50 protein-coding genes are annotated in these 55,470 nt (G+C 71.5%); 25 read left to right on the top strand and 25 right to left on the bottom strand.

Annotated features, from left to right (window positions below):
• Positions 1-158: 158 nt before the first annotated feature.
• Together HNR00_RS12825 and bluB are read right to left on the bottom strand one after the other, a co-directional pair.
• A complete protein-coding gene (locus HNR00_RS12825) occupies positions 159-686 on the bottom strand; it encodes a L,D-transpeptidase (RefSeq protein ID WP_183569809.1) in 528 nt (175 codons plus the stop codon).
• A 178-nt stretch (positions 687-864) separates the two neighbouring features.
• Positions 865-1,530 (bottom strand): 5,6-dimethylbenzimidazole synthase, encoded by a 666-nt coding sequence (gene bluB, locus HNR00_RS12820; RefSeq protein ID WP_183569807.1) that lies wholly within the window; start codon positions 1,528-1,530, stop codon positions 865-867.
• 503 nt (positions 1,531-2,033) lie between these two features.
• Here bluB and HNR00_RS12815 point away from each other — a divergent pair.
• Complete coding sequence (locus tag HNR00_RS12815) at positions 2,034-2,393, top strand: DUF2794 domain-containing protein (protein WP_183569805.1); 360 nt, start codon at positions 2,034-2,036, stop codon at positions 2,391-2,393.
• A gap of 62 nt (positions 2,394-2,455) precedes the next feature.
• Here HNR00_RS12815 and eda read toward each other — a convergent pair whose 3' ends face one another.
• From eda to HNR00_RS12775, 8 genes are all read right to left on the bottom strand, one after another.
• Positions 2,456-3,073, bottom strand: a complete 618-nt coding sequence (eda, locus tag HNR00_RS12810; protein ID WP_183569804.1) for a bifunctional 4-hydroxy-2-oxoglutarate aldolase/2-dehydro-3-deoxy-phosphogluconate aldolase — start codon at positions 3,071-3,073, stop codon at positions 2,456-2,458.
• A gap of 169 nt (positions 3,074-3,242) precedes the next feature.
• On the bottom strand, positions 3,243-5,072 hold the full coding sequence (gene edd / locus HNR00_RS12805) for a phosphogluconate dehydratase (RefSeq protein WP_183569802.1): 1,830 nt from the start codon (positions 5,070-5,072) through the stop codon (positions 3,243-3,245).
• Between the two features lie 129 nt (positions 5,073-5,201).
• Positions 5,202-6,704 carry a PAS domain S-box protein gene (locus HNR00_RS12800; RefSeq protein ID WP_183569800.1) on the bottom strand — a complete coding sequence of 501 codons (1,503 nt, stop codon included), beginning with the start codon at positions 6,702-6,704 and terminating at the stop codon, positions 5,202-5,204.
• Positions 6,705-7,035: 331 nt separating this feature from the next.
• Positions 7,036-8,583: a malonate--CoA ligase gene (locus HNR00_RS12795; RefSeq protein WP_183569798.1), complete on the bottom strand. Its 1,548-nt coding sequence runs from the start codon at positions 8,581-8,583 to the stop codon at positions 7,036-7,038.
• 110 nt (positions 8,584-8,693) lie between these two features.
• Positions 8,694-8,954: a hypothetical protein gene (locus HNR00_RS12790; protein ID WP_183569796.1), complete on the bottom strand. Its 261-nt coding sequence runs from the start codon at positions 8,952-8,954 to the stop codon at positions 8,694-8,696.
• 163 nt (positions 8,955-9,117) lie between these two features.
• Positions 9,118-10,701, bottom strand: a complete 1,584-nt coding sequence (locus HNR00_RS12785) for an acyl--CoA ligase (RefSeq protein ID WP_183569794.1) — start codon at positions 10,699-10,701, stop codon at positions 9,118-9,120.
• 3 nt (positions 10,702-10,704) lie between these two features.
• Entirely contained in the window at positions 10,705-11,712 is a 1,008-nt protein-coding gene (locus tag HNR00_RS12780; RefSeq protein WP_183569792.1) for a 2-dehydropantoate 2-reductase, read from the bottom strand.
• A 138-nt stretch (positions 11,713-11,850) separates the two neighbouring features.
• A complete protein-coding gene (locus HNR00_RS12775) occupies positions 11,851-12,615 on the bottom strand; it encodes a fumarylacetoacetate hydrolase family protein (protein ID WP_183569846.1) in 765 nt (254 codons plus the stop codon).
• Between the two features lie 390 nt (positions 12,616-13,005).
• Between HNR00_RS12775 and HNR00_RS12770 the strand changes: the two genes are divergently transcribed.
• The 3 genes from HNR00_RS12770 to HNR00_RS12760 all read left to right on the top strand — a co-directional run bounded on the left by HNR00_RS12770 (position 13,006) and on the right by HNR00_RS12760 (position 14,672).
• Complete coding sequence (locus tag HNR00_RS12770) at positions 13,006-13,209, top strand: CsbD family protein (protein ID WP_183569791.1); 204 nt, start codon at positions 13,006-13,008, stop codon at positions 13,207-13,209.
• Between the two features lie 162 nt (positions 13,210-13,371).
• Positions 13,372-13,788, top strand: coding sequence for a CsbD family protein (locus HNR00_RS12765; RefSeq protein WP_183569789.1), 417 nt, complete (start codon positions 13,372-13,374; stop codon positions 13,786-13,788).
• A 107-nt stretch (positions 13,789-13,895) separates the two neighbouring features.
• The gene (locus tag HNR00_RS12760) at positions 13,896-14,672 is read left to right on the top strand and encodes a creatininase family protein (RefSeq protein ID WP_183569787.1); all 777 of its coding nucleotides are present in this window, start codon (positions 13,896-13,898) and stop codon (positions 14,670-14,672) included.
• A 269-nt stretch (positions 14,673-14,941) separates the two neighbouring features.
• Here the strand turns inward: HNR00_RS12760 and HNR00_RS12755 are convergent, their stop codons facing one another.
• Positions 14,942-16,384: an 8'-apo-carotenoid 13,14-cleaving dioxygenase gene (locus HNR00_RS12755; protein ID WP_183569785.1), complete on the bottom strand. Its 1,443-nt coding sequence runs from the start codon at positions 16,382-16,384 to the stop codon at positions 14,942-14,944.
• A gap of 301 nt (positions 16,385-16,685) precedes the next feature.
• On the bottom strand, positions 16,686-17,999 hold the full coding sequence (locus HNR00_RS12750; protein ID WP_183569783.1) for a lipopolysaccharide biosynthesis protein: 1,314 nt from the start codon (positions 17,997-17,999) through the stop codon (positions 16,686-16,688).
• Between the two features lie 359 nt (positions 18,000-18,358).
• Between HNR00_RS12750 and HNR00_RS12745 the strand changes: the two genes are divergently transcribed.
• The 7 genes from HNR00_RS12745 to HNR00_RS12715 all read left to right on the top strand — a co-directional run bounded on the left by HNR00_RS12745 (position 18,359) and on the right by HNR00_RS12715 (position 28,058).
• Positions 18,359-19,156, top strand: coding sequence for a polysaccharide deacetylase family protein (locus HNR00_RS12745; protein WP_183569781.1), 798 nt, complete (start codon positions 18,359-18,361; stop codon positions 19,154-19,156).
• A gap of 28 nt (positions 19,157-19,184) precedes the next feature.
• Positions 19,185-20,297 (top strand): glycosyltransferase family 4 protein, encoded by a 1,113-nt coding sequence (locus tag HNR00_RS12740; RefSeq protein ID WP_183569779.1) that lies wholly within the window; start codon positions 19,185-19,187, stop codon positions 20,295-20,297.
• Between the two features lie 7 nt (positions 20,298-20,304).
• Positions 20,305-22,305 carry a right-handed parallel beta-helix repeat-containing protein gene (locus tag HNR00_RS12735; protein WP_183569776.1) on the top strand — a complete coding sequence of 667 codons (2,001 nt, stop codon included), beginning with the start codon at positions 20,305-20,307 and terminating at the stop codon, positions 22,303-22,305.
• A gap of 394 nt (positions 22,306-22,699) precedes the next feature.
• Entirely contained in the window at positions 22,700-24,229 is a 1,530-nt protein-coding gene (locus HNR00_RS12730) for a GumC family protein (RefSeq protein WP_183569774.1), read from the top strand.
• A 150-nt stretch (positions 24,230-24,379) separates the two neighbouring features.
• Positions 24,380-25,720 (top strand): O-antigen ligase family protein, encoded by a 1,341-nt coding sequence (locus tag HNR00_RS12725; protein ID WP_183569773.1) that lies wholly within the window; start codon positions 24,380-24,382, stop codon positions 25,718-25,720.
• Positions 25,720-26,946, top strand: a complete 1,227-nt coding sequence (locus tag HNR00_RS12720) for an acyltransferase family protein (RefSeq protein WP_183569844.1) — start codon at positions 25,720-25,722, stop codon at positions 26,944-26,946. Before HNR00_RS12725 ends, HNR00_RS12720 begins: the two co-directional genes overlap by 1 nt.
• The gene (locus HNR00_RS12715; RefSeq protein WP_183569771.1) at positions 26,943-28,058 is read left to right on the top strand and encodes an acyltransferase family protein; all 1,116 of its coding nucleotides are present in this window, start codon (positions 26,943-26,945) and stop codon (positions 28,056-28,058) included. The genes HNR00_RS12720 and HNR00_RS12715 overlap by 4 nt, the downstream gene beginning before the upstream one ends.
• 7 nt (positions 28,059-28,065) lie before the next feature.
• Here HNR00_RS12715 and HNR00_RS12710 read toward each other — a convergent pair whose 3' ends face one another.
• From HNR00_RS12710 to HNR00_RS12665, 10 genes are all read right to left on the bottom strand, one after another.
• Positions 28,066-28,746 carry an SGNH/GDSL hydrolase family protein gene (locus HNR00_RS12710; RefSeq protein WP_183569769.1) on the bottom strand — a complete coding sequence of 227 codons (681 nt, stop codon included), beginning with the start codon at positions 28,744-28,746 and terminating at the stop codon, positions 28,066-28,068.
• A 113-nt stretch (positions 28,747-28,859) separates the two neighbouring features.
• A complete protein-coding gene (locus HNR00_RS12705) occupies positions 28,860-29,813 on the bottom strand; it encodes a GNAT family N-acetyltransferase (protein ID WP_183569767.1) in 954 nt (317 codons plus the stop codon).
• A gap of 268 nt (positions 29,814-30,081) precedes the next feature.
• Positions 30,082-30,825, bottom strand: coding sequence for an SDR family NAD(P)-dependent oxidoreductase (locus HNR00_RS12700; RefSeq protein WP_312886046.1), 744 nt, complete (start codon positions 30,823-30,825; stop codon positions 30,082-30,084).
• The gene (locus HNR00_RS12695; protein ID WP_183569765.1) at positions 30,822-32,186 is read right to left on the bottom strand and encodes a class I adenylate-forming enzyme family protein; all 1,365 of its coding nucleotides are present in this window, start codon (positions 32,184-32,186) and stop codon (positions 30,822-30,824) included. Before HNR00_RS12695 ends, HNR00_RS12700 begins: the two co-directional genes overlap by 4 nt.
• A gap of 5 nt (positions 32,187-32,191) precedes the next feature.
• A complete protein-coding gene (locus HNR00_RS12690; RefSeq protein ID WP_056247116.1) occupies positions 32,192-32,449 on the bottom strand; it encodes a hypothetical protein in 258 nt (85 codons plus the stop codon).
• Between the two features lie 28 nt (positions 32,450-32,477).
• Positions 32,478-33,428, bottom strand: coding sequence for an alpha/beta hydrolase (locus HNR00_RS12685; RefSeq protein ID WP_183569763.1), 951 nt, complete (start codon positions 33,426-33,428; stop codon positions 32,478-32,480).
• Positions 33,429-33,441: 13 nt separating this feature from the next.
• Positions 33,442-34,374 (bottom strand): amino acid--[acyl-carrier-protein] ligase, encoded by a 933-nt coding sequence (locus HNR00_RS12680; protein WP_183569761.1) that lies wholly within the window; start codon positions 34,372-34,374, stop codon positions 33,442-33,444.
• Positions 34,375-34,416: 42 nt separating this feature from the next.
• Positions 34,417-35,613 carry an acyl-CoA dehydrogenase family protein gene (locus tag HNR00_RS12675; protein ID WP_183569759.1) on the bottom strand — a complete coding sequence of 399 codons (1,197 nt, stop codon included), beginning with the start codon at positions 35,611-35,613 and terminating at the stop codon, positions 34,417-34,419.
• 59 nt (positions 35,614-35,672) lie between these two features.
• Positions 35,673-35,945 (bottom strand): phosphopantetheine-binding protein, encoded by a 273-nt coding sequence (locus HNR00_RS12670; RefSeq protein ID WP_183569757.1) that lies wholly within the window; start codon positions 35,943-35,945, stop codon positions 35,673-35,675.
• Positions 35,946-36,100: 155 nt separating this feature from the next.
• A complete protein-coding gene (locus HNR00_RS12665; RefSeq protein ID WP_183569840.1) occupies positions 36,101-36,625 on the bottom strand; it encodes a flavin reductase family protein in 525 nt (174 codons plus the stop codon).
• 325 nt (positions 36,626-36,950) lie between these two features.
• Between HNR00_RS12665 and HNR00_RS12660 the strand changes: the two genes are divergently transcribed.
• Positions 36,951-38,627, top strand: coding sequence for a thiamine pyrophosphate-binding protein (locus HNR00_RS12660; protein WP_183569755.1), 1,677 nt, complete (start codon positions 36,951-36,953; stop codon positions 38,625-38,627).
• A 170-nt stretch (positions 38,628-38,797) separates the two neighbouring features.
• Here HNR00_RS12660 and HNR00_RS12655 read toward each other — a convergent pair whose 3' ends face one another.
• Both HNR00_RS12655 and HNR00_RS12650 read right to left on the bottom strand, forming a co-directional pair.
• On the bottom strand, positions 38,798-39,664 hold the full coding sequence (locus HNR00_RS12655; protein WP_183569753.1) for a branched-chain amino acid aminotransferase: 867 nt from the start codon (positions 39,662-39,664) through the stop codon (positions 38,798-38,800).
• Between the two features lie 146 nt (positions 39,665-39,810).
• A complete protein-coding gene (locus HNR00_RS12650) occupies positions 39,811-40,254 on the bottom strand; it encodes a cupin domain-containing protein (protein ID WP_183569837.1) in 444 nt (147 codons plus the stop codon).
• Between the two features lie 443 nt (positions 40,255-40,697).
• On the opposite strand from HNR00_RS12650, the gene HNR00_RS12645 reads away from it, so the two are divergent.
• From HNR00_RS12645 to HNR00_RS12585, 13 genes are all read left to right on the top strand, one after another.
• Entirely contained in the window at positions 40,698-41,990 is a 1,293-nt protein-coding gene (locus HNR00_RS12645) for an O-acetylhomoserine aminocarboxypropyltransferase/cysteine synthase family protein (protein WP_183569751.1), read from the top strand.
• 49 nt (positions 41,991-42,039) lie between these two features.
• On the top strand, positions 42,040-43,038 hold the full coding sequence (gene metA / locus HNR00_RS12640) for a homoserine O-succinyltransferase MetA (RefSeq protein ID WP_183569749.1): 999 nt from the start codon (positions 42,040-42,042) through the stop codon (positions 43,036-43,038).
• A gap of 156 nt (positions 43,039-43,194) precedes the next feature.
• On the top strand, positions 43,195-44,991 hold the full coding sequence (locus HNR00_RS12635; protein ID WP_183569747.1) for a long-chain-acyl-CoA synthetase: 1,797 nt from the start codon (positions 43,195-43,197) through the stop codon (positions 44,989-44,991).
• Positions 44,992-45,314: 323 nt separating this feature from the next.
• On the top strand, positions 45,315-45,533 hold the full coding sequence (locus HNR00_RS12630) for a hypothetical protein (protein ID WP_183569745.1): 219 nt from the start codon (positions 45,315-45,317) through the stop codon (positions 45,531-45,533).
• Positions 45,534-45,682: 149 nt separating this feature from the next.
• Entirely contained in the window at positions 45,683-47,362 is a 1,680-nt protein-coding gene (locus HNR00_RS12625; RefSeq protein ID WP_312886045.1) for a GspE/PulE family protein, read from the top strand.
• Positions 47,363-47,372: 10 nt separating this feature from the next.
• On the top strand, positions 47,373-48,473 hold the full coding sequence (locus tag HNR00_RS12620) for a PilN domain-containing protein (protein ID WP_246390574.1): 1,101 nt from the start codon (positions 47,373-47,375) through the stop codon (positions 48,471-48,473).
• Positions 48,470-49,075, top strand: coding sequence for a type II secretion system protein GspM (gspM, locus tag HNR00_RS12615; protein WP_183569743.1), 606 nt, complete (start codon positions 48,470-48,472; stop codon positions 49,073-49,075). Before HNR00_RS12620 ends, gspM begins: the two co-directional genes overlap by 4 nt.
• On the top strand, positions 49,075-49,779 hold the full coding sequence (locus HNR00_RS12610; RefSeq protein ID WP_183569741.1) for a type II secretion system protein N: 705 nt from the start codon (positions 49,075-49,077) through the stop codon (positions 49,777-49,779). The genes gspM and HNR00_RS12610 overlap by 1 nt, the downstream gene beginning before the upstream one ends.
• A gap of 222 nt (positions 49,780-50,001) precedes the next feature.
• Positions 50,002-52,440, top strand: a complete 2,439-nt coding sequence (gene gspD, locus HNR00_RS12605; protein WP_183569739.1) for a type II secretion system secretin GspD — start codon at positions 50,002-50,004, stop codon at positions 52,438-52,440.
• Between the two features lie 7 nt (positions 52,441-52,447).
• Positions 52,448-53,032: a prepilin peptidase gene (locus HNR00_RS12600; protein WP_183569737.1), complete on the top strand. Its 585-nt coding sequence runs from the start codon at positions 52,448-52,450 to the stop codon at positions 53,030-53,032.
• Positions 53,032-54,243, top strand: coding sequence for a type II secretion system F family protein (locus HNR00_RS12595; protein WP_246390572.1), 1,212 nt, complete (start codon positions 53,032-53,034; stop codon positions 54,241-54,243). The genes HNR00_RS12600 and HNR00_RS12595 overlap by 1 nt, the downstream gene beginning before the upstream one ends.
• Before the next feature lie 17 nt (positions 54,244-54,260).
• On the top strand, positions 54,261-54,704 hold the full coding sequence (gspG, locus tag HNR00_RS12590) for a type II secretion system major pseudopilin GspG (RefSeq protein WP_183569736.1): 444 nt from the start codon (positions 54,261-54,263) through the stop codon (positions 54,702-54,704).
• Between the two features lie 13 nt (positions 54,705-54,717).
• On the top strand, positions 54,718-55,155 hold the full coding sequence (locus HNR00_RS12585; protein ID WP_183569735.1) for a PulJ/GspJ family protein: 438 nt from the start codon (positions 54,718-54,720) through the stop codon (positions 55,153-55,155).
• A gap of 3 nt (positions 55,156-55,158) precedes the next feature.
• On the opposite strand, the gene HNR00_RS12580 is transcribed toward HNR00_RS12585, so the two are convergent.
• Complete coding sequence (locus HNR00_RS12580; RefSeq protein WP_183569734.1) at positions 55,159-55,455, bottom strand: hypothetical protein; 297 nt, start codon at positions 55,453-55,455, stop codon at positions 55,159-55,161.
• Positions 55,456-55,470: the final 15 nt, after the last annotated feature.

The following is a 55,470-nucleotide window of genomic DNA, read 5'->3' as shown; positions in this document are numbered from 1 at the left end:
CCGCCTCCGCGGGCTTGGGCTTCCGCTCCGCTCAACGCCTCGGCTGAGAGCCGAGGCCCGCTGCGCTCTTCGCGCCGTGAAGCCGCTCACGCGGCTTCGAACGATGGCCTTGTCCTCACGCTCCCGGTCACGCTTCGGCCGGGAGCGTGCTCGGCGTCTCACCGCACCACGTAGACCTGCGTGCCCACCGACACCCGCTCGATCAGGTCGGCGATGTCGTGGTTGTACATGCGGATGCAGCCGTAGGACGCGAAGGTGCCGATCGAGCTGGGGCGGTTGGTGCCGTGGATCGCGTATTCGCCGCCGCGCAGCGTCATCGCCGCCACGCCCATCGGGTTGCCCGGCGAGCCGCCGCGGATGAGGTTCGGCAGCCAGGGCTTGTCGCGTTTCACCTCGCGGGGCGGCGACCAGTCGGGCTGGTAATACTTGCCGTCGATCTCGGTGGCGCCGCTCCACTGCTTGCCCGGCTTGCCGACCGCGACCGCGTAGCGGATCGCCGTGCCGTCGCCGTTGACGAGGTAGAGCCGGCGCTCGCTGGTGCGCACCACGATGCTGCCGCGGCCCATGCCATCGGCGAAGGGCACGATCTCACGGGCCTGCGCGGTCCCGACGCAAGTGCCGCCCAGGCACAGCCCCGCCGCGAGCGCGCCCGCCAGGGCCGCCCTGTACTTGCCTGATCCCAACATCGAAGTCCGCCTTTCCGAGCTTGAGCGTAACTCGGAAGAGCTTGGGCCGTTCCGTCTTGCCGCATTGCTTCACGCGGACTCGGATTCGCGGCGCCGTGCACCGCCGGCTGAAGTCACGGCGAATCCCCGGCTCGCGGGATCCGGTGCATTTTAAGTGTCGGGGTAAGAAGCGCCCTGCTCAGCGCTCGTGCAGGCGCGCGGCGTCCGGCGTGCGGGCCTGCCAGCCGTGGCGGACGAGTTCCGGGTCGGCGTGCTCCTCCTGCGGATGGCCGACGCAGAGATAGGCGACGAGGTCCCAGGCCTCCGGCACGTCGAGGAGGCGGGCGATGCGCGCCGGCTCGAGGATCGAGACCCAGCCGACGCCGAGCCCGTGGGCGCGGGCGGCGAGCCAGAAGGCGTGGACCGCGGCGACCGCCGAATAGCGCAGCATCTCCGGCATGGTGGCGCGACCGAGCCCGTGGCCGGCCTCCGTCGCGCCGTCGCAGAACACGGCGAGGTGGACCGGGGCTTCCCGGAGCCCCGCGAGCTTCAGGCTGGCGTAGAGGGCGCGGCGCTCGTCGGCGTAGCCGTCGCGCGCCTGCGCGTTGCAGCGCTCGAAATCGTTGGTCACGGCATCGCGGCGGGCGGGGTCGGAGACCCGCACGAAGCGCCAGGGCTGGCTGTTGCCGACGGAGGGCGCGAGCGCCGCGAGCGCGAGGCAGGCCCGCAGGCTGGCCTCGTCCACCGGGTCGGCGCGGAAGCGACGCACGTCGCGGCGCCACGCGAACAGGTCGCCGAGCCGCGCCCGGAAGGCGGCGTCGAAGACGGGCGGGCCGATCTCAGGCGGGGAGGGGGCGTCGGGCATCGTGACGGCTTCTGGCGTCGTTGCGGATCAATGGCAACGGCCGGAGCCCGGACGAAAAAAGGGCGGCGCTCCGAAGAGGCCGCCTGAAGTCCTTGGGTCTCGAAACCTCCGGGTGTCGGCGAGCCGGGTCCGGAATGACGCCCGAGGGCTGGGGAGCTCGGGTTTCAGGCACCACCCTGGGGACGCGCCGACGAGGTTTCAGGTCACACTTGATCGCGTCCCGGTGACCTTGGCAAGGCAAGATCGCGGCGAGACCGTGGCCGCAACACCCGACGGTGCGACGGCGCACATGATGCATTCACGTCGGTTGCGGCGGCGGGCGGAAAGCGCCCCGGCCATGCATGGCCGGCGAAGCACCTTGCCGGCACGGACCCGGCGGCCCATCATTCCCTCGAGAAGAAACGGCGGCCCGTCCGGGCCGATACTCCCCATTTTCGTGCCGCATCGGCTTATTCCGACGAGCCGGTGCCCACCTTTTCAGACCGATGCTCCAGGGAGCGACGATGAGCGAGGGGCCAAGCGCCGAACCGCGGGATTCGCAGGTGATCCCGTTTCCATCGAACGCCACGCCGCAGGTCGCCTTCCAGCGCGACGAATTGCGGATCCTGTTCAACCTCTACGGACGCCGCGTCGCGGAGGGCGAGTGGCGCGACTACGCGGTGGATTTCAGGCGCGACAAGGCGGTGTTCTCGATCTACCGCCGCGCTTCCGAGATGCCGCTCTACCGGGTCGAGAAGGACCCGAAGCTCGCCCGCCGCCAGGGCGCCTACGCGGTGATCGCGGCGAGCGGCCTCGTGCTGAAGCGCGGCCACGACCTCGCCCGCGTGCTGGGTGTCCTCGAAGGCCCGCTGAAGGCGGTCTGAAGTCCGGAGATTCCGAAGGGATCATCCCTTCGGCGGGGGGCGGGGCAGAGCCCCGCTTGATCTCACGCCTTGCGGAGTTGTCCCGCAGCCTCCGCCAACCGCCGGATTGCACTCGGATCGGGCTTGCCCGCGGGCACGACCCAGCTTCCGCCGACGCAGAGCACCGACGGATGGGCGAGCCAATCCGGGGCGGTGGCCTCGGTGATGCCGCCGGTGGGGCAGAAGCGGACTCGATGGAACGGGGCGGCCAGCGCCTTGAGCGCCTTGAGCCCGCCCGCGGCTTCGGCCGGGAAGAACTTGAAGCGGTCGAGCCCGTGGTCGAGGCCGCGCATGATGTCGGCCGAGGTCGCGACACCCGGCAGGTAGGGCACGCCGGAGGCCAGCGCCGCCTCCGTCAGCGGCGCGGTGAGGCCGGGGCTGACGATGAACTTCGCGCCCGCACCGATGCCGGCGTCGAGGTCGCGGGCGTTCAGCACGGTGCCGGCGCCGACCACGGCCCCCTCGACCGACGACATCGCCCGGATCACGTCCAAAGCCGCGGGGGTGCGCAGGGTGACCTCCAGCGCGGTGAGGCCGCCCGCGACCAGCGCCTCGGCGATCGGCACGGCGTCGTTCGCGTCCTCGACGACGAGGACGGGGATGACGGGGACGGAGCGCATCAGCGCGTCGATGGTGCTCATGATGGTCTCCTGCCCTGACGCGTGTCCCCTCCCCCTTGCGGGGAGGGGTAGGGGTGGGGGTGGTTCAGGATGAAGCGGGGCGGTGCCTTCTGCCCGACCCCCACCTCCTGTCCTCCTCCCCGCAAGGGGGAGGAGAGACCCGCGCTTTAACTGTGCGCGGCGTGTTCTCTCAAAGCCCGGCGGCCGCCAGCATCGCCGAGCCGCCGCGCTCGGCGTCGTCGGCGCCCTGGCGCATGAAGGCGAAGAGTTCGCGGCCGGTGCCGAGGCCGTCGGGCGGCCGGGTGGCGTCTTCGCGCGATTCCCACTCGGCCGGATCGACCAGCACCTCCAGGATGCCGTCCTCGGCGGAAAGGCGGATGACGTCGCCGTCGCGGATGCGGCCGATCGGGCCGCCGCCGACCGCCTCGGGGCTCAAGTGGATCGCGGCCGGCACCTTGCCGGAGGCGCCGGACATCCGCCCGTCGGTCACCAGCGCGACCTTGTGGCCGCGGTCCTGCAGCACGCCGAGCGGCGGGGTCAGCTTGTGCAACTCCGGCATGCCGTTGGCCCGCGGGCCCTGGAAGCGGACCACCACCACCACGTCGCCATCCAGCTCGCCGGCCTTGAAGGCGGCGATGACGTCGTCCTGATCGGAGAAGACGCGGGCCGGGGCTTCGATGGTGCGCCGCTGCGGCTCGACCGCGCTGGTCTTGAAGGTGGCGCGCCCGAGGTTGCCCTTCACCAGCCGCATCCCGCCGTCCGGCTGGAAGGGCCGCGCGGGCGGGCGCAGCATCGTGTCGTCGAGGGGCTCGGCGGGCGCGTCCTCGAAGGTGAGGCCGTCGTCCTCACCCGTGAGCTTCGGGTCGCGGGCGTGGTCGCGCAGGCGGGTGCCGGCGACCGTGACGATGTCGTCGTGCAGGAGCCCGGCATCGATCAGCGAGGCGATGACGTAGGACATGCCGCCGGCGGCGTGGAAGTGGTTCACGTCGCCCGCGCCGTTCGGGTAGACGCGGGCGATCAGCGGCACGGCGCCCGAGAGCCGGTCGAAATCCTCCCAGTCGACGACGATGCCGGCGGCGCGCGCCATGGCCGGGATGTGGATCGCGTGGTTGGTCGAACCGCCGGTGGCGAGCAGGCCGACGATGGCGTTGACGATCGCCTTCTCGTCGATGCAGCGCCCGAGCGGGCGGTAGTCGTTGCCGCTCCAGCCGATCTCGGTGAGCCGGTGGATCGCCGCGCGGGTCACCGCCTGCCGCAGCCGCGTGCCCGGATTGATGAAGGAGGCGCCTGGCATGTGCAGGCCCATCACGTCCATCATCATCTGGTTGGAATTGGCCGTGCCGTAGAAGGTGCAGGTGCCGGCCCCGTGATAGGAGGCGGACTCGCTCTCCAAGAGTTCCTTCCGCCCGACCTTGCCCTCGGCGAAGAGCTGGCGGATGCGCTGCTTCTCCTTGTTGGCGAGCCCCGAGGGCATGGGACCGGCCGGGATCAGGATCATCGGCAGGTGTCCGAAGCGCAGGGCCCCGATGATGAGGCCCGGCACGATCTTGTCGCAGATGCCGAGCAAAGCCGCGCCCTCGAACATGCCGTGGCTCAAGGCGACGGCGGTCGACATCGCGATGGTGTCGCGGGAGAACAGCGACAGCTCCATGCCGCGCTGCCCTTGCGTGACGCCGTCGCACATGGCGGGCGTGCCGCCGGCCACCTGCGCGGTCGCCCCCACTTCGCGGGCGAAAAGCTTGATCTGCTCAGGGTAGCGCCCGTAGGGCTGATGCGCCGAGAGCATGTCGTTGTAGGCGGTGACGATGCCGATGTTCATGGCGCCGCCCGCGATGATCGCCGGCTTGTCCTCGCCCGACGCCGCGAAGCCGTGGGCGAGGTTGCCGCAGGCGAGCTTGGGGCGGTGGACGCCGGCCTCGCGCTCGCGCCCGATCAGGTCGAGATAGGCGCGGCGGCTGTCGCGGGAGCGGGCGATCACGCGCTCGGTGACCGCGGCGACGTCCGGGTGAAGCTCCGGCATGGCGGATCAAGCCTCGTTCGTTTGCGGGTCACCCGCAAGAACGGGGCCCGGCTCGGCCCGTCCTTACCATGGAGCGGTTCGAAACGGGATCGCGCCGGAGGGAACGTTTCGGCGAGGTGTCAGCGCCTCTCAATCCGGCAGCGGTGCCTCGACGGTGAAGACGAGGCCGCGGGGGCGGTAGTCGATGGCGGCGCGGCCGCCGAACTCGGCCGCCAGCACGCGCTCGATCATGCGGGTGCCGAAGCCGACCCGGCTCGGCTTCTCCACCGTGGGGCCGTCGAGTTCCTCCCAGCGCAGGCGCAGCAGGGCGGGCGTCGCGCCCTGGCCGTCGGCGAAGTCCTTCGTCGGGCGGGCGTCGGGACGCTTGCCGTCGACCTCCCAGTTCAGGATCACCCGCCCCGAGTCGTTGGAGAGGCCGCCGTATTTGGAGGCGTTGGTGGCGAGTTCGTGGAGCGCCATCACCACGGCGAGCGTCAGGCGCGGGGAGAGCCGCACCTCCGGCCCGCCGACCCGGATGCGGCCGCGCGGGCTGACCCGGAACGGGCTCAGCGCCGTCTCCACCGCCTCGGCCAAAGTCGCGCCGACATCGCTCTCGGAGGTGAGGATGTCGTGGGCGCCGGCCAGCGAGTTGAGGCGGGCGTCGAGCGTCGTCTGCGCGTCCTGGATCGAGGCGGCGTTGCGCAGGGTCTGGTGGGCGATCGACTGCACCGTGGCGATCGAGTTCTTGACCCGGTGCTTCATCTCGGCGGCGAGCAGCGCGCGCTGCTCGTCGGCGCGCTTGCGCTCGGTCACGTCGAGCGAGATACCGGCCATTGAGAGCGGCGCGCCGTCGGCCCGGTAATAGGCCCGGCCGCGCAACTGCACCCAGCGCACCTCGCCGCCCGGCGCGGTGACGCGGTGCTCGACGTCGTAATCGGCCCGTCGATCGATCGCCGCCTGCATCGCGGCCTCCAGCTTCGGCCGGTCTTCGGGCACGACCGCCGCGACGAGGTCGCCGTAGGTGAAGGGCTCGCCCGGCGGGCGGCCGAAATTGTGCTTGCACAGCTCCGAGGCGACGAGGCGGCGATCTCCGAGATCGAGGCTCCAGGCGCCGAGGCGGCCGGCGGCGAGCATGAAGTGCAGGCGGCTCTCGCTGCGGTTCAGGTCGTCGTTGCGGCGCTCGACCTCCTGCTCCAGGGCGTCGCGGTCGCGCTGGAGCCGCACCAGCCGATCGCGCTCCAGCGTCACGTCGAACTGCGAGGCGAAGAAGTAGGTGAGCTGGCCGTCGGAATCGAAGACCGGCGAGATCAGCAGCCGGTTCCAGAATACCTCACCGCTCTTCTTGTGGTTCTGAAGGTCGATCTCGATCGGGATGCGGCGCTCGATGGCGTCGCGGATCTTCGCGACATCCTCGCGGCTCGTCTCCGGTCCCTGCAGGAAGCGGCAGTTGCGGCCCAGGATCTCGTCGCGACTGTAGCCGGTGAGCTTGGTGAAGGCGTCGTTGACGAAGACGATCGGGTTGTCGGGCTGGCTCGGATCGGTGATCAGCATCGGCATCCGCGTCGCCCGCACAGCGGCGGCGAAGGGATCGTTGCTCTTGGCGACGCGGTGGAGTTCAGCGTCGATCCGGTCGTGCTCCTGGCGGCTGGTCACGGTCAGCGTTGTCCCGACGGTTCCTCGAAGCAGTCGAACAGGCGGCCCCCACGCCTGCGGACAGGCTGCCCCCATATCATCTCAGGTCCTACACTCGCATCACAGACGCGAGAGTTCCACCGCTCGCCGGGGCTTCGCAGGACGCCGGGCGCCGGTCAACCCGACGCTTCGCGAGGGGTTCCTTCCTGGCCTCAGTCGCCGGCGCCCGCGTCCGCGGGCTTAGGCTTTCGCTTCGCTAGACGCCTCGGCTTTGCCGAGGCCCGCTCCGCGCGGCGCTCTTCGCGCCGCGAAGCCGCCGATGCGGCTTCGAACGATTTGCCTGCGCCGCCGATCATCCCTTCGCAGGCGCTGCGTAGAGCCCGGCATGGGTCTCGCGCAAAACGTTCTTCTGCACCTTGCCCATGGCGTTGCGGGGGAGATCCTCGGCGAAGAGCACGCGCTTGGGGCACTTGTACTTGGCGAGCCGCCCCTCCAGCGCCGCGAGGATGCCGGCCTCGTCGGGCGCGCCCTCGCCCGCCACCACCACGGCGGTGACGCCCTCGCCGAAATCCGGATGCGCCAGCCCGATCACCGCCGATTCGACGACGCCCGGCAGCGCGTCGATCTCGGTCTCGATCTCCTTCGGGTAGACGTTGTAGCCGCCGGTGATGATGAGGTCCTTGCCGCGTCCGACGATGTGGACGTAGCCGTCGCGGTCGACCTTGCCGAGATCGCCGGTGACGAAGAAGCCGTCGGGCTTGAACTCGGCCGCCGTCTTCTCCGGCATGCGCCAGTAGCCCTGGAACACGTTGGGCCCCTTCACCTCGATCATCCCGACCTCTTCCGCCCCGAGCGGGGCGCCGGTCTCGGGCTCGACGACCCGCAGGGTCACCCCCGGCAGCGGGAAGCCGACGGTGCCGGCCCGGCGCGCGCCCTCGTAGGGGTTCGAGGTGTTCATGTTGGTCTCGGTCATGCCGTAGCGCTCGAGGATCGCGTGGCCGGTGCGCTCCGACCATTCGCGATGCGTCTCGGCCAAGAGCGGCGCCGAGCCGGAGACGAACAGGCGGATATGCGCGGTCGCCTCGCGGGTCAGGCCCGGCTCCTTGAGCAGGCGGGTGTAGAAGGTCGGCACCCCCATCATCGCGGTCGCCCGCGGCAGCAGTTCCAGGATCTTCTTCGCGTCGAGGCGGGGGAGGAACAGCATGGTGCCGCCGGTGGCGAGCACGATGTTGGTGGCCACGAACAGGCCGTGAGTGTGGAACACCGGCAGCGCGTGGATCAGCACGTCCCGGGCGGTGAAGTGCCAGTACCCTGCAAGCGTGAGCGCGTTGGAGACGAGGTTGTCGTGGCTCAGCATGGCGCCCTTCGAGCGCCCGGTCGTGCCCGAGGTGTAGAGGATCGCGGCGAGGTCGTCGGGCCCGCGCGCCACGTCGGTGAAGTCGGTCGCGGCCGAGTCCGCGGCCTCGGCCATGCTGCCGCGCCCGTCGCCGCCGAGGGTGCGCACCTGCGTCACCCCTGCCTCACGGGCAACACCCAAGAAATCGGACTCGCGGGCGGGGTCGCAGACGAACAGGGCCGGCTCGGCGTCGCCGAGGAAGTAGGCGATCTCGGCGCCCGTATAGGCGGTGTTGAGCGGCAGGAAGACCGCCCCGGCCCGCACCGCGCCGAGATAGAGGAAGATCACCTCCGCGCTCTTCTCGACCTGCACCGCAACCCGGTCGCCGGTCTTCACGCCGAGGCGGGTCAGGGCGTCGGCATAGGCGGCGGAGCGGGCGAGGAGGTCGGCGTAGCTGTGGTGCCGGCCGTCGGGGACGGATTCGATGACCGTGCGCCCGCCCGGATCGGCCGGGAGATGGGCGCGCACGAGGTCGAACAGGTGGTTGCCGGCTGCCTCGGCCATCGTGTCCGTCTCCTGCCCGTTCCGACGCTTGGCGACCGCATTGGCGCAGGGCGGCGTTTCGTTCAAGCGGAGCAGGAACGCGTGGGCGGCGGAAAAGGGAGCGGGCGAAATCACACCGTGTCCGGGTGATCATGTCGGCGTCCGCCACAGAGGCGCGGCCCGCGCCGGGCGTCCCCGCGGATGACGGCCGCGGTCGAAGCGGAGGTCGCCGCCGAGCGCCGGACCGATCCGCCCTCACCCTCGGCGATCATCGCGCCCTCGAGCGTCAGGGCCTCGACCGCCGCGCCGAGGGCACCACCTTCGAAAGCCTCGATCATGTCTCGCGCGAGCGGCTGCGATACATGATCGCCTGCACCGAGATGCGCCCGCATCAGGGCCTCGGCGGCATCCCGAAGGCATTCCTGACCACCCCGCCGCGATCGACAAATTGCCGAACATCCACGGCAAGGGCGGCGGCGGGTTCATGGGCGCCGCGGCGCCCGTCAACGAGCAAAAACCCCCGCGGCCGGTCTGGCCGCGGGGAATGCCAGAATACTACGCCAGCCCGAGCTTCTGCGCGAGACCAATGCGCTGGAGCTTGCCGGTGGCGCCCTTGGGGATCTCGTCGAGGATCAGGATCTTGGCCGGGACCTTGAAGGCGGCCAGCCGCTCGGAGGCGAAGCCCTTGATGTCCTTCTCGGCGGCATGGACGCCCTCGCGCAGCACGATCGCGGCGCAGACATCCTCGCCGAGCTTGTCGTGCGGCATCGCGAAGGTGACGCATTGCGACACCGCCGGGTGGTCCATGAGGATCTCGTCCACCTCGCGCGGCGAGATTTTTTCCCCGCCGCGGTTGATGATCTCCTTGAGGCGCCCGGTGATCGTCAGGTAGCCCTCGGGGGAGAGCGTGCCCTGGTCGCCGGTGCGGAACCAGCCCTGCTTCGTGAACGCCTCGGCGTTGGCCTTGTCGTTGTTTTCGTAGCCCGTCATCACGTTGTCGCCGCGGATGACGATCTCGCCGGTCTCGCCCGCGGGCAGCGGCTCGCCGTCGGAATCGACCACCGCGATCTCCGGGCCCGCCGCGAGGCCGACCGAGCCGGGGTAATGGGGCTTGGGCGGCAGCGGGTTCGAGGCCATCTGGTGGGCGGCCTCGGTCATGCCGTAGGCCTCGATCACCGGCGCGGAAAAGGTCTCCTCCAACTCCTTCATCACCTGCGGCGGCAGCGACGAGGACGAGGAGCGGATGAAGCGCAGCGGGTTCCGGGCGATGATCTCGGCGTTGCGGGCGGCGCGGCCCAGGATTGCCTGATGCATCGTCGGCACGCCGGTGTACCAGGTCGGGCGGGTCTCATCCATCCAGGCGAAGAACTTCAGCGCGTTGAAGCCCGGCGTGCAGGAGACCTGACCGCCCGCCGAGAGCGGGGCCAGGATGCCCGCGATCAGGCCGTGGATGTGGAACAGCGGCATGATGTTGAGGCCGCGATCCTCCGCCGTGAACTGCACTGCGTTGCGGATGTTGCGCGCCGAGGCGCAGACGTTCCTCTGCGTCAGCGGCACGATCTTGGGCCGCGAGGTGGTGCCGGAGGTGTGCAGCACCAGCGCGATTTCTTCCGAACTGGCCGGGCCGCCATTGGCGGCGGGCTCGGCGGCCTCGTCGGCGAAGTGCAGCGAAAAACTGCCGGCACCTTCTTCGGGCGTCGGCTTCAGCCGCGCGACCGGCAGGCCGAGTTTTTCCGCCACCGCGGCGGCGGGCGTCGCCGAGCCGTCGGCGGCGATCAGCAGCTTGGCCTTCAGGTCGGTGAGGTAGAACTCGAACTCGTCGGCCTTGTAGCTCGGGTTGAGCGGCGCCGAGGTGGTGCCGGCGGCCACCGCGATGAAGGCGGCGGCCATCTCCGGCCCGTTCGGCAGCACGATGGCGACCCGGTCGCCGCGGCCGATGCCGCGGGCGTTGAGTTCGGCGACCGTGCGGTCGACGAGCGCACGGAGCGCCTGGAAGGTCAGCGGAACGCCGCCGGGGCTCGACAGGGCGGTGGCCGCGTCGTCGCCGGCCCGGATCAGGTCGTACAGGGTCGTGGCGGCCACGGGGGTCTCCTTGGCGGTCGAATCGGGGGAAGAGGCGGCGTTATCGGGCAGAAGCATCGGTCACGCTCCCTGGATCGCGAGGCGCCCGTTGGCGCGCTCCAGGCTCTGGGCGAGCAGGCGCATCAGGGCGAAGACGGTGTCGATATGCGGGGTCGGCGTGCCGGTGAGGCGGCCGAGCTCGATCACCGAGCCGACCAGCGCCTCCAGCTCGATCGGCCGGCCGGCCTCCACGTCCTGCAGCATCGAGGTCTTGTGCGGGCCGACCTTCTCGGCGCCCGCGATGCGCTTCTCGATGCCGAGCCGGAAGGTGACGCCGAGGCGGTTCGCGATGGTCTCGGCCTCGCGCATCATCTCGGCCGCGATCGCCCGCGTGTCGGGGAAGCGGCAGATGTCCTCCAGCGTGGCGTGGGTCAGCGCGGAGATCGGGTTGAAGCTGAGGTTGCCCCAGAGCTTGAGCCAGAGTTCGGCGCGGATGTCGCTGGTGACCGGCGCGCGGAACCCCGCTTTGCCGAGGCGCTGCGACAGGGCCAGCACCCGCTCGGACTTCGAGCCGTCGAGTTCGCCGAGGCCGAAGCGGTTGCCCTCGATCACCTTCACGGTGCCGGGATCGGTGAGCACGGTGGCCGGATAGACCACCGAGCCGATGACGTGCTTCGGGTCGAGGTTGTCGGCGATCAGCCCGCCCGGATCGGCGCTCTCGAGCCGCGTGCCCGCGTGCTCACCACCGTGCCCGCCCATGAAGTACCACCAGGGAATCCCGTTCTGCATCGTCACCACGACGGTGTCGGGGCCGATCAGGTGCTTCAGGTCGGCGGCGATGGGGCCGACCTGATGCGCCTTGACGGTGAGCAGCACGATGTCGTGGGCGCCCGCCTCCTGCATCGAGCGGGTCGCCTTGACGGATTTCGAGTGGATCTCGGTGCCGTCCTCCTCGATCAGGCGCATGCCGTCCGCGCGGATCGCGTCCGCGTTGGAGCGGGCGATGAAGGTCACGTCCTCGCCGGCCTCCGCCAGCCTGACCCCGAGAAAGCCGCCGATGGCGCCGGCGCCGACGATCGCGATGCTCATGTCCCTCACTCACCTGTGTTGCGCGGGGTCCCGTCGGGGGCCGCGCGGTCTCTCACGTTCCGGGCCGCGGCGGGTTCGTCGCTCCGCTTTCGGCCCGCCCTCATAAGTCTCGTCACCCTCGGCGCGTTGCCGGGCGCCTCACGCGAAGCGGTTGGCGAGCGTGCCGATGCCCTCGATCACGACCTCGACAATCGCCCCCTTCGGGATCGGGCCGGAGCCGACCGAGGTGCCGCAGGCGATGACGTCGCCGGGCTCCAGGGTCATCCCCTGCGAGATCAGCGCCACGAGCCGCGGCACCGGCATCAGCATGTCCGAGATCGGAAAGTTCTGGCGCTCGCGCCCGTTGACCAGGGTGCGCACGGTCAAGCTTTCGGGAGCGAGGCCGGTGGCGATCACCGGGCCGAACGGCCCGAACCCGTCGAGGCCCTTGGCCCGCGCCCACTGGGTGAAGCTCGCATCCGCCTTCAGGATGGGGGCCGAGGTCACGTCGTTGATGCAGGTGAAGCCGAAGACGTGGTCCGGGGCCTGCGCCTCCGACACGTCCCGCGCCGTCTTGCCGATGACGATGCCGAGTTCGCCCTCGTAGAGCGCCCGGCCCGCGGCCTCCGGCACGGTGACGGTCGCGCCCGACGGGCGGTAGGTGTTGGCCGGCTTGATCAGGAACAGGGGCGCCTCGGGCCGGGCCAGTTCCAGCTTCTCGGCGAGTGCGCCGAAATTGTTCCACAGGGCGATCATCTTCGAAGGCCGGCACGGCAGGTCGATCGTCACGTCCGCCAGCGGCAGGGTGCGGCCCGTCGCCGTCGGCGCGTCGAACAGGTCGCCCTCGAACACCGCCACGGTCTCGCCGTCGAGGCGGCCGAAGCCGGCCGCGCCGTCGTGGCGGAAGCCGATCCAGCGGGTCACGCCGTGATCCATGGCGGCGCTCATCGCCCGCGTGCCGCGGGAGCGGCGACGGAAGGAAGCGGGGCGGTCTCGACGGCCATGGACAGTCTCTGATCCTCTCGTTTCGGCGCGGGCGCCGCTTTGTCGTGAACGGCCGAACGCTATGCCGGCAGGTATTTTGGATACAGCATCCTTGACCCATCGAGCCGCGAAGGTTGACTGGAAAATATTTGGCCGGCGCGCAGAAATTTTTTGAAGCAGAGGGCGGGGCTTGGGCCGATGCGGGCGGTGCAGGCCAGGGATGCCCGAACCAATGCCCATAACCTATGCTGGGAACCAACGCTCGCGCTCACCGTTCCGCTTGCCGAGGGCGCCGCGATCCGGCGCACACAAGCTGAAGGGAGACAACCGATGAGCAGCACCACCGACAAGCTCAAGGGCCTCGCCAACGAAGCCGCCGGCAACGTCAAGCAGACGGTCGGCAAGGTGACCGGCAACGAGCGCCTGCAGGCCGAGGGCAAGGCGCAGGAAGTCGAGGGCAAGACCCAGCGCACCGTCGGCGAGGCCAAGGACGGCGTGAAGAACGCCGCCGACAAGATCAAGCGCAGCATCTGATCCGAACGGGCTTCAGGTTCTGACCACCGGAGCCGCACCCGTGCCGGGTGCGGCTCTTTCTGTTCCGGCGCCGATCCGAGCGTCGTCGGCTCGGCCCGCGCATTCCTGCGACGAGCCGGTGTCCACTTCGTCGGAATGCGCTCTCGCATCGGAGACAAATCCATGAACCGTGACCAGATCGAAGGCGGTATCCGCAACATCAAGGGCCGCGGGCGCACCGCGCTCGGCGCCGTGACGGGCCGCGCCCGGCCGCAGGTCGAGGGCGCCTACGAGCAGGTGGCCGGCGTCGCGCAATCGGCCTATGGCCGCATCCACGCCCAGGCCGAGGATCTGCACCGCGACGGGCGCCACTTCGCCGACGAGGCCGTGAGCCGCGGACGCTCGCTTCGGGACGAGGCCTACGAGCGTGGGCGCTCGCTGCGCGACGAGGCCACTCACCGTGGCCGCCGTTATGGCAGCGAGGCGCGCCGCCAGGGCCGCGCCCTGGTCGCCCGCGCCGAGGACAACCGCGGCACGACGCTCGCCCTCGTGGCGGCGGCGGCTTTCGGCCTCGGCTGGCTCGTCAGCCGCGGACGCTGAGCGTAGGCCCCGGCGCGCCCCGCGCGTCTCGTACGCGGGGCGTTGACGCCGCTGCCGTCTTGCCGTCCGAAGGGACGGCAACGCGGGCAAAGGCGAACCCAAACAAGATGCCGGCACGATCCTGGCTCGATCTGACGACCGAAGAGGTCCGCAGCCGCGACATGAGCCGCGCCATCGCGGTTCTGCCGGTGGCGGCGGTGGAGCAGCACGGGCCGCACCTGCCGCTCGGCACCGACACCGTCATCGCGCAGGGCTATCTGGAGCGGGTCGCGGCGCTCGTGCCCGAGGCGCTCGACGTGTGGCTCCTGCCGGTGCAGGCGGTCGGCAAGTCCGACGAGCACGACGCCTTTCCCGGCACGCTGACGCTGACCGCCGCGACCGCGCTCGCCGCCTGGACCGAGATCGGCGCCGGCCTGCACCGGGCGGGCTGCCAGAAGCTGGTCATCGTCTCCTCGCACGGCGGCAACAGCGCGCTGATCGACCTCGTGGCGGGCGAGCTGCGCGGGCGGCTCGGGATGCTGGCGGTGACGACCTCGTGGAGCCGGCTCGGCCTGCCGGAGGGGCTGTTTCCGGACGGCGAGATCCGCCACGGCATCCATGCGGGCGGGATCGAGACCGCCCTGATGCTGGCGCTGCGGCCCGACCTCGTGCGCAGCGATGCGATCGCGGACTTCCCGCCGCGCACGGTGGCGATGGAGGGGGAGTTTTCGCTGCTGCGCGCCGGCCGCCCGGCGGCCTTCGCCTGGAAGACGCAGGACCTCCACGCCTCGGGCGCGCTCGGCGACGCGCGCCTCGGCAGCGTGGAGAAGGGCCGGGCCGCCCTGGATCACGGGGCGCGCGCCTTCGTGACCCTGCTCGGCGAAGTGGACCGCTTCCGCCTGTAGAGGTGAGGTCCGACGGGCGGGCCTCCGGCTGCGGGCCGAAAAGAGCGTTGCCCTCGAAGAAGGGCTCCGAATGCCGTGCGACGATGGGACCCCTCCTTCGAGACCGCTTGGCGGCACCTCGAGATGGAAGGGGGTGATACCGATCGGCCAGGTCCATGATTCAGCGCCGATGGCCCGCGCGACGGCGCGGCGGCGATCGTACGCCGGACGCATGGAGCAGGCCCATCGGTCCTGATCCGTGCAGCTTGGTATAGGAGGAGACCCCCAGGTCAGACGGGCTCTCGGCGCGTCGGAAACCAGTTGCCGTGAAAGCCCGGCGGGATCCGGTGCGGCAGCCGGATCGTGGCGACCGGCGGAGCCTCGAAGGCGCGCGCGTCGAGGATGGCGAAGTCCGTCGTCTCGGTTCCCCTGTCGACGACGAGCCCCAGGAGCCACCCCTCGTCCTCGCCCGCGTCGGGGGCGGCGGGCACGAACACGAACTCGCCGGGGACGCGGTCGCCGCCGAAATCGTGCACCCGGCGCTCGCCCGTCCGGCAATCGTGCTTGTAGATCTGCGTCGCGCCTGTGAGTTGCGGATCGCCGTCGGGCGGGACCGAGACCGCGTAGGCGTAGCGGTGGCGCTGCCCGAAACGGCGCTCGTCGATGCGGGGAAACTCCTGCGGCGTCGGGTCTATCACCCGCCGCTCGACCCGCCGCGTCGCCGGGTCCGCGGTCCAGCGCTCCAGCCGGCCCGGTTCGTCGAAGCCGCCGCCGGCCGAGGCGAACACTCTCGGGTAGGCGATCACGTCGAGGATCACCCGGCCGTCCGCCTCGTCGAAGGCGTTGGCGACATGGAAGACGTAGCACGGCTCCACGTCGCACCACGCGATCTCGGCTGCCGTGCCGTGCCGCGGGAGCAGGCCCACGCGGGCGCGGTGGGACGGGTTCCAGCGGAACGGCAGGCGGTAGCCCGCGAGCAGGGCCCGCATCGAGAAGGTCAGCGGCAGGTCCAGCACGATGGCGAAGCGCGCAGTCAGCGCGCAATCGTGGATGCAGGGGCCGTGCTCGACCGGGATCGCCACGTCGCGCACGACGCGGCCGGCGGGCGAGAGGACCACGTGACGGACGCTGTCCCAGACGGCGCCGTCATAGGCGATCGCGTGGGTCTCGGCCGTGAGCGGGTCGCGATGCGGGTGACCCGAGAAGGACCCGGCCAGCGTGCCGTCGAACGGGTTGTAGTTCTGCGCCTCCAGGGTCTCGGACAGCGCGACGGGGAAGCTGCCGGCCTCCACCACGGCGAAGGCGCGCCCGCCGATCTCGACGACGTTCGTGTTGACGGTGTCGTTGCGGCCCCGTCGCGGTCCGGGCGCCGCGGGCCGGCCGAGCGCAGCGGCGGCGAGGCGCGAACCGATCCAGCGGTTGCGGTACCACCGGGCGCGGCCGTCGGTCAGCGCCAGACCGTGCACCATGCCGTCGCCGAGGAACCATTCGTGGGCCCGCGCCGCGGGACGAACGGGGTTGGCCCCCATCTTGAGATACCGGCCGTCGAGCCCCGCCGGGATCGATCCGGTGACGGTCAGGTCGGTGAGCGTCAGCTCCTCGCGCATCGGCGCGTGGATGCCGACCGTGAACGGACTCGGGGCCCTCGGCAGACGCCACCGGTTGCAGGCCGCCACCAGCGCGACGCCGCGCTCCGCCACGGCGCGGACGGCCGATCGGACCGGGTTGGACATACGATGCGCTCTCCGGGCGTCGGGCGGACGTGCCATCGTGCCAACGGGATCGATCTCGCGATAGGGGCGGGGCGGCGAGATCGCGTGCGGCACCTTCGGCCCCGGGCGGTCGACACACCGGCTGTCGATCGAATCCGGCCGTCGCTCCGGACCGCGCCCTGAAGCGCCGGCGGTTCCCGATCCTCGAACTCGCCGACACCGACCGCCGCCCGACGCCGAACTTCGGCAGGGCACGAGGCCCGCCGTGGAGGCTCGATGCGGCATCCACGGCGGGGGGAGGGGGCTCCGGGGCTTCCTGCCGTCAGCGGGCCCGGGCGAGCCAGGCCATCATGGGCCGCGACTGCCAGCGCGCCGCCGCCAGGAGATAGACGAGCGAGGCGAAGTGGCCGGCCGTGACCGCCGCCGCCGCGCCCGTCACGCCGGCATGCTGCATCAGCGGGATGACCACGGCGAGCGAGACCATCATGCTGATCCCGAGGGATTCGAAGATCACCCGGGTGTTCTGCTTGGCGCGGAAGTAATGCCCGACGAGGTCGCGCACGAGGATCACCAGCACGCCGATCGAGAGGACGCGCAGGCAGCCGGCATAGGCCGCGTAGTCCGGGCCGAAGATCAAGGTCAGCCACAGCTCAGACGGGCCGGCGAGGAGCGCCAGGATCGCCACGATCGGCGCGCCGAGGCGGATGCCGGCCGTCATCATGTAGCGCCGCAACGCCTCCTCGCCGCCTTCCGCGTGGGCGCGGGCGGCCCGGACCGGCAGGACGTTCTCGGTCGCGCTGAGCAGGATCAGCACGGTGCCGACGAGGTACTGCGCCGCCCTCAGACCCCCGAGGGCGTCGAGGCCGAGCGAGGAGCCCGCGACCATCCAAACGAGCTGTTCCTGGGCGAAGGTCACGAACACGATCGGCAGGAGCCAGCGGGCGATCGGCGTATGGCGCCGGCTCAGCGCCCCGAGCTGGATCGAGGCCGAATCCCTCAGGAGCGGGCGCCCGACCGCGATCATGAACGGCAGGCTGGTCAGCAGGGAGGTGAGCGCCAGCATCCCGACGAAGCCGTTGACCCCGACCGTGCCGTGTTCGAGCCAGATCAGCCCGGCCGCGAGCGGGAAGCTCGCCGCGCGGGCGAGATCCATGCCGAGCGCCCGCATGCCCTTGCCCCGGGCGAACAGGAGGCGGCGCAGGGTGAACTGGAGGTTCTGCGCCAGCATCAGGGCGCAGGCGGCGGTGAACGCCGCGGGCGACATCTGGCCACTGAGCGTCAGGGCGAAGACCACGAACACCGCCCCGGGAACCGAGAGCAGGAAGGCGGCGATCAGGATGTTGGCGCCGTAGATGCGCGAGATGGAGCCGCGGGCGCCCGCCAGCGTCATCATCGGCGCGGTGATGAGGGCGTTGTGCAGCCCCTGCGCGAACGAGATCACGATGAGGATCATCGCGAAATGGCCGAACTCGACGATGCCGAGCAGGCGCGCGGCGGCGATGCCGCTGACGAAGCCGAAGCCGCTGACGACGCCCTGATCGGCCAGCGAGACCAGGGCGGCGGGCGGACGGCGGACGAGCTTTTTCGCGCGCAGGCGCAAGCGTTCGGCGAGCGGGGGAGAAGCGGCGTCTTGCATCGGATGCGGTCCGCTCAAAGCGAGATCGGGAGGAGAAACGTCGTCCGCGTGCCCCCCCGTGGCCATGCGGTGCCCCGCGGCCGCGCCGGCCTGTGCCATCCGGGAGCGGGCCCCGGCGTCGAGATCGTCAGATGACCCGTCATGAACACCGCTTCTCTTGGCCTGTCCCGGCGGGGGACAGATGCTGCGCACGTGGCCGATCGGGCGCAAGCCACGGGCCAGCCGAACCAGTAATCCGCATCCGCATCGCGCAATGCAGGGCCTTATTTCAGAATTAACCACCGTCCATCAAAGTCGATTCTGGCGGACTACAGAAATGAACCGAAACAATGTAAGGGAGATGGTACGACGAGGTGGGCATGTATCATTGGGTCAAGACCGCGTTGCGCGACACTCCGGTCCTGCGTGAGCTGACCCTACGGGGCGGCTCGCTGCTGCGCTCGCTCGCCTGCGCGGAGCCGGGCCTGTACACGCTCTGCTACCATCAGGTGCCGGAGGCGCTCCAGGAACGCTTCGCCGACCAGCTCCGCCATCTCGGCCGCCACGGCGACTTCATCGACGCCGACACCGCCTATGAGCGGCTCGCCGCGGGCTGGCCGGCGCGGGACCGCGCCTTCCTGATCAGCTTCGACGACGGCTACGCCGACAACCGCGACGTGGCGATGCCGGTCCTGACCAGCCTCGGGCTGCCGGCCATCGTCTTCCTCGTCAGTGACTGGCTCGACGCGCCGCCCCAGGCCCCGGGCGAGCGCCGCTACATGGACCGCGCCGACGTGGCGGCGTGGCTCGCGGCGGGGCTGCAGATCGGCTCCCACGGGGCGCGTCACCTGCGGCTGAGCGGCCTCGCCCGGGACGAGATCGTCTCGGAATTCACCCGCTCGCGCCGCGACCTCGCGGCGCTCGCCGGCCGGCCGGTCGATCACTTCGCCTGTCCCTGGGGCGTGGCCGTCCACGATTTCGACCCCGTCCGCGATCCGGCGCTCGCCCGGGAGGCGGGCTATCGCACCTTCTTCACCACCCGCCGCGGTCATACGAGCCGCGCCGAAGACGCCTTCCTGATGCCGCGCCACGTGGTCGAGCCGCACTGGTCGGCCTTCGAGTTCGAGGCCTTGCTCGGGGGATCGCGGCTCAGGAGGCGCAGCGATGGGACGGCCTGAGCGCGTGCCGACGGTTTCCCGGGCGGACATGTCCGAGCGGCGTCCGGTCGTCGTCGTGACGGGGGCGCTCGCGCCCTACACCCACGTTCTCTACGAGCGGCTGGCCGAGCGGCTCGACCGGCCGCTCCACGTCCTGTCCTGCACGCCGCGGGAGGCCGCCCGGCAATGGGTCGTGGAGGCGCCGCGCCTGTTCCGGCACGCGGTGCTGCCGGGCCTGCGCTGGCACCGGGACGCGGTGCGCAACCTCTACGTCAATCCCGCGGTCGTGACGCGGCTGGCCGCCCTGAAGCCCGCGGCGATCGTGCTCAACGACTTCTCGCCGACGATGCTGATGGCCTCCGGCTACGCCCGGCTCGCGCGCATCCCCTACCTGATCCGCACCGACGGGGTGCCGGAGACCGATCCGGGGCAGCGCTCCGCGCCGCATCGCTGGCTGCGCCGGGCCATCGTCTCGGGCGCGCATGCCGGCATCGGCCCGAGCGCGGGCAGCGCCCGGCTGCTCGCCCTCTACGGGATCGCGCCGGAGCGCTTCGCGACGAGCCCGCTGTTTCCGGCTTGGTCGCCCGCGGGGCCGCCGCCGCCGGATGCCGAGCGGCCCTACGATGTCCTGTTCTGCGGCATCCTCAACGAGGAGGTGAAGGGGGCGCGTTTCTTCACCGACGTCGTGCTCGGCTGCGCCGCGCGGGGGCGGCGCCTGTCCGTGCGGGTCGCGGGCGACGGGCCGCTGCGGGACGAGATGGAGGCGCGCTTCGCGCAAGCCGGCATCGCGGCGCGGTTCGACGGCTACCTGACGCAGGGCGCGCTGCCGGCGGTCTACGCCTCGGCGCGCCTGTTCCTGTTCCCGAGCCGGGGCGACGTCTGGGGCGTCGTCGTGCACGAGGCGCTCCAGAGCGGGACCCCGGTCCTGGCCTCGCCCCATTCCGGCATCGCCCGCGACCTCGTCGCTGTCGCGGGCTGCGGCGCGGTGCACGACCTCGACGCCGAGTCTTGGATCGCCGCGACGCTCGACCTGCTCGACGACGTGCCCCGCCGCCGCGCCCTGCGCGAGGCCGCGTCCCGGGCGCTCACGGACTACACGCCGGAGGCGGCGGTGCGCGGCTATCTCGACGGTTTGCGGTCGATCCTCGCGGCCAATCCATGAGAAGGCCATGACGATGCGAGGCCTCGCGCTGCCGATGCTCGGCTTCGCCCTGCTCTGCGCGCCGGCCTCCGCCGCGGGGACGGAGCGCGTGATCCGCGTGCGGCCGCCGATGGACCTGCATCGGGCGCTCGACGAGGCCGCTTCCCTGCGCGCCCGCGATCCGGGACGACCGGTCGCGATCGAGCTGTCCTCCGGGCTGCACCGGCTCGCCCGCTACGCCCGCATCGGTCCCGAGCATGGCGGCCGAGAGGGCGCGCCCCTGGTGATCCGGGGGGGCGCGGACGGCACGACCCGCGTGGTCGGCAGCGTTCCGGTCGAGGCCGTGGCGCTGCCCAGGGACCTGGCCGCGCGCCTTCCGGCCGCCGCGCGGGGCCGGGTGAAGGCGTTCCGGCTGCCCGAGAGCCTGTCCGCGCGCCCGCGCATCCGCCCGCCGCGCCTGCTCGGGCCGCCGCCGCCGCCGCTCACCTTCGAGGTCTTCGACGCGCGCGGCGCGCTGGCGCCGGCGCGCTGGCCCAACGACGGTTTCGCCCGCGTCACCGCCGGGCCCGAGGCGGCCCGCCCGAGCATCCGGCTCGAAGGCGCCAAGGAGGGAGCCAAGGAGGGAGCCAAGTCCGAGGCCAAGTCCGAGGCGTGGCGCGGCGAGGCCGATCTCTGGGTCGAGGGCTACTGGAGCTGGGGCTGGCTGTTCGAGACGATTCCCGCCGAGGTGCCGTCGACCGGCCCGGCGCTGGTGCGGCTCGGCGCGAAGCCCTACGAGGGCATCCGCCCGATCGCCCGCGCCCGCATCGTCCACGCGCTCGCGGAACTCGACACGCCCGGCGAGTGGTGGCGGGACGCCAAGCGCAATCTCCTGCTGGTCTGGCCGCGCGACGGGGCCGGCGCTGTCGAGGTGTCGGTCTCCGACACGCTGATCAGCCTGGAGGGCGCCTCGCATGTCCGCATCGAGTCGCTGCGGCTGGAGCGGACCCGCGGCGACCTGCTGGCGGCGCGCGGCGGCGGCGACATCCTCGTGCGCAACAGCGCGCTCGGCTGGTCGGGTCTGCGCGCGGCCGTGTTCGAAGGCGTGCAGGGCGGCGGCCTGGAGGCCTGCGCCATCGCGGATACCGGCTTCGGCGCGGTGCGGCTCGTGGCCGGCGACCGGCCGAGCCTGACCCCCGGCGGCCTCGTCCTGAAGGACACGCGCCTGACCCGGCATGCCCGCCTGTCGTGGACCCAGAGCCCGGCGGTCGAGGTCGACGGCGTCGGCAACCGGGTCGTCGGCAACTACTTCCACGATGCGGTCGACTACGCGGTGTACCTGCGCGGCAACGACCATCTCGTGGCCGACAACGAGATTACGCGGCTGCTCGACGGCGCCACCGATTCCGGCGCGATCTATGCGGGCCGGGACTGGACCGCGCGGGGCTCTGTGATCCGCGGCAACTTCCTGCACGACATCCGGACGAAGCCGGGCTTGGAGGTCAAGGGCGTCTATCTCGACGACATGGCGAGCGGCCTCACCGTCGAGGGCAACCTGTTCCTGCGGGTCGACCAGCCGGTCTTCATCGGCGGCGGGCGCGACAACGTGGTGTCCGGCAACGTCTTCGCGGATGCGAGCCCGGCGATCCACGTCGATGCGCGGGGCCTGAACTGGGCCGCCCCCTCCGTCGCCGATTCGACCTCGGAGATCCGCACGGCGCTTGCCGCGATGCCGACAGGCTCCGCCCTGTGGCGCCGCCGCTACCCGCCGCTCGCCGCCATCCTGGCCCGCGAGCCCGGCTCGGCGCGGGACAATCGGCTGACCGACAACGTGTTCTGGTGGAGCGCGCCGTTCCGCTACGAGCCGCCCGCGCGCCCGGGGGACCAGATCGTCGCCCGCAATGTCGAGGCGGCGCGGACGCGACCGCTCGCCGGCGGCTCGGACCCGGCCGCCTTCGCGGCCCCGCCGGTCCAGGGCGGGAACTTTCGCCTCGACACGGCGCGGATGCTGCGCTCGGGGCTGCCGATGGCGCCGAGCCCGCGGCGCTGAGGCGGATTCCCCTCCCCCTTGCGGGGAGGGGTCAGGGGTGGGGGTGGTTCAGGAGGAACCGCTCCGGTGCCTTCTGCCCGACCCCCACCTCCTCCCTCCTCCCCGCAAGGGGGAGGAGAGGCGCTTCATCCTCGCGACGTCGAGCATGATCGAGGCGTAACCCCGCCTATTCTCCCGGATCGGCACAGCCCAGTTCGGCGAGGCCCGCAACGGCCCCCGACTCCCTCAGCCCAACCCTCCGCCACCCCGATTCCTGTCCCTCCGCGACACACCCCGCGCGGCAGCGCCCTTGCACTCCCTCCGTCCAACGTCCGGGCCCGTCCCGGGCGGAGCGGATGGGCGGTCGCGAGGCCGCCGAGACGAGAGGAACCGGACTCAGGGCCGGTTTTGTGGAATGACGAGCCACCTCAGCATGCGCGGAGCCGTGCCGCTCTCCTCCTTCGACTGGCGCGACGAGGCCGCCGGGCGGTCGCGCTCCGTCAGCCCGCGGCAGGTGATCGGGATGATCGGGCGGCGGCGCTGGCTCGTCGGCCTCGCCCTCGTCCTCGGCCTGCTCGGCGCCGGCCTGTTCGTCGCGACGATGGAGCCGCGCTACGTCGCCACCGCCCAGGTCATCATCGATCCGCGCGGCCTGCGCGTCGTCGAGCGGGAGGTGACGCCCAACGTCGACAACGCCGACGCCCAGGTCGCCACGGTCGAGAACGAGATGCGGGTGCTGCGCTCCAGCGCGGTGCTCGACGCCCTGATCACCCGCGAGCGCCTCGATCGGGACCCCGAATTCGTCGGCAACCCGCCCGGCCTGCTGCGCCGGGCGCGCACCGCGATCGCCGATCTCTTCGGCGCCGCCTCGGCCCGCGCACCGGACCCGCAGCGGTCCGCGCTCCAGGCCCTGGAGCGCAAGATCGCGGTGCGCCGCGCCGAGCGCAGCTTCGTCATCGAGGTGACGGTCGCCACCCGCGACCCCGACAAGTCGGCCCGGATCGCCAACGACCTCGTCGCGATCTACACCGAGCAGGCGAACAAGACCCGCGCCGACCTCGCCCGCCGCTCCGGCGCCTCCCTCGACGACAGGCTCGCGGAGCTGCGCGCCGCCGTGCGCAAGGCCGAGGACAAGGTCGAGACCTTCAAGAGCGCGCACGACCTCGTCAGTGCCGACGGCACGCTCACCCGCGACCGGCGCCTGCGCGACCTCAACGCCCAGCTCGTCACGGCGCGGGCCCGCTCGACCGAGGCGCAGGCCCGGATGGAGCAGGCGAGCGCGCTCAACGGCAAGCTCGACGGCCTGAGCGAGGCGGTGCAGTCGCAGGCCGTGATGCAGCTGCGCGGCCAGATCGCCGAGACGCGCCGCCGCCGGGCCAACCTCGCCAACGTGCTCGGGCCGCGCCATCCCGACCTCGCCTCCGCCGGCCGCGAGATCGACGCCCTCCAGGAGCAGCTCGATCAGGAGCTGCGCCGGATCGGCGACGCCGCCCGCAACGACTATCGCCGCGCCAAGCAGACCGAGGAGGAGCTGCGCCGCACCGTCGAGTCGATGTCGCGCGCCTCCTTCGCCGACAGTCGGGCGCTGACCGAGCTGCGCGAACTGGAGCGCGAGGCCGAGGCGCGCCGCACGCTGTTCTCGCAATACCTCGTGCGCTCCCGCGAGCTGACCGAGCAGACCCAAGTCGACCTCAACAACATCCGCGCCATCAGCGCGGCGATCCCGCCGGACCAGTCGACCAACCTGAGCAAGGCCGTCATCCTCGCCCTCGGGACGATCATCGGCGGCGTTCTCGGCCTCCTCCTCGCGATCCTTCTCGGCGTGCTGCGCGGCGAGGCGCGTGCGGAGACCGACCGGGAGTCCGAGGCGGACGCCGCCCGTCCGTCGCCGACGGAGCCGCCGTCGCGGCCGGCCGGCGCCTGGGCCCTGCGGGATTTCCGCTGAATCCGTCCGGTTAAGCCTGCCGCGCGAAACTCTCCACGAAGCGCCCCGCCCCCGCCGTTTCCCTGTCGGAAGCGACGGAGCGGCAGGGGTTTCGTGGGAGCCTGATCCCCGACCGTCCTGTCCTGAGCATCCTTGCCCGAGCGTGCTGCCATGAGCGACACGGCCCTTCCGTTCTCCGCCGCGCCCGCATGGGCCGGGCCGCGCGCCGCGCGCCGCGACCTGTGGCGGACGGTCTTCGTGGTCTTCGCGGTGCTGATGTGCGTGAACGCCTTCTACGCGACCTTCGCGGGCGGGAGCGACGAGCTCGGCAACGCCAAGTCCCACGTGCCGTCGAACCGCGGCAACCTGCTCTATGTCGGCCTCTGGCTCGGCCTCTACGCCTGCTCCTGCTGGGTGGTCTTTCGCGATTTCCTGCGCAACGGGCTCGACCTGTGCCTCGTCGGGATCGCGCCGCTGGCCGGCTACATCCTGCTCTCCGCGACGTGGTCGCCCGCCCCCCTGGCCTCGATCGTGCCGGCCGGGATGCTCGTCCTCAACATCGTCATCGCCGCGGCGCTCGCCTCGGTCGTCCACCCGGCGCGGTTCCTGCGCATCTTCGCCTGGACCAACGTCGTCCTGGTCGGCATCTCGCTGGCCCTGGTGCTGATCACCCCCGACACCGTGCGCACCGACATCAACCGGCCGGGCCTGCTGATGTCGGGCGAGTTGTTCGGCGCCTACGCCAACAAGACCGTCCACGGCATGTCGGCCTCGATCGCCATCCTCGTGCTCCTGTTCCTGCCGGGGTCGAGCCCCCGCGGCCTGCGCTGGCCGGCGCTCGGCATCCTGACGCTCGGCCTGATCCTGGCGAACTCGATGTCCTCGGTGAGCGGCACGGTGGTCGCCGGGATGACGCTGTTCGCCGCCCGCGTGCTGCCGGGGTTCGGCCGCCCGATCTTCACGGTGGCCACCGGCTTCTCGATCCTGTTGGCGCTGAGCCTGCCCTTCATCGGCATCGGCGAGCTCGCCACGTCCATCGGCCGCAGCGCCGACTTCACCGGCCGCAGCACCTTCTGGCCCTACGCCATCGACGCCATCAAGGAGCGTCCGCTGTTCGGCTACGGCTACCTGAGCTTCTTCAACACCGACCCGTTCTCGAAGGCGTGGCGGCTGTGGGAGCAGGAGCTGTACTTCTTCACGCCCGACTTCCACAATTCCTTCCTCGACATCATGGTCGGGCTCGGGATCGTCGGCGGCGTCCTCTACCTCGTCCTGCTGTTCACCTCGGCCGCCATCTTCGCCCATCCGAGCCTGGAGCGCCGCTGCGCCTTCCTGCTCTCGGCGATCCTGATCGTGTTCATCCTCAACAGCGCCACCGGCTTCCTCTTCCTGGCGCACAATCGGATGTCGGCGATCTTCCAGTTCTACTGCCTGTTCGTGCTGTGCCGCAGCTACCGGCCGAGCGTGCCGTTCCCGCGCACGGGCGGCGTGCCCCACGGAGTCGTCCGGTGATGCTTTCTCACAAGGCCTCGCCGGGGGCGCAGGCCGGTCAGGTGATCGGCCTCGACGCCCTGCGCTTCGCCGCCGCCGGCCTCGTGATGCTCTATCACCTCGCCTGCACCGCCTGGCTTGTGCCGTCGAGCGAGGCGGCGGGCCTGCTCGCCGCGCCGGTCGGTTTCCCCGGTCCGTTGCCCGGTCCATTGCCCGGTCCATTGCCCGCCCTGCTGCCGCTCAGCGCTTCGGGCTGGATCGGCGTGCCGATCTTCTTTGTCATCTCCGGCTTCGTCATCGCCTACACGGCGACCGGGGCCACGCCCCGGCGCTTCCTGGAGAGCCGGGCCCTGCGGCTCCTGCCCTGCGCATGGTTCTGCGCCAGCGTCACCTTCGTCCTCGCGCTCGGCTTCGCTCCCGAGGGCGTCGCCGAGCTGACGGGCCGCTACCTCAAGACCCTGCTGCTGTTCCCCGCGCCCCGCTGGATCGACGGCGTCTACTGGACGCTGGGGATCGAGATCAGCTTCTACGCCTTCGTCTTCGCGCTCCTCGCCCTCGGCCGGACCGACCGGCTCGAGCCGGCGGTCGCCTGCCTCGGCCTCGCCAGCGCCCTGGCGTGGTGCCTCGCCGCCACGCCGCTCGTGTCGGGCCTGGACGTGCTGATCTCGACGCGGATCGCCAAGCTGCTGCTCGTCACCCATGGCTGCGAATTCGCCCTCGGCGTCGTGATCTGGGCCGCGTCGCGGCGCGGCTGGACCGGCCGGCGCCTCGCGGTCGCGGCCCTGTGCCTGACCGGCTCGCTGCTCCAGATCGGCTACGACGCGCGCTTCACCCGCCACAGCCTCGGGCTCGACCCGGCGGCGTGGGCGCCGCTCGCCGTGCCGCTGGGGCTCTATCTCGGCTTCCTCGGCCTGTTCCTGCTCTCGGTGCGCACCAACGAGCACCTGCTGCGGATGCTCGGCCGCGGCGCTCCGGCGCTCCGGGCAATCGGGCTCTCGACCTATCCGCTCTACCTCCTACACACCTTCGTCGGCGTGCTGGCCATGCGGGCGATGCTGGCCCTCGGCCTCGACCCGCTGGCGAGCCTCGCTGCCGGGATCGCGGCCGCGGTGCTGGCGGCGCTCGCCGTCTCCGGCTGGATCGAGCCGGTTCTGCGCCGTCGCCTCCGCGGCCTGATCGACCGCCATCTCCAGCCTCGCGACGGCCTTCTCGGCCGCGCCGCCTCGACGCGCAGGAAGCCGGCATGAGTCCGACAACGAGCCCGACCTCGATGCCGCATCTGCCCCAGCTCGACGGCATCCGCGCGCTGGCGGTCGGGCTCGTGTTCCTGTCCCATGCCGGGCTCGGCCACATCGTGCCGGGCGGGCTCGGGGTCACGATCTTCTTCTTCCTCAGCGGCTACCTCATCACCACGCTGCTGCGGTTCGAGGCGCTCAACACCGGCGGCGTCAGCCTGCGGAATTTCTACCTGCGCCGCGTCTTCCGCATCTTCCCGCCGCTCTACCTGACACTTCTCTTCGTCGGCGGACTCTACGCCGCGGGCCTGCTCAAGGGGCCCTACGACGGAGTCGTGGTGCTGATGCAGGCGGCGTTTGCCGGCAACTACGTCACGGTTTTGGGCGGCGACATCATGCGGGCGCTGCCGCTGCCGTTGTGGTCGCTCGCCGTGGAGGAGCATTTCTATCTGCTCTTCCCGCTCGTCTTCCTGATGGCGGTCGGTCGCGTCTCGGCGGCGCGGCTCGCCCTCTACTGCCTGATCGCCTGCCTCGTCGTGCTGTCCTTCCGGGTCGCCGCGGTGCTGACGCTGGCGGACGCCTCCGACACCTATATCTGGACGCATACGCGGGCGGATTCGATCCTGTTCGGCTGCTGCCTCGCGCTCTGGCGCAATCCGCTCCTCGACGGCGCGGCCGGCTATCGCCCCGGCGGATGGCAGGCTTTGGCCGCCCTCGGCGTGATCGCCGCCACCCTCGTGGTGCGGGACGAAACCTTCCGGCAGACCCTGCGCTACACGATCCAGGGCGGCGCCCTGTTCGTGTTGTTCGCCTGCATTCTCCAGCCGGCCCGCGGCAGCGCCTGTGCCGGCGCGGCGCGGCTGCTCTCGGCGCCGGTGCTGACCCGGATCGGCCTCTATTCCTACACGATCTACCTCGTGCACGCGGCGATGATCGAGGCGGTGGCGGGTTTCTCAGGGTCCCACCTCGTTCAGGGCGTCGTGGGCGCCGCCCTGACGCTCGCCTTCGCCGCGCTGATGCACCGCCTCGTCGAGCGCCCGTTCGCGCGGCTGCGTCGCCGCCTCGACGCGCCCGGGGCCGGCGCGCCGGTTCGAGGGGCGGCGCTGGCTGCCTCCGCCCGCTGACGCCGGCTCACCAGCCGCGGAGGAGCAGCGCGTCGCGCACCAGCGTGGCGATCACGGCCTGACCGGCGTCGTTGAGGTGGATGTGGTCGGCCCGCAGCGGTTGGGCCGGCACGTCGTCCACGATGTCGGCCCGATCCTGCGCCGTCGGCTTGAGCCCGGACATCGCGAGACCGCGCTCGACCAGGGGACCGCGGACGTCGAGGAAGCGGTGGCCGTGCTCGTCGCGGAGCGCATCGTTGAGCGCGCGGATCGCCCGGTGGCCGGGCCGGCCCCGATGCTCTTCCGGCACGTCGGCGTTGAGGATCGACAGGACGAGGCTGCGCCCGCACCGCGCCGCCATCGCCCGCAGGTCGGCCCTGACCCGGTTTGGGTCGTCGTAATTGTTGCGCCCCGCCCAGATCACCGCCACGCCCTCGCGCGAGCGCGGATCGGCGAGCATCCGGGCCGCCACCTGCGTCGACGATTCCCCGCCGACCCCGGCATTGCGCACGGGGCGCGCTGGAGTGAAGAGCCGACTCAGGACTGTCGGGTAGCGCCCGCCATTGGTCTGCACCCCGGCGCCGAAGGTGAGGCTGTCGCCCCAGCAGACGATCGGCACGGGCGCGGCCTCGGCCCGCCCGGCGACGCCGGCCGCGAGGAGACCCAGGCCGAAGCGGCGGCGGTCGAGGATCGGCGTCGAACTCGGCATGGCGGCTCTCGTAAGCTTCCGGATGTTCGCTTCGGCCGCCGCGCCACCCCCTCGCCCCGCTTGCGGAGAGAGGGGTACGCGCTCGAACGCTTGAGAGCTGATCGAAGGCCGCCTCACGCCCCGAACAGAACGATCTCCGTATAGGACAGATCGCCCGCCATCGGCGGGTGGGGGCCGCGGGCGAATTTGGGGGCGCGGCCGGGGAAGTAGCGGCCGGGGAGGTCGGCGCGGCGCTCCAGGGCGTCGAGGACGAACCACGGCATGCCCCGGCGCAGCAGGAGATGCCGGCCGACCGCGCCGAGGCAGGCGGGCAGGTCGAGGCCCGGCGAGTGATAGACGAGCTGGAGGCCGGGGAAGCGCAGCCAGCCGAGCCGGCCCGGCAGCACCCTGATGGCCCGGCGCTGGAACAGCAGCGCACCCGCCGTCGTGCCGTGCGACCAGACGAGGCCGAGGCAGCCGTAGGACACGTGGTCGGCGACCAGCCGGGCTTCGGCCTCGGGCAGCAGCGCCAAGGTCTCGGGCGAGGCGGCCCGCGCCCGGCCGCGATGGCGGCCCAGTATCGGCAGGGTCAGCATCTGGCCGGCGCAGATCGTCTTGAAGCCGCGGGCCTTGTGCATCGCCCAGGTCTGCGGCGCGGGCGAGACGTTGACGTAGGTCACCGCCTTGTCGCGCATGGCGAAGCCGTCCAGCAGCGTCCCGAGCGAGCGGAATTCCGGCTTCACGTACCAGCTCGACAGATTGCAGCGCAGGTGCGTGCCGGCGGCATCCTCGACGACGCGGTAGAGCGCCAGCAGCACGCCGACCGCCTCGCCGTCCCGCTCCACGAGATAGCCGTAGCGCGGCACGCCGTCGGGCAGGTCCTGCGCGCGATGGCGGGCGAGGCCCCGGCGCCAATAGGCTTCCGAACGGTTGGCAAAGCCCGCGCGCAGGAGGCCGATCACCGCGTCGAGGTCATCTTCCTCGATGGTGCGGCAGCGCGTCTTGGCGCGTTGGGGCTTCGGCGCGGCCGGGGCCGGATCGGGCACGGAGAAGACGGGGACATCATCGGCGTCGGACAGGGCGAACATCGGCGACACTCTCGGAGCTTCGCTGAGCTTGGGGCCCGGGGCGGATGCGTGGGCCGCGTCCGTTCGGATCGGGAGTCAGGTCGGCGGTGGGTTCGGGTGACAGGGAAGGGTGGGTCCGTCCTACCCACCCCCTCATCCTGAGGTGCCGCGTGAGCGGCCTCGAAGGAGGGCTCCAGGGATCGCAGCGCTTTCTGGAGCCCTCCTTCGAGGCCCGCTTTCGCGGGCACCTCAGGATGAGGGGGATGGGTGGGAGAAGTGTGGAAAAAGATCAGGCGGTGCTGCCGGCGTCGATGGTCAGCACCGTGCCGGTGATGTTGCGGGCCTTGTCCGACATCAGGTAGGCGACGGCGTCGGCGACATCCTGCGGCTCGGCCAGGCGCTTGAGGGCGCTGCGGTTGGCGACACGGCCACGCTCGGCCTCGTCCATCCCCTCCGTCAGCGACGTCTCGATGAAGCCCGGCGCCACCGCGTTCACCGTGACCCCGAGGCGACCGACCTCGCGAGCGAGGGACTTGGTGAAGCCGATCATCGACGCCTTGGTGGCGGCGTAGACCGAGAGCGCGTTGTAGCCGGTGAAGGCGATGATCGAGCTGACGTTGACGATGCGCCCCGCGCCCGCGCTCATCATGCCGCGGGCGAGGTACTTGGTGAGCACCATCGGGGCGACCGTGTTGAGGTGGACGAGTTCGGTGATTTTTTTCGCCGACATGGTGGCGAGCAGGCCCGGCGTGCCCAAGGCCGCGTTGTTCACGAGGCCGTAGACCGGTCCGTGCTCGGCCTTGATCCGCTGGACCAAGGCTTGAAGCGCATCGATCTCGCCGAGATCGGCGGCCATGAACTGGATCGCGCCGAACGGGGCGACCTCGCAGGCCGCCTCCAAGGCTTCGGTCGGGCGCCGCGCCAGGGCGACGACGCGAAACCCTTCGCTGGCGAGCGTCGAGGCCATGGCGAGGCCGAGGCCCCGGCTCGCCCCGGTGACGACGACGAGGCGGCCTTCACGGATCTCGGTCACGGCATCCTCCGCACCAGCTTGCCGCCCGAGGTGAGCGGCAGGTCGTCGACGAAGCGCACGCTCGCCGGCACCTTGTGGCCGGAGAGCCGCGGGCGGCAATGGGCGATGATCGCCTTCTTCAGCGCCACCGGATCGGCGGCGTCGGTGCCGGCGCGCAGCACGACTTCGGCCTCGACCACGGCGCCGAGGATGGGGTTGGGCCGCGCCCGCACGCGGGACATCGACACGCTGGAATGCAGGTTGACGACGGCCTCGACCTCTTCCGGCTGCACCTTGGCGCCGCCGACATTGATGACGCCGCTGCGCCGCCCCAGGAAGTGGAAGCGCTCGCCCCGGCGCTCGACGAGGTCGCCGGTGTCGACGAAGCCGTCGTCCGCCATCAGCGGCTCAGGGTGCGTGCCGAGATAGCGCCGGCCGGTACGGCCGGAGCGGACGTAGAGCGCGTCGTCGCGCACCGCGATCTCGATGCCGGCGCGCGCGCCGATCAGCGAGGCCGGAAAGCCCTCGCGCCCATCCTCGACGGTGAAGCCGACGCCGCCCTCGGTCGAGGCGTAGGCATGCGCCATGCGGGCCTCCGGGAAGGCGGCGCGCAGCAGGTCGAGCACGGTCTGGTCGGCGATCTCGCCGGACAGCCGGACGTAGCGCGGCGCGAGCCGGCCGAGTGCGTTGCTCATCAGGGCGAGGCGCCAGTGCGAGGGCGTGCCGAGGATGTGGGTGACACCCGCTTCCCCTGCGCGGATCAGATAGTCGCGCACCGGCTCGTGCCGGTCGGATAGCACCAGCGATGCGGGCGCCAGCATCGCGCGCAAAAACACCTGGAGGCCGCCGTAGCGGCGGATGTCGTAGAAGGTCGACCAGACCGTGCCGGGCTCCGGCGCGGCCGCGGTGTTGATGCCTCCGGCCAGCCCTTCGAGGGAGTGGGCGACGAGTTTTGGGGCGCCGGTGGTGCCGGAGGTGGCGAGCGCCCATTCCGTCTCTTGCCCGGTCTCCGCCGAAGCCTTCGCGGCGGCCTCGATGTCGATGCGCGGTAGGCCGGGCAGATCGCCCTCGGGCAGGCCTTCCGCGTCGCAGACGACGATCTGGCTTTCCGAATCCGCGGCGATGCGGGCGACATGCTCCGGCGCGAGGCCGGGGGGTACCAGAGCGAGGCGCGCGACGAGGCCGTCGAGGGCCAGCATCGCGCGGGCCGCCGCCATCTGCCCGCCGACCGCGAGCAGCACGCGTTTGCCGGCAAGCGCGTCGCTCACCGACGCGTCGCGCGGGCCGCCGACGATCCCGGCGAGATTTCTTCGCTCGCGATGGTCGGACAGGAACAGGCCGTCCAGCCCGCCCGCTGCCAAAAGTTTCTCGCGCAGGATCATGGCGCTTACGCCGCCTTCCGGGCTGCGGCGCGGTCGTAGAGGGCGACGAGGTCGCCGACGGTGACGGGCAGGTCGTCGGCCTCCATCTCGGAGAACGGGTCGGCCCCGGTCAGGTCCTCCATCCGGGCGACCAGCAGGGCGAAGCAGAGCGAGTCGAACTCGGTCTCCAGCATCACGAGGTCGTCGGTGATCGGCGGCATCCGCTTCTCCTGCTCGGCGGCGACGGCGGCGATCTCGGCGTGGACGGTGGAACGCAGGGACATGGGGGACTCCACTGGCAACAAGAACAGGTCAGGCGGTCGGCGCGGGATTTCGCAGAAGGTCGGCGAAGTCGCGCGCGATTTGAGACAGGATGGGCCGGGAGCGGGGGACGAGCCGCCCGAGGCCGTAGAAGAAATGGATCATGCCGGCGTGGCGAGCGTGGACGACCGGCACGCCCGCACGGGTCAGGCGCTCGGCGTAAGTCTCGCCGTCGTCGCGCACGGGATCGTACTCGGCGGTGTGGATGTGGGCCGGCGGCAGGCCCGCCAGCTCGGTTTCGCGCAACGGGCAGAAGCGCGGGTTCGGCAGGGCGTCGGGTCCGCAGGCGAAAATGTCGCCCTGGATCGTCGCCTCGTCGAGGAAGTAGCCGCGGGCGAAGTCGCGACGCGAGGGGCCCGTGCCGTGGACGTCGAGGACCGGGCAGATCAGGAGCTGCGCGGCGAGTGCTTTGCCAACTCCCAAAAATTCCTGGCAGACGCGGGCGGCAAGGCCGGCGCCGGCCGACTCGCCGCCGACGGCCAGCCGCGCCGGATCGATGCCGAGGTCGGCCGCGTGCTCCATCACCCAGCGGGTCGCGGCGAGCGCGTCGTCGAGGCCCGCCGGAAACGGATGCTCGGGGGCGAGCCGGTATTCGACCGCGACCACCCGCATCCGGCCGGCATCGCAGAGCGTCCGGCATAGGGCGTCGTGGGTGTCGAGATCGCCGGTGACGAGGCCGCCGCCGTGCAGGAAAACGAGGCCGGGGCCGGATGTCTCGCTCTCTGGCGCCTCGCCCTCCGGCGCGTAGAGGCGAAGCGACAGCGCGCCGCCGGGGCCGGGCATCGTGAAGTCGCGCACCTCGACCTGGCCGGTCGCGAGACCGGCGGCGGCGAGCTTCGAGAGACCGCGAAGGCCCTCGCGCCGGGCGGCGAGATCGATGCCGCCCGTACCCCCGAGCGCCATCATGTCGAGGAAGCGGCTGACATGCGGGTCGAGGGCCATCGCGGCGGCTCGCTCAGAGCTTCAGCGCGGCGCGGATGGCGGCCGGCCAGTCGGCGATGGTCTCGCCGTGGGTGGCGAACATCGCGACCGCGAGGCGGTCCATGCCGAAGGCGACGCAGCCGGTATGCGCCGGCTCGCCGTCGGCGAGGTTGAGGCCCCAGGTCGTGCCGAAATGCTCGCGGTGATAGTTGAAGCTCATGCAGGCGGTGCCGGCGGCCGCGCCCCGCAGCGGGATCAGCAGCTCGAACTTCAGCGCCTGCTCCAGCTGGCTGAAGGCCATGATCTGGCCCAGCCGCCCGAAGAACGGATCGCTCGCGGTCTCGACCGTGTAGGTCAGGCCGAGCTCGTCGGCCATGGCGGTGGCGGTCTTGATCCAGGCTTCGCGGAAAGCGACGATCTGCTCCGGCGTGCCGATGCGGACGTATTCGCGCATCCGGAAGGATTGCAGCCGGTCGAGATGGCGCGAGGGCTCGCGGCGGAAGCAGTCGCAGGCGACGTCGAAGCGGTAGCCGGCCTCCGGCACCGGCCCACGGGCGGCGGCGATCGGATAGACCGGGTAGCAGGCGGCCGGGGTCAGGACGAGGTCGGCGGTCTCCAGGCCCTCGGTCCAGTCGCCGCCCGCGAGGTGACGGTCGGCATAGCCGCGGATCTCGGACTCCGAGCCTTCCAGGCACGAAACGCAGCCCAGAAGATTCGGAAAACTCTTGAGGTAGCCGTGGCGCTCGAGATGGGCGCGGCTCATCACCGGCGGGAAGCGAAAAATCTCGGTGCTCTCGTCGCGGCGGGCCGAGATGAAGGCGGCGAGCGCCTCGACCACCGACTCGTAGGCGCCGGTGCGGGCGTAGACGCCCTGCGCGTTCATCGGCTTGAACATCGCGTCGAACAGGGAGTCGAGCGGATCGGTCGCGGGCGGGGCGGCCGGCGCGTTCATCACGGGCATGTTCATGGCGGGTGGTCTCTCGAAGTAAAGAGGGCGGAAAGGACGGGATCAGGCGCTGAGCGAGGCGGCGACCGGGGACATCAGGGTCGCGGTGGCGAGGTTGGCGACGATGCGGTCGTTGTGGATCATGATCGGCGCCGAGAGGATGTCGCGCAGCGCGCGGCCGACGCTGAAGGCGCCGTCCTGGCGGTAGCCGGCGAGCCCGTTGGCCCGCATGGCGCTCGACACCGCGGCGACGGCGAGTTCGGACACCTCGACCTTGAGCATCGTGATCGCGGTCTGGAAATCGAGGGCGGCGAGCGCCGCCGCGTCGTCGCCCGCGGCCTCGAACCGGTCGAGCCCCTGGACGATCAGCGCGCGGGCCTGCTTCAGGCTCGACACGGCGCGGGCGTAGTGGAGCGCGCCGGGAGGCGCGACGCCGCCGGCACCCCGCATGGCGGTGCGGGTGAAGGCCTGGGCGCGGTCGACGGCGGACGCGGCGATGCCGGCCCAGGCGCTCGACCACAGGATGTGCGAGACCGGCGTCATGGTCTGGTTGTGGACGTCGCCGTAGCGGGCGGAGAGCACCTGCTCGGGCCGGCCCTTGGCGACGAGGCGGAAGCCGCTGCTGCAGGTGCCGCGCATCCCGAGCGTCTCCCAGCCGCTGAGGCGCTCCAGCGTGTAATCCTCCTTGAGGAAGACGCAGAGCACCTGATCGGAGGCGGCGGCCTCCGCGTTGCGGCGGGCGACGGTGACGACGCCGTCGGCCTGGGCGCCGTAGGAGATCACGGTGGCGGCCCGCTCCAGGCCGACGCTCTCGCCGTCGGTCTCGACCGCGGCGGAGGACGAGCGGACGTTGCCGCCGCCTTGCCCTTCCGTGGTCGAGGAGGCCATCAGCAGTTGCTCGTCGGCGATGCGGCGGATCAGGCCGTCGCGCCACACGTCGCCGCGGCCGTGCCGGGTCAGGCAGGCGACCTTGGTCTGGTGCATGGCGTAGATCATCGCCGTCGAGGCGCAGGCGCGGCCGAGCGCATAGCAGATGTCGGCGAGCGCCCGGATCGAGGCGCCCTCGCCGCCGAGCTCGATCGGCACCGCGGCACCCAGCAGGCGCTGGGATTTCAGCGCGGCGACCGCCTCCTCGGGGAAGCGCCCGTCGCGGTCCACCGCCTCGGCGTGGAGTGCGGCGACGGCGGCCACAACTGCGGCGCGGGCGGTCAGGTCGGTGGCGAGGGTGTCGTCGGGGCCGGTCATCGGCTGGATGGTCATGGCTTGGCTCCCAAGGTCTGAAGCCGGCCGCGCCGGCAGTCTTTTTGGTTTCAGTCAGGTCAGGCGGACGGGGCCGCCTTCACGGTCTCGACCATCCGGGCGATGGTCTCGATCGAGTAGAAGTTCTTCGGGGTGAGTGCTGCGGGCGGGATCATGATGTCGAACTCGGCCTCGACCGCGATCATCAGGTTCACCAAGTCGAGCGAGGACAGGCCGACATCGACCAGCGCGTCGCCCGCGCCGAATTCCGGCTTGATCGCGTGCCGCCCGGCGATCTCGTAGGCGAGGCCCATCGTCCGGTTCGCCACGGTCTCAGTCATCATCTCCGACATGTGTCTCGCGCCTCTTGTCTGTTGCAGTCTGTTGGTGGGCTGCGACCTGTCCGGCGGCGATACAATCATCGCCGCGATAAGGTCTCTTCCGGATGTTCGAATCAATCTGAATTCGGTTTTTAAGTATTTGTTCAGTTAATCGAACATTCTTGCCGTCACGGCGGCGACAGGTCGATGAAGCTGCCGCCGCCGTAGACCAGCGCGCCGGTCTCGCCGCCGCCGAGGCGCACCTCGCGCACGGCCCCGAGCAGGATGGCGTGGCTGTGCCGCTCGATGACCTCTTCGAGGTCGCAATCGATGATCGCCTGCGCCTCCGTGAGGCCCGACGCCCCGGACGCCATCGTGGTCCAGTCCGCGCCGGCATAGCGGGCGGGGCCGCGCAGCGCCCCGATCCCGGCGAAGCGCTCGGCGACGGGACGGTGCCCGGAGGCCAGGATGCTGACGCAGAAATGCTGGCGCTTGACGATCACCGGCCAGGTCGAGGAGGCGCGGTTGACGCAGACCAGCATGGTCGGCGGATCGACCGAGAGCGACACCGCCGAGGTGGCGGTGAGCCCGACCCGATCCTCGCCGCTGCCGGCCGTGACCACGACGACCCCGCCGACGAGGCGGCGCATCGCCTGCTTCAACAGGCCGGCATCCGCCACCGGCGGAGGGGGCAAGTCGGGCGTGAGGCTCATCGCTGCGGCCTCCAGCGGATCGAGCCGGACGGTGGTGGCAAGGGAGCTTCGGTACGCGGCCATGGCATCGACCATCCGAAAGAACGGGGATTTCGTTCGAGGTCCGACCCGGTGACGCCTGCCTCAGGTCCGGTTCGAAACCGGACGTTATCGGTTGGCGCCTATGCCCGATCCGGTCCTCGCGGGCTCTTCTGCAAAGGAGAGGCCCGAGCGGAGGGGCCGAAATCTGTCCGCCCGCGACACGATCCGGGGTTCGGGCGGAGGGTCGGTCCCGATCCGGGACAGTGTTTCGGGCGGGTGCCGCCCAAACCTTGAGGTGCGCGCGATGTCCGATCCGATCTCCCGTACCGCCGCGCAGGCGCTCGTGGACCAGCTCGTCGCCAACGGCGTCGGCCACGTCTTCGCGGTGCCGGGCGAGAGCTACCTGCCGGTGCTCGACGCGCTGCACGAGTCCGGCATCCCGATCACCGTCTGCCGCCAGGAGGGGGGCGCCGCGATGATGGCGGAGGCCCACGGCAAGGCGACGGGCCGGCCGGGCATCTGCTTCGTCACCCGCGGGCCCGGCGCCACCAACGCCTCGGCAGGCATCCACATCGCCCAGCAGGATTCGACGCCGATGATCCTGTTCGTCGGCCAGATCGAGCGGGGGCTGCGTGATCGCGAGGCGTGGCAGGAGGTAGATTATCGCGCGGCCTTCGGGCCGATCTCGAAATGGGCGACCGAGATCGAGACCGGGGCGCGGGTGCCCGAATACGTCTCCCGCGCCTTCCACACCGCCTGCGGCGGTCGCCCCGGCCCGGTGGTGATAGCGCTGCCCAAGGACATGCTGAAGGACCCCGTCTCCGGCCCGACCGCGCCGGCCTTCGTGCCGGTCGAGGCCGCGCCCGGAATCGAGGACCTGGAGCGGCTGAGCCAGCTCTTGGGCGAGGCGGAAAACCCCTTCCTCGTGCTCGGCGGCAGCCGCTGGGACGAGCGCGCCTACGCCGACATCCGCACGTTCGTGGAGGCGTTCGACCTGCCGGTGGCGACGAGCTACCGCCGCCTGCCGCTGTTCGACCCGCTGCACCCGAACTACGCGGGCGACCTCGGGTTGGCCGCCAACCCGAAGCTCGTCGCGCGGGTGAAGGCCGCCGACCTGCTGATCGTGCTCGGCGGGCGGCTCGGCGAGGTGGCGAGCCAGATGTACTCGCTCCTCGACATCCCGAGCCCCCGCACGCGACTCGTCCACATCCATCCGGGCCCGGAGGAACTCGGCCGGGTCTACGTCCCGCATCTTGCCATCAATGCCGGCCCCACCCGCACGGCCGCCGCGCTCGCGCGCCTGCCCGCGCCCGCCGCGACGCCGTGGTCGGAGGGCGCGCGGGCGGGCCACGGCGAGTACCTCGCCTGGAGCGAGACGGCGACGCCGCAGCCCGGCGCCGTGAACTTCGGCGAGGTAATGATTCAGTTGCGCGACGCGCTGCCGTCCGACGCGATCCTGTGCAACGGCGCGGGCAACTACGCCGCCTGGATCCACCGCTTCTACCGCTTCCGGCGCCTTTCCACCCACATGGCGCCGACTTCGGGCTCGATGGGCTACGGCGTACCGGCGGCGGTGGCGATGAAGCGGCTCTATCCTGAGCGCATCGTCATCTCGCTCAACGGCGACGGCGACTTCCTGATGAACGGCCAGGAGTTCGCGACCGCCGTGCAGTACGGGCTCAACATCGTCTGCATCGTCGCCGACAACGCCAGCTACGGCACGATCCGGATGCATCAGGAGCGGGATTTTCCGGGCCGCGTCTGCGCCACCGATCTCGTGAACCCGGATTTTGCGGCCTACGCCCGCGCTTTCGGGGGCGTCGGTTTCACGGTGGAGCGAACGGAGGATTTTTCGGCCGCGCTCGACGCGGCGCTGGCCGCGAAGCAGCCGGCGATCATCCACGTGAAGATCGCGGTCGATGCGATCGCGCCCGGCGCGACGCTGACGGCGATCCGGGAGAAGGCGCTGGCCTCGCAATAACCCTCCCCCCTCTGCGGGGGAGGGTGCCTCGCGGATGCGAGGCGGGAGAGGGGAGCGACGTTTCCGGAGATAACTGGTCGAACGCGGCCAAGCGGAAGCGTGGTTCCCCTCTCCCGACCCCCTTCGGGGGCCACCCTCCCCCGCGGAGGGGGGAGGGCTTGTTTCCGCGCTTAACCCAACCGCCCGTGCGCGAAATCCCAATACAGCTGCCGCGCCTGCCGAAAGATCGGCCCCGGCTCGAACCGCCTGTCGTCGAGCCCCGTCACCGGCGCCACCTTGGCGAAGTTGCCCGCGGTGAACACCTCGTCGGCACTCAGAAAATCGTCGTAGCGCAGCGTCTTCTCCACCACCGCGACGCCCGCGCCCCTCAGCAGCGCGATGACCCGCGCGCGGGTGATGCCGGCCAGGAACACGCCGTTCGGCACGGGGGTGTAGACCACGCCGTCGCGGGCGAAAAAGGCGTTGGCGTTGGCGAATTCGGCGACGTTGCCCAGCCCGTCGAGCATCAGGCAGTTGCCGAAGCCGCGCGACAGCGCCTCGGTCAGGGCCCGGGCGCCGTTCGGGTAGAGGCAGCCCGCCTTGGCATCGACCGGGGCGACCTCGATCGAGGGGCGGCGGAAGGGGGAGAGCGTCGCGCGCACGCCGGACGGCAGCGGCATCGGCGCGGTGTAGATCGACAGGCACCAGTTGGTGGAAGCGGGATCGAACCGGACGCCGCCGGCGAAGCCGCTCTCGGCCCAGTACATCGGCCGGATGTAGAGTTCGGCGTCCGGCGCGAAGCGGGAGAGGCCCTGCGCGACGAGGTCGCTCCAGGCGGAGACCGGCACCTTCGGCTCCAGGCCGAGCGCAACCGCCGAGCGGTTGACGCGGGCGAGATGCAGGTCGAGGTCGGGCGTCACGCCCTCGAAGGCGCGGGCACCGTCGAACACCGTCGAGCCGAGCCACGCGCCGTGGCTGCGCGGCCCCATGATCCGGACATTGCCCGGATGCCACGCGCCCTCGAAGAAGGTCCAGGTGTCGTTCTCGGACGTCGTCATGGCGCGAGCCTCGATGGAAGGGGAAGCGGGGCCGTTCGGCAGCGGTCCCACGATTTTCAGGCGTCTTCCTTCCCTCCCCCTCATCCTGAGGTGCCCGCCTTGGCGGGCACCTCAGGATGAGGGGGAGGTGTCGGATGAAGGAGACGTCAGGCCGCTTCGAGCAGGCCGCCGCCGACGGACGACGCGGACTTGCGGCGCAGCATCTTCTTGACCTTGGCAAACGCCCGCATCGCCAGCGCGAGGTACTTCGGCTGGGTCTGGCGGCAGAAGGCGACCTTCCGCACGTAAGTCTCGACGTGCCAGTGGCAGACCGCGCCGCGGGGGATGAACAGCACGTCGCCGGCCACGAAGGTCTTGGCCGGGTTGATGCCGTCGCTGATCGTGGCCGAGCCTTCGAGGAAGTGGATCGTCTCGTCGATGTCGTAGTGCCACTCGAACTTGCCGGCGGTGCAGTCCCAGACGAGCGTCCAGGCCAGGCGGTCGGCGCTGCGCGACAGCATGGTGTTGCGCGCGATGGGCATCCCCTCGTGAACCCAGCTCTGCTCGATCGGAGCCGGCCGCAAGTCGCCCGTCGTCACGGACGCAATCATCGGGGTGGTAGACACGTCTTCCTCGCTGGAGATCGGGTGGGGCGTCCAGGACCACTCCGGAGGCGCCCCGAGGCAGCTCCACCACAAACGTCTTGAGCTTGCAAGATGCTCCGTCAGATATGGCTAACGTCGAGACGGCGAGGACTGGAATTCAGGCCAAATCGTGACTTGGCTGTGAAGTACAGTGCCCGAAACGGCACGCCCGGTTCACGGCGAGACAGCCTTTCTACGTAGAATTCCGCAACCATGCGGCGGGAAAGTCGGACCCGCGGCTGTGGGCTCCGCGGCCATCCCCCTGATCTTTCATCAAAATCAACCGGCCGTGGCGAGGGTGCGGACCTCGCCGGGCGCCGCGGATCGCGTGCCGTTTCGGCACATTCCGGCGTGGTCCCGGCCTTGCGGCAGGCCCGCCGACCCTCGGGTTCCAGGGACGACACACCACCATGCGCAGCGAAACGATCGCCGTTCACGCCGGCTTCGACCACGATCCGACCACCCACGCGGTCGCCGTGCCGATCTACCAGAGCGTCGCCTACGCATTCGACAGCGCCGATCACGGCGCCGCCCTGTTCAACCTCGAGGAAGAGGGTTTCCGCTACAGCCGAATCGCCAACCCGACCGTGAACGTGCTGGAGCGGCGCGTGGCGGAGCTGGAGGGCGGCCATTCGGCGCTCGCCGTCGCCACGGGGCAGGCGGCGCTGCACTACGCCATCGCGACGCTGGCCGACCACGGCGGCAACATCGTCTGCGTGCCCCAGCTCTACGGCACGACGCACACGCTGCTCGCCCATGTGCTGCCGCGCCAGGGCATCGTCACCCGCTTCGCCGCGAGCGACCGGCCCGAGGACATCGAGCGGCTGATCGATGGCGAGACGCGGGCGGTCTACTGCGAATCGATCGGCAACCCGGCCGGCAACATCTGCGACATCGAAGCTTTGGCGAAGGTCGCCCACGCCCACGGCGTGCCGCTCGTCGTCGACAACACCGTGCCGACGCCGATCCTGATGCGGCCGATCGATTACGGGGCCGACATCGTCATCGCCTCGCTCACCAAGTTCATGGGCGGGCACGGCACCACGCTCGGCGGCATCGTCGTCGATTCGGGCAATTTCGACTGGGCGGCGCACTCCGAGCGCTTCCCGCAATTCTCGACGCCGGACGTGTCCTATCACGGCCTCGTCTACGCCGAGCGGTTCGGCCGCGGCGCGTACGCGGCCCGCGCCCGCAGCGTCTACCAGCGCACCACCGGCGCGGTGCTGCCGGCGATGTCCGCCTTCCTGCTGCTCCAGGGCATCGAGACGGTGGCGCTCCGCGTCGAGCGCCACGTCCAGAACGCCCGCAAGGTCGCGGAATATCTGCGCGCCCATCCGGGCATCGAGTGGGTCAACTACGCGGGCTTCCCCGACAGCCCCAACCACGCGATGGCGAAGAAGTATCTCGGCGGCGAGGGCTCCTCGCTTCTGACCTTCGGCGTCAAGGGCGGGTTCGAGGCCGGCAAGACGGTCTACGACGCGCTGAAACTGGTGAAGCGGCTGGTCAACATCGGCGACGCGAAGTCGCTCGCCTGCCACCCGGCCTCGACCACCCATCGCCAGATGACGCCGGACGAGCAGCGCATCGCGGGCGTCCTGCCCGAGACCATCCGGATCAGCGTCGGCATCGAGCACATCGACGACATCGTCGCCGACCTCGATCAGGCGCTCGCCGCCGCCCGGCCCCTGGCGCTCGCGGCCTGACCGTCAGCCGGGCGTGCCCGGCCCCGCCCGTTTCGAGAGGAGAGAGCGCATGCTGGAACACGGTTCCTCCGCTGCGGCCTACGGCGAGGCCAGCCTCGCCGAGACCGTCCCGCCGCCCCGTTCCGAGGCGGCGAACCCCGCGCCGCGCCTGCGGATCGGGCTCCTCAACAACATGCCGGACACGGCCCTGGTCCAGACCGAACGGCAGTTCCGGCGCCTCATCGGCACCGAGGTGGATCTGAGCTTCTTCAGCCTCGCCTCGGTGCCGCGGGGTCCGCTCGCCCGCGCCCATCTCGACCGGTTCTACGCGCCTCACACCGCGCTTGCGGCGGCCGGGCTCGACGCCCTCGTGATCACCGGCTCGGAGCCGAAGGCCGCCCGCCTCGACGAAGAGCCGTACTATGCCGACTTCACCGAAGTGGTGGATTGGGCGGCGCAGGGCACGGTCTCGACCCTGTTCTCGTGCCTGGCCGCGCACGCCGCGGTGCTGCATCTCGACCGGATCGAGCGCCGGCCGATGGCGACCAAATATTCGGGCGTCTATGCCTGCGCGGCCTCCGGCGTGCATCCGCTGCTGGCCGGCATGGCTCCGGTGATGCCGGTGCCGCATTCCCGCTGGAACGACCTGCCCGAGTTCGAGCTCGCCGCGAAGGGCTACACGGTCTTGCGCCGCTCGGAGGACATCGGCGTCGACCTGTTCGTGCGCGAGGGCGCGAGCCTCATGGTGTTCCTCCAGGGGCATCCGGAATACGAGACCGATACGCTCGCCCGCGAGTACCGCCGCGACATCGGCCGCTTCCTCGACGGCAGCCGCGACACCTGCCCGGCTTTGCCGGAGAACTACTATACCGACGACGCGGCCGAGCGGCTGGAGGCCTTTGCGGCGCTCGCCCAGGCCGAGCGCGCGCCCGCCCTCCACGCCGATTTCCCCGCCATGGACGCCACCCCGCCCCGTCCCGCCGCCTGGCAGGACGGTGCGGCCCGGCTGTTCCGGAACTGGCTCGCGCTGGTGGCGGCCAACCGCGCCTTGCGGATGGCGGTCGCCTGACGCTCGTCCCCTCCCCCTTGCGGGGAGGGGTCAGGGGTGGGGGTCGGGCAGGATCGAGCGCCCTGGTTCCCACTGCACCACCCCCACCTCCTACCTCCTCCCCGCAAGGGGGAGGAGAGGCCCGGCGGCCATCGACGCGATCGAACGGACATCGTCATGACGACCCTGCAATCCGATATGGCGCCCACGGCTTCCCCGCCGCGCGCCTCCTCCACCGCCGGCTGGATCGGCGCGCTGGAGCGCACCGCGCGCATCGACGCCGACCCCGATCGCATCTTCCCGCTGGTCCTCGACGCGGTCGCCGCCGAGCGGGCCGGCGCCCCGGCGCTCATCGGCACCGACGAGACCCTGACCCACGGCGATCTCGCCGCGCGCCGCCATCGCTACGCCCGCTGGGCGCTGGCTCGAGGGCTCGCCAAGGGCGACACCGTCGCGCTGATGATGCGCAACCGGCCCGACTATCTCGCGATCTGGCTCGGGCTGACCCGCGTCGGCGTGCGGGTGGCCCTGCTCAACACCAACCTGCGCGAGCGCGGGCTCGCCCACTGCATCGAGGCGGCCGCACCCCGCATCCTGATCGCCGCGACCGACCTCGCCGAGGCGGTCGAGGGGGCGTGGCCGCATCTCGCGAGCCCGCCCGAACTCTGCTGGCAGGGGGAGGGCGCCGAGGCCTCGCTCGCGGCGCAGGCCGCGCGGTTCGGCGGCGAGCCGCTGGCACCGGAGGAGGCGCCCGCGGTGAGCCTGCGCGACCCGGCGCTCTTGATCTACACCTCCGGCACCACCGGCCTGCCCAAGGCCGCCCGCGTGAGCCATCACCGCATCATGATGTGGACCCACTGGTTCGCAGGCCTCGCCGATCCGGGCCCGGACGACCGCATGTACGATTGCCTGCCGCTCTACCACAGCGTCGGCGGCGTCGTGGCGCCGGGCAGCGTGCTGCTGGGCGGCGGCTCCGTCGTGATCCGCGAAAAATTCTCGGCGAGCCGGTTCTGGTCGGACGTGACCGAGTCCGGCGCGACCCTGTTCCAGTATATCGGCGAGCTGTGCCGCTACCTGACGCTCGCCCCCCCGGACCCGCAGGAGCGCGCGCATCGCTTGCGCCTCTGCACCGGCAACGGCCTGCGCCCGGAGGTGTGGGAACGCTTCCAGGAGCGCTTCGCCATTCCCCGCATCCTCGAATTCTACGCCGCCACCGAGGGCACGCTCTCGCTCTACAACGTCGAGGGCAAGGTCGGCGCCGTCGGCCGCGTGCCGAGCTTCATGGCGCGGCGCTCGCCCGCGCTGATCGTCAAGCACGACGTCGCCACCGGGCTCCCCTTGCGCGACGCGGACGGGCGCTGCGTCACCGCCGCGTTCGGCGAGGCGGGCGAGCTGCTGGGCCGCCTGTCGGACAAGGCGGAATACACCTTCGAGGGCTATACCAGCGCCTCCGAGAGCGACCGCAAGGTGCTGCGCGACGTTCTCAAACCGGGTGACGCCTGGATGCGCACCGGCGACCTGATGCGGCGCGATGCCCAAGGTTACTTCTACTTCGTCGACCGCATCGGCGACACCTTCCGCTGGAAGGGCGAGAACGTCGCCACCACCGAGGTCGCCGAGGCGCTGGCCCGCACCGAGGGCGTCGCGGAGGCCTGCGTCTACGGCGTCGCGGTGCCGGGCGCCGACGGCCGCGCCGGCATGGCGGCGCTGACCGTCGGCCCCGGCTTCGACCTCGCGCGGCTGCACGCCGAGCTGGCCGAGCGGCTGCCCGCCTATGCCCGGCCGCTGTTCGTCCGGTTGACGGAAGAACTCGGCCACACCGAGACCTTCAAGCAGAAGAAGGCGGCGCTCGCCGAGGAAGGTTTCGACCCGGCCCGCACCGCCGATCCACTCTATCTCGACCGCGACGGAGCGTATCGCCGCATCGATCGGGATCTGTATGAGGCGATCAGTTCGGAGTGCCTGAGGTTGTGACGGCCTGCTTCCTGCAATATTCGCAGTTGTTGTCATCGCAGGCCTGAAGGTCCGCGCCGACGCCGCGCGCGGCTGGGAGATTTCGGTAGTTGTTGAATCGTCAAGAATGGTGGACATAAGTTCATCCGACTTGATGAGTGCGGCGCAACAAACGCGCTTCGCCACCGGTGCCGAAGGGGTTGGGCGATGTCGACGCATGTCATCGGGGGACCTGCGCCGGACTGCACGCGTCGAGGGCACCGGCCCGAACGGTGGCCTCCGGCTTTCGGAACCACGCCGATGCGGCAGGACGCGCTCCGCCGCGCCACCGGCACCGTGACGCCATGAAGAAGACGGTCGCGTATTTCCGTGCCAAGGCGCGGACCTGCCGCCGCCTCGCACGCTCCCTGGGCGGGGAGGCGGTCCCGGCGGTGGCCGAATTGGAGGCCCTGGCGGCCGAGTTCGAGGCGTTGGCCGTGAAGCTCGAAACGGGCGCTTCGGCCATGCTGGACGACCGCCGCGACGGTTTCGCCCGGCGGGAGGCCGCGCTGCGGCGCCACTGAGCCGGCCCCTGTCGTCAATCCGCCACATCTCCACCGCTTCCTGACGCCCGGCCGCCCGCCGCGGCGGCCGGGTGCTGGACGGGTCCCGCCCATTCGCGCTTCTTGGATCGCGGCCGGGCCTGAGCGCCCAAGCGGAAAAGTCTCCGACGGTGCAGGCAGGGGCGCACAGCACGGACGAGGGCGGGGGCGGCGACCTGCTCGCCTTCCTGCGCGCCCGCCACGGCGCCGAATCCGGCGAGGCGCGGGGCACGCGGGCGGGGGCCGGCGCGGCGGAAGCGATCTGGCGCGAGGGCCGGCTGCCGCCGGGCGACCTCGCGGATGCCATCGCGGCCTTCCACCACTTGCCGCGGGCCGACATCAAGCGGATCGTCGAATGGCCGCATCTCCTCGACGGCCTGTCGCGGCGCTTCCTGCGCGAGGCCTTCCTCTATCCGGTCTCCGAATCCGGCCGCCCGCTGCTGTGCGTCGCCGACCCGTCGCTTTCCGAGTCGATCCAGGCCGCGAGCCTCGCGCTCGGCGGGCCGGTGGCGCTCGCGGTGCTCTCGTTCGAGGAGATCGAGGCCCTGTTCGAGCGCGGCGGCGGCGAGGCCGCGCCGGAGCCGGAAGAGATCCCGGCCGAGATCGCCTTCTCCGACGATGTCGAGACGCTGCAGGACCTCGCCCGCGGCGCTCCGATCGTGCGGGCCATCGACGCGATGCTGGAGCGCGCCGTCGAGCAGGGCGCCACCGACATCCACATCGAGACCGGCCGCGAGGATCTGCGGGTCCGCTTCCGCATCGACGGGCATCTGCGCGCCCAGCAGACGCTGGCCAAGCACATGGCCCCGGCGATCCTCTCGCGGGTGAAGATCCTGGCCGGGCTCGACATCGCCGAGCGGCGCCTGCCGCAGGACGGGCGCACCAACGTCAAGGTCGGCAGCCAAGAGGCGGATCTCCGCGTCGCCGTGATGCCGACGCTCTACGGCGAGACCGCGGTGCTGCGCATCCTGCTCAAGGACACGCGCCTCCTCGAATTCAAGCGCATCGGCATGTCGCTGCGCGATCAAGCCGCGATGGAGCGCCTGCTCGCCGAGCCGCACGGCATCCTGATCGTCACCGGTCCGACGGGCTCCGGCAAGACGACGACCCTCGCCACCGCGATCTCGATGCTCAACGACCCCTCGCGAAAGATCGTGACGGTGGAGGACCCGGTCGAGTACCAGTTGCCCGGCATCCACCAGACCCAGGTCAAGCCGCAGATCGGGCTGACCTTCGCCACCGCGCTCCGCTCGTTCCTGCGCCACGACCCCGACGTCATCATGGTCGGCGAGATGCGCGACCGGGAGACCGCGGCGATCGGCATCCAGGCCGCGCTCACCGGCCACCTCGTGCTCACCACGCTCCACACCAACACCGCCGCCGACGCGGTGGTGCGGCTCGCCGACATGGGCGTCGAGCCGTACCTGATCGCGGCATCCTTGCGCGGCGTGCTCGGCCAGCGGCTGGTGCGGCGGCTGTGCGAGAAGTGCAAGCAGCCGGATCCGCGCGCGGCGGACGCGGCCCTCGACATCTGCGCCCGGCGCGGCACGCCGGCCCCGGAGCGGCGCGACTACTTCAAGGCGGTCGGCTGCCCGCATTGCGGCGGCACCGGCTATCGCGGCCGGGTCGGCGTGTTCGAGGTGCTGACCATCGACGCCGAGATCGAGCCGCTGGTGCGGCGCGAGCCCGACCCCTCCCGCATCCTCGACGCCGCGCGGGCGCGCGGCATGACCACCATGCTCGACGACGGCATCACCAAGGCGGGGCAGGGTCTCACCTCCCTCGACGAGGTGATGCGGATCACCGGCTAGCGGGGCGGCGATGACGGCCTCGGCCCGCATGGCAGGGTTTTCCGCTCAAGCCGCCGCGCTCAAGGCGCGCCTCGGCGCCTCGCCGCTCGTCGCCAAGGCGGGCGGCGCGGTCTCGCTTCTGCTCGACGCCTTCGTGGCGGCGATCGAGCCGCGGCTCGGCCGCTTCCTCGACCGCAGCCGCCGCGTCGCGGTGGTCGAGGGCGATGGGCTCGCGCTCTACGAGGTGCGCGAGGGCCGCGTGACCCCGCGCGGCCTCTTCGACGGCGCGGCGCCCCAGAATTTTTCCGGGCGCGGCCTCGAACTGCGGCTGCCGCCCAACCTCTTCCTCGCCCGCACCCTGCGCCTGCCGGATGCCGGGCGCGACTATCTCGGGCCGATCCTGGCCCACCGCCTGGAGCGCCTGACGCCCTGGCGGCCCGACCGGGTGCTCTACGGCTACGACATCCCCGAGCCCGCCGGCCCCGACGGCACCATCGCGGTCGATCTGCTGGCCACCTCGTCCGACCTCGTCGCGCCCCATCTCGACGCGCTGGCGGCGGCGGGCCTCAAGGTCACGGCGCTCGGCAGCGCGGCCGCGCCGCTGGACGCGGCGCTCGCGATCGACCTCTACCGCGGCCGTCCCGGTTCCGTGGGCGCGAGCCCGCTGCGCCGGCCGGTCGCACGCGCCGCGGCACTCGCCTTCGGCCTCCTGATCCCGGCCTGCCTCGCGGCCGTGTTGCTCGCCGCCTCCGCCGAGACCGAGCAGGCCGAGACCGGGGCGCATCTCGCGGCGCTGCGCGCGCGGCTCGCGGCGCGGACCGGCACCGGCGGGACGCGGGAGGCGGGGCTTCTCGCCGCCAAGCGCCCCGAGGCCAGCGTCATCCTGCTGATCGACCGCCTCAGCGCGGCGCTCCCCGACGGCACGGTGCTGCGGGAACTCGATGCGGACGGCGGAAAGGTTCGCCTCGTCGGCCGTTCGGACGATGCCGCCGCGCTGATCGGCCTGCTCGAAGGGCAGGCGGGCCTCACGGCCGTGCGCTTCGCGGCTCCCGTGATCCGCGATGCCGAGCGCCGCGAGGCCTTCGACATCGTGGCGAGCCGCGCCGCGCCGCAGGCGGAGGCCGGCCGATGAGCGCCGATCCGCGCGTCTCCCCGCCCCTGCGCCGCTGGCTCGGGCCGATCGCGGTCGCCGTCTTCGTCGGCCTGCCGTTGCTGCTCGCCGCCCTCACCCTCGACCGCCTCGCGGCGTGGTGGGACGCGAGCGACGCCGTAGAGGAGAGCCGTACCCGCATCGGTCAGATCGAGGCGCGCATCCGGCGGCTCGCCGTCGAGCAGGCCAGGCTGCGCGAGGGCAGAGGGGAGGGCGGAGGGGAGGGCGACGTGGCGCGGACCCGTTCGGTCTTCCTCGACGCCGCCGCGCCGGGCCTCGCGCGGGCCGAGATGCAGCGCCGCCTGAGCGCGCTCGTCGATGCCGCGGGCGGGCGGCTGATCGAGGTGCGCGGCGAGGACGAGGCGGACGACGGCCGCACCGTGCTGCTGCGAGCGAGCCTCGACATCGGCAACGACGGCCTGTTCGACCTCCTGGCGAGGATCGAGGCCGGGATGCCGCTGCTCACGGTCGAATCGATCAACATCCGCACCCAGGCCGGCCGCGCCGCCGCGGCGGACGACCCGCAGCCGACCCTGCGCGTGGCGCTCGCGCTCCGCGGGCATCGCCGGGAGGGCCGCTCGTGATGGCTTCTGCGCCGCGCGCCCTGTTCGCCTCGATCGTGTTCCTCGGGCTGGCGGGTCCGGGTTACGCCGAGAGCCCGTTCGGCTCGCCCGCCTGGGTCCGCGAGCAGGAGGCCCTGCGGCAGGCCGAGGATGCGCGCCAGCGCGGGCGCAAACCCGCCCCGCCTCCGGCCTCCGAGCCCGTCGCGCCCGATCCGGTGACGGCCGGGGCGCCGCAGCCCGAGCCGGAGGCGTCCGCTCCCGCCGCGATCGCCCAGGTGGAGCCGCCGCCCGAACCCGAACTCCCGCTCCCGCAGATCGCGCCGACCGCCAATCCCTTGAGCCGGATGGCGTTCAAGGATCTCGGCGCGTTCCGGCAGCGCCCGCTCTTCGCACCCTCGCGCCGACGCCCGGATCAGCCCGTGGTCTACGCGGCCCCGCCTTCGCCCTCCGAGGCGCCGGAGACTCCGCCGCCTGACTTGCGCCTCGTCGGGATCGTGGCCGGCGTCGACCGGGCGGTCGCGCTGGTGAGTCGACAGGAAGGCGCCTCGCTCAGCCTGCGGGTCGGCGATCAGGTCGATGCGTGGCGGGTGGACCGGATCGCGCCGGACCGGGTCGTGCTGCGCGAGGGCGAGCGCGAGCAGACCTATCGCCTGTTCGCCCTGCCGCCGTCCGCCGCGCCGGGCACCCGCCTGCCCGCCGGCGCGGTCGTCCGCGCCCCCGAGTGACCCGCCCCTCGATTGTGCAGCGCACGCGCGTCGTCAGCTGTCCCGGCGGCTCGGGCGGGGGTTCGTCTTGGTTAATCAATCCTCAACGCATTAACCAAAATTTACCAAATTGTGTGTCATATCGAGCACTGCGCGGTTGAAAGCGGTGGTCCGGGTGCACGCCCTCATGGGCAGGGGCGCCCCTCGCCGGTAAGCTCGGATCGGCCTCATCAAGAGAACTCGATGCTCTCGCTCCGGCGTGCCCTGCTCCCCTCCCTGCTGCTGGTGCTGGCCTCGCTCGCGCCCGCCGCCGCACAGACCGTGCCGCGCACCGGCCTGACCGGGCCGGAGGTCGGCATGGACCTCTCGGCCAAGCCGATCCGCGGCGGCGGGGCCGCCCGCCCGGCGGCGGACGCGGTGACCCAGCCGGCCCGGGGCGTCGGGCGCAGCCGCTATTTCGGGCCCGAGGACGTCGATCGCACCGCGGGCACCGGCCTCGGCGGGCTGTCCGAGCAGGCGGAAGCCATCGAGATCGGCGGCGGCCCGGCACAGGATGCGGCCAACGGCGGGGGTTTTCGCCTCAACTTCGAGCGGGCCGAGATCAAGGACGTCGTCCACGCCATCCTCTCCGACACGCTCGGCCTCAACTACACCATGGGCGCCGACGTCTCGGGCCAGATCACCATCTCCTCGCCCCGGCCGCTCTCGCGCAACGAGCTTCTGGCCTCGCTGGAGAGCGTGCTGGCCGGCCAGGGCTTCTCCATGAGCAAGGCCGGCGCCGGCTACCGCATCGTCCCGGCCGCGGCCGGCCTCGGCACGGTCAATCTCGGCGCGGGCGGCCCCGGCTACGGCGTCTCGGTCGTGCCGCTGCGCTACGTCTCGGCAGCGACGATGTCGAAGCTCGTCTCCGGCTTCGTCGCCGATGCCGACGGCCTGCGGTTCGATGCGACCCGCAACACCATGATCGTCAAGGGCCCCGGCCCGAAGCGGCAGGAGGCGGTGAGCGCGATCCTGGCCTTCGACGCCGACTGGATGCGCGGCCAGACGGTCAGCCTGTTCGAGCTGAAGCGGGCGCGGCCCGAGGCGGTGGTGGCCGAGCTGACCCAGCTCTTCGACACCGGCGAGAACGGCTCGGGCCAGGGCCTGATCCAGTTCAAGCCGATCGGGCGCCTGCGCGCCGTGCTGGCGACCTCGAAGAACGCGGGCCTGCTGCGCCGGGCCGAGGGCTTCGTGCGCGAACTCGACGGCACGGCCGAATCCGCCGAGGAGACGGTGTTCGTCTACAAGGCGCGCTACCGCAACGCGGTCGAACTCGCCCGCGTCGTCAACGGCCTGTTCGGCGGCGGCAATTCCGGGATGATGAGCGGGCTCGGCTCCGGCCTGCCCGGCGGCGGCGGTCTCGGCGGCGCCCGCTCGGGCCTGTCGAATCAAGCCGGCTCCGGCCTCGGCGGCGGCGACGGCGGCATGGGCGGCGGCATGGGCGGCGGCGGAATGTCCTCGGGAGGGATGTCCTCGGGCGGCTCCGGCCTCGGCGGCACGGGGGGCGGCAACGGCTCCGGCGGCGGCCTCAACCAGAACGGCGGCAACGGCGCCGACCTCCTCAAGGCCCGCTTCGCCTCGGCCTTCGGCGATCAGGCCGGGCAGGGCGGGGCAGCCGGCTACGGCGACGGCGGCGGGATGATGGGCGGCGGCAGCCTCGACCTGACGCAGCGCTCGAACGCCAAGCGCGTCTCGATCAGCGCCGACCCGGCCCAGAACGCGGTCGTCACCTACACCGACGGCGAGACCTACCGAAAGATCCACGCGGCGCTCCAGCGCCTCGACGCCACCCCGGTGCAGGTCGCCATCAACGTCACCATCGCCGAGGTGCGGCTGACCGATCAGCTCAAGTACGGCGTGCAGTACTTCCTCGATTCGAGCCGGATCGGCATCGGCGGCAACAAGGGCTCGTTCGGCCTGCTCAGCGCCGCCGCGGGGGCCTCCGGCGGCGTGATGAACAAGCTGACGCCGGGCGGCGCCGGCTTCAACTTCCTCGTCGGCGGCTATTCCGGCCCCGACATCGTGATCTCGGCGCTCGACGGCTTCACCGACGTCAAGATCCTGTCCTCGCCCTCGCTCGTGGTGCTGGAGAACCAGCCCGCCACCCTGCAGGTGGGCGATTCCGTGCCGATCACCACGACGCAGGCGACCAGCGTGACGGTGCCCGGCGCGCCGCTCGTCAACCAGGTCGAGATGCGCGACACCGGCATCATCCTCAACGTCATCCCGCGCATCGGCCAGAACGGCGCGGTGACGATGCAGATCGAGCAGGAGATCTCGGCGGTCGTCGACACGACCAAGACGCTCACCCCCACGATCTCGAAGCGGCGCGTGGCCAGCATGATCTCGGTGCCCAACGGCCAGACCGTGCTGCTCGCCGGCCTGATCCAGGAGAAGAATCTTCGCGGGCGCGACGGCATTCCCTTCCTGAGCCGTCTGGCCAATGTCGGCGAGCTGTTCTCCTCCACCGACAACGCCGCCGACCGGACCGAACTCGTCGTATTCATCCGCCCCGTGGTGGTACGCACGGGCCGCGACGCGCAGCGCGTCGCCGAGGATTACCGCGGCCAGCTTTACGACGCCGCCGCCCGCCGCGGCGGCCGCGTGCCCGCCGCGGCGCGGCCCGTGGTCGTGAAGCCGTGAGGCCAGGGTGGCCCGGCCCGTCAGCGCCGACGATCACGGCCCGGCCTGCCTGATCCTGGCCGCCGCCGCGACGCTCGCCGTCCTCGCCCTCGGCACCGGGTCGCTCGGGCTCGCCGCCGCTGGGGCGGCGCTCGCGCTGCTGACCGCGCGCATCGCTTGGCAGGACCTGACCGATTTCACGATTCCCGACGGCGCGACCCTGGCGCTGGCGATCCTCGGCCTCGCGTGGCGCGTGGCGGCGGCCAGCGAGGCGGGCGAGGAGCTGTCCGCAGAACTCGCCCTCGTCGCCCTCGACGGCCTGCTCTGCGGCGGCGCGCTTCTGGTCCTGCGCGAGGCCTATTTCCGCCGCCGCGGCCATGACGGGATCGGGCTCGGCGACGTGAAGCTCGCCGCCGCGGGCGGGCTTCTCGTCGGCACCGGCGGCTTCGCGTGGTGCCTGTTCGGCGCCAGCTTTCTTGGGATCTTGCTGCTCGTCGGGCGCCGGGCGCTGGCGACACAGGGCGGTACGCCCGAGCCGCGGCTCGCCTTCGGCGCTGTGCTGGCCCCGGCGCTCGCGCTCGGCTGGCTCGTCGCCGCGATCCCGGCCGGCTGATGCCCGCCTTCGAGTATCAGGCGCTCGACGCGGCCGGAAAGCTCCTCTCCGGCACCATGGAGGCGGAGTCGCGCGCCGAGGTGATGGCGCAGCTCGACCGCAGCGGCTGGACGCCGATTGCCGCCAAGCCGAAGGCGGTGAGCGCCGGCCGTTCCTGGCGCGATCTCCTCACCCCGGAGCCGCGCCCGGACGAGATCACCGCCATGACCCTCGACCTCGCCATGCTGCTGAAGGGCGGCGTGGCGCTCAACGAGGCTCTGGCGATCCTGGTCCAGATGGAGAGCAAGCGCTGGCTCGTGGCGGTGATGCGCGAACTCAACGTTGCGCTCTCCCACGGCAAGAGCCTGTCGCAGGCGCTCGCCGCGCATCCGAGGTTGTTTCCGCCGATCTACGTCAAGATGGTCGAGGTCGCCGAGACCGCGGGCCGGTTGGAGGAGGCGCTGACGGCGCTCGCCGCCGAGCGCCAGCGCGGCGAGCGGCTGAAAAAACGCTTTGTCTCGGCGATCTCCTACCCGCTCTTCCTCGTCGGCGCCGCGATCGCGGTGTTGTTCTTCGTGCTGATCTACCTGATCCCGAAATTCGAGGTGGCGCTCCAGGGATTCCGCGAGCGGATCGATCCGAGCGCGCTCGTCGTGTTCAACATGTCGGCCTTCCTCAACCGCAACCTCGATGCCGTGGTGATCGGCATGGCGGCGATCCTCGGGGGGGCGATGCTGGTCAACCGCCTCGGGCGCGAGCGTGGCCTGTGGCTGCGGCTGGTGGCGGCGCTCCCGCTCTCCAAGACGGTGCTGGCGCACGAACTCACCGTCACCTTCTGCCGCACGCTCGCCATCCTGGTGCGCAACGGAGTCGACATCTCGACGGGCTTGCGCCTGATCCGCGGCGTCGTGCGCCTGCCGGGCGCGGCCGCCGAGATCGACCGGGTGACGGCGGACGTGCGCCAGGGCAAACGCCTGTCCGAGGCGCTGACCCGCGGAAAGCTGTTTCCGCGCCACGTGGTGCAGATGCTGCGGGTCGGCGAGGAGGCGGGCGATCTCGCCGACAGCGCCAGCCGGGTCGCGGTGTTCTACGAGGCCAAGCTCGACGCGGCGCTGGGCCGGGTCATCGCGGTGGTCGGCCCGGCGGTGATGGTGGTGGTGAGCGTGCTGATCGCGTGGCTGATCATCTCGGTGATGACCGCGCTGATGAGCATCAACGACATGCTGATGTGATGGTCGAGGTTCGTTCCATGTCCCGTTTCCTCACCGCACTGCGCCGGGACCGGCGCGCCGCCCGCGACACGAGCGGCGGCTTCACCCTGGTCGAACTCCTCGTCGTGCTGGTGATCCTCGGCCTCGTGATGGGCCTCGCGGGACCGCGCGTGCTCGGCTATCTCGGCAGCTCGCGCGAGAAGACCGCACGGCTCCAGATCGAGTCGTTCTCCTCGGCGCTCGACCTCTACTTCCTCGACAACGGCCGCTACCCCTCCACCAGCGAGGGGCTCGACGCCCTGGTGAAGCGCCCGCCCGCGGCGGAGGCCTGGAGCGGGCCCTACCTCAAGCAGTCGAACGTGCCGGCCGACCCCTGGGGCCGCGCCTACGAGTACCGCGCGCCGGGCAAGTCCGGCCCCTACGCCATCGTCTCGCTCGGCGCCGACGGCCAGCGCGGCGCCGGGATGATCGGCAAGGAATAGGTTTTTTGCGGGGATGCCGGCCAGGCGGTCCGAGGACGGCTTCACCCTGATCGAGGCGCTGGTCGCCTTCGCGATCGTGGCGGCCTTGAGCCTCGTCGTGCAGCGCGGGCTGATCCAGTCGCGCGTCGGCTGGGCGGCGGTCGAGGACCGCACCGGGGCCGAGCGCCTCGCCCGCTCCCTGCTCGAAGAACCCCTGACCCCCGCCGCCGTCGCCGCCGGCGGGCGCGAAGGCGTCACCGACGGGCGCCGCTGGCGCGTCGGCCTCCAGTCTCTCGACCTGCCGCTGCCGAGCCCGCCTGAGCCGGCGGACGGAGCGCCGCCGCAGCAGCCCGCCCAAGAGGGGCCGCGCTGGCTGCCGCTGCGCGTGCGCATCGAGGTCGCGACCGCGCGCGGCCGGCCGGTCGAGGTCGAGACGGTGCGGCTCGCCCCGTTCCCGGCTCAGGCGCCGTAGCCGTCAGCCCGCGAGGCGGGCATGGGCGATGTCGATCTCCTGCTCGGCATGGGCCATCAGGTAGGCGACGCGCTCGGCATCGAGATTGGCCTCCTGCAGCTTGCGGCGCAGGTCGCTCTCGTAAACATGCGCCTCGCCGCGCAGGGGGCCGGGCAGGAGGCGCAGCAGCATCGGGCTGGCGATCTCCTTGCGCACGAGGCCCCGATGGTTGGCCAGCCGCCGCAGCCGGATCGCGAGATCCTCGAGTTTCGACTCGGGCAGGTAGTTGCGGGCCGCGCTGCGGTGACCGATACGGGACATGGGGAGGCGGCCTTC

The organism is Methylorubrum rhodinum, assembly GCF_014199935.1.
GTDB classification, from domain to species: Bacteria; Pseudomonadota; Alphaproteobacteria; order Rhizobiales; family Beijerinckiaceae; genus Methylobacterium; species Methylobacterium rhodinum.
This window is presented reverse-complemented; position numbering and strand designations above follow the sequence as displayed.

What these genes read in the sequence shown, in the direction of transcription:
- HNR00_RS12790 (WP_183569796.1), bottom strand. Translation starts at nt 8,954, where the DNA reads ATGCGGGCGCATCTCGGTGCAGGCGATCATGTATCGCAGCCGCTCGCG.
- HNR00_RS12825 (WP_183569809.1), bottom strand. Translation starts at nt 686, where the DNA reads ATGTTGGGATCAGGCAAGTACAGGGCGGCCCTGGCGGGCGCGCTCGCG.
- HNR00_RS12675 (WP_183569759.1), bottom strand. Translation starts at nt 35,613, where the DNA reads ATGACCATCCAGCCGATGACCGGCCCCGACGACACCCTCGCCACCGAC.
- HNR00_RS12785 (WP_183569794.1), bottom strand. Translation starts at nt 10,701, where the DNA reads ATGCTTCTGCCCGATAACGCCGCCTCTTCCCCCGATTCGACCGCCAAG.
- HNR00_RS12695 (WP_183569765.1), bottom strand. Translation starts at nt 32,186, where the DNA reads ATGATCCTGCGCGAGAAACTTTTGGCAGCGGGCGGGCTGGACGGCCTG.
- HNR00_RS12685 (WP_183569763.1), bottom strand. Translation starts at nt 33,428, where the DNA reads ATGGCCCTCGACCCGCATGTCAGCCGCTTCCTCGACATGATGGCGCTC.
- HNR00_RS12595 (WP_246390572.1), top strand. Translation starts at nt 53,032, where the DNA reads ATGCCCGCCTTCGAGTATCAGGCGCTCGACGCGGCCGGAAAGCTCCTC.
- HNR00_RS12660 (WP_183569755.1), top strand. Translation starts at nt 36,951, where the DNA reads ATGTCCGATCCGATCTCCCGTACCGCCGCGCAGGCGCTCGTGGACCAG.
- HNR00_RS12635 (WP_183569747.1), top strand. Translation starts at nt 43,195, where the DNA reads ATGACGACCCTGCAATCCGATATGGCGCCCACGGCTTCCCCGCCGCGC.
- HNR00_RS12620 (WP_246390574.1), top strand. Translation starts at nt 47,373, where the DNA reads ATGACGGCCTCGGCCCGCATGGCAGGGTTTTCCGCTCAAGCCGCCGCG.
- HNR00_RS12705 (WP_183569767.1), bottom strand. Translation starts at nt 29,813, where the DNA reads ATGTTCGCCCTGTCCGACGCCGATGATGTCCCCGTCTTCTCCGTGCCC.
- HNR00_RS12795 (WP_183569798.1), bottom strand. Translation starts at nt 8,583, where the DNA reads ATGGCCGAGGCAGCCGGCAACCACCTGTTCGACCTCGTGCGCGCCCAT.
- HNR00_RS12680 (WP_183569761.1), bottom strand. Translation starts at nt 34,374, where the DNA reads ATGAACATGCCCGTGATGAACGCGCCGGCCGCCCCGCCCGCGACCGAT.
- gspD (WP_183569739.1), top strand. Translation starts at nt 50,002, where the DNA reads ATGCTCTCGCTCCGGCGTGCCCTGCTCCCCTCCCTGCTGCTGGTGCTG.
- HNR00_RS12690 (WP_056247116.1), bottom strand. Translation starts at nt 32,449, where the DNA reads ATGTCCCTGCGTTCCACCGTCCACGCCGAGATCGCCGCCGTCGCCGCC.
- HNR00_RS12740 (WP_183569779.1), top strand. Translation starts at nt 19,185, where the DNA reads ATGTCCGAGCGGCGTCCGGTCGTCGTCGTGACGGGGGCGCTCGCGCCC.
- eda (WP_183569804.1), bottom strand. Translation starts at nt 3,073, where the DNA reads ATGAGCACCATCGACGCGCTGATGCGCTCCGTCCCCGTCATCCCCGTC.
- HNR00_RS12770 (WP_183569791.1), top strand. Translation starts at nt 13,006, where the DNA reads ATGAGCAGCACCACCGACAAGCTCAAGGGCCTCGCCAACGAAGCCGCC.
- HNR00_RS12765 (WP_183569789.1), top strand. Translation starts at nt 13,372, where the DNA reads ATGAACCGTGACCAGATCGAAGGCGGTATCCGCAACATCAAGGGCCGC.
- bluB (WP_183569807.1), bottom strand. Translation starts at nt 1,530, where the DNA reads ATGCCCGACGCCCCCTCCCCGCCTGAGATCGGCCCGCCCGTCTTCGAC.
- HNR00_RS12815 (WP_183569805.1), top strand. Translation starts at nt 2,034, where the DNA reads ATGAGCGAGGGGCCAAGCGCCGAACCGCGGGATTCGCAGGTGATCCCG.
- HNR00_RS12760 (WP_183569787.1), top strand. Translation starts at nt 13,896, where the DNA reads ATGCCGGCACGATCCTGGCTCGATCTGACGACCGAAGAGGTCCGCAGC.
- HNR00_RS12645 (WP_183569751.1), top strand. Translation starts at nt 40,698, where the DNA reads ATGCGCAGCGAAACGATCGCCGTTCACGCCGGCTTCGACCACGATCCG.
- HNR00_RS12715 (WP_183569771.1), top strand. Translation starts at nt 26,943, where the DNA reads ATGAGTCCGACAACGAGCCCGACCTCGATGCCGCATCTGCCCCAGCTC.
- HNR00_RS12580 (WP_183569734.1), bottom strand. Translation starts at nt 55,455, where the DNA reads ATGTCCCGTATCGGTCACCGCAGCGCGGCCCGCAACTACCTGCCCGAG.
- HNR00_RS12585 (WP_183569735.1), top strand. Translation starts at nt 54,718, where the DNA reads ATGCCGGCCAGGCGGTCCGAGGACGGCTTCACCCTGATCGAGGCGCTG.
- HNR00_RS12710 (WP_183569769.1), bottom strand. Translation starts at nt 28,746, where the DNA reads ATGCCGAGTTCGACGCCGATCCTCGACCGCCGCCGCTTCGGCCTGGGT.
- gspG (WP_183569736.1), top strand. Translation starts at nt 54,261, where the DNA reads ATGTCCCGTTTCCTCACCGCACTGCGCCGGGACCGGCGCGCCGCCCGC.
- HNR00_RS12650 (WP_183569837.1), bottom strand. Translation starts at nt 40,254, where the DNA reads ATGATTGCGTCCGTGACGACGGGCGACTTGCGGCCGGCTCCGATCGAG.
- HNR00_RS12670 (WP_183569757.1), bottom strand. Translation starts at nt 35,945, where the DNA reads ATGTCGGAGATGATGACTGAGACCGTGGCGAACCGGACGATGGGCCTC.
- HNR00_RS12780 (WP_183569792.1), bottom strand. Translation starts at nt 11,712, where the DNA reads ATGAGCATCGCGATCGTCGGCGCCGGCGCCATCGGCGGCTTTCTCGGG.
- HNR00_RS12725 (WP_183569773.1), top strand. Translation starts at nt 24,380, where the DNA reads ATGAGCGACACGGCCCTTCCGTTCTCCGCCGCGCCCGCATGGGCCGGG.
- HNR00_RS12745 (WP_183569781.1), top strand. Translation starts at nt 18,359, where the DNA reads ATGTATCATTGGGTCAAGACCGCGTTGCGCGACACTCCGGTCCTGCGT.
- HNR00_RS12730 (WP_183569774.1), top strand. Translation starts at nt 22,700, where the DNA reads ATGACGAGCCACCTCAGCATGCGCGGAGCCGTGCCGCTCTCCTCCTTC.
- metA (WP_183569749.1), top strand. Translation starts at nt 42,040, where the DNA reads ATGCTGGAACACGGTTCCTCCGCTGCGGCCTACGGCGAGGCCAGCCTC.
- HNR00_RS12630 (WP_183569745.1), top strand. Translation starts at nt 45,315, where the DNA reads ATGAAGAAGACGGTCGCGTATTTCCGTGCCAAGGCGCGGACCTGCCGC.
- gspM (WP_183569743.1), top strand. Translation starts at nt 48,470, where the DNA reads ATGAGCGCCGATCCGCGCGTCTCCCCGCCCCTGCGCCGCTGGCTCGGG.
- HNR00_RS12735 (WP_183569776.1), top strand. Translation starts at nt 20,305, where the DNA reads ATGACGATGCGAGGCCTCGCGCTGCCGATGCTCGGCTTCGCCCTGCTC.
- HNR00_RS12720 (WP_183569844.1), top strand. Translation starts at nt 25,720, where the DNA reads ATGCTTTCTCACAAGGCCTCGCCGGGGGCGCAGGCCGGTCAGGTGATC.
- HNR00_RS12655 (WP_183569753.1), bottom strand. Translation starts at nt 39,664, where the DNA reads ATGACGACGTCCGAGAACGACACCTGGACCTTCTTCGAGGGCGCGTGG.
- HNR00_RS12755 (WP_183569785.1), bottom strand. Translation starts at nt 16,384, where the DNA reads ATGTCCAACCCGGTCCGATCGGCCGTCCGCGCCGTGGCGGAGCGCGGC.
- HNR00_RS12750 (WP_183569783.1), bottom strand. Translation starts at nt 17,999, where the DNA reads ATGCAAGACGCCGCTTCTCCCCCGCTCGCCGAACGCTTGCGCCTGCGC.
- edd (WP_183569802.1), bottom strand. Translation starts at nt 5,072, where the DNA reads ATGCCGGAGCTTCACCCGGACGTCGCCGCGGTCACCGAGCGCGTGATC.
- HNR00_RS12610 (WP_183569741.1), top strand. Translation starts at nt 49,075, where the DNA reads ATGGCTTCTGCGCCGCGCGCCCTGTTCGCCTCGATCGTGTTCCTCGGG.
- HNR00_RS12665 (WP_183569840.1), bottom strand. Translation starts at nt 36,625, where the DNA reads ATGAGCCTCACGCCCGACTTGCCCCCTCCGCCGGTGGCGGATGCCGGC.